The sequence below is a fragment of the Krasilnikovia sp. M28-CT-15 genome, from assembly GCF_047159595.1.
Classification (GTDB): Bacteria; Actinomycetota; Actinomycetes; order Mycobacteriales; family Micromonosporaceae; genus Actinoplanes.
On sequence record NZ_BAAGAK010000001.1, the window covers coordinates 684451 to 742121 of the forward strand.

Annotated in this window: 51 protein-coding genes and 1 pseudogene (2 of these 52 only partly in view); 28 read left to right on the forward strand and 24 right to left on the reverse strand. The window is 70.4% G+C overall.

The window, feature by feature from the left end; genetic code table 11:
* The 7 genes from nuoL to ACMCNO_RS03390 form a co-directional block, all read left to right on the forward strand.
* Positions 1–977, forward strand: partial view of an NADH-quinone oxidoreductase subunit L gene (gene nuoL / locus ACMCNO_RS03360; RefSeq protein ID WP_412753597.1) — the 3' portion only. It extends 931 nt beyond the left edge of the window; only the last 977 of its 1908 coding nucleotides appear in the window; the start codon falls outside the window, past its left edge; it ends in the stop codon at positions 975–977.
* Positions 974–2524 carry an NADH-quinone oxidoreductase subunit M gene (locus ACMCNO_RS03365; RefSeq protein WP_412747948.1) on the forward strand — a complete coding sequence of 517 codons (1551 nt, stop codon included), beginning with the start codon at positions 974–976 and terminating at the stop codon, positions 2522–2524. Before nuoL ends, ACMCNO_RS03365 begins: the two co-directional genes overlap by 4 nt.
* A gap of 2 nt (positions 2525–2526) precedes the next feature.
* Positions 2527–4059, forward strand: a complete 1533-nt coding sequence (gene nuoN, locus ACMCNO_RS03370; RefSeq protein WP_412747949.1) for an NADH-quinone oxidoreductase subunit NuoN — start codon at positions 2527–2529, stop codon at positions 4057–4059.
* Between the two features lie 207 nt (positions 4060–4266).
* Positions 4267–5280 carry a polyprenyl synthetase family protein gene (locus ACMCNO_RS03375; protein WP_412747950.1) on the forward strand — a complete coding sequence of 338 codons (1014 nt, stop codon included), beginning with the start codon at positions 4267–4269 and terminating at the stop codon, positions 5278–5280.
* 224 nt (positions 5281–5504) lie between these two features.
* Complete coding sequence (locus tag ACMCNO_RS03380) at positions 5505–6299, forward strand: IclR family transcriptional regulator (RefSeq protein WP_412747951.1); 795 nt, start codon at positions 5505–5507, stop codon at positions 6297–6299.
* Positions 6300–6418: 119 nt separating this feature from the next.
* On the forward strand, positions 6419–6913 hold the full coding sequence (locus ACMCNO_RS03385) for a sigma-70 family RNA polymerase sigma factor (RefSeq protein ID WP_412753598.1): 495 nt from the start codon (positions 6419–6421) through the stop codon (positions 6911–6913).
* Positions 6910–7617 carry an anti-sigma factor family protein gene (locus ACMCNO_RS03390; protein ID WP_412747952.1) on the forward strand — a complete coding sequence of 236 codons (708 nt, stop codon included), beginning with the start codon at positions 6910–6912 and terminating at the stop codon, positions 7615–7617. The genes ACMCNO_RS03385 and ACMCNO_RS03390 overlap by 4 nt, the downstream gene beginning before the upstream one ends.
* A gap of 195 nt (positions 7618–7812) precedes the next feature.
* Here ACMCNO_RS03390 and rarD read toward each other — a convergent pair.
* The 3 genes and pseudogenes from rarD to eccE form a co-directional block, all read right to left on the reverse strand.
* Positions 7813–8748 (reverse strand): annotated as a pseudogene (rarD, locus tag ACMCNO_RS03395) (EamA family transporter RarD); the annotation flags it as partial.
* 157 nt (positions 8749–8905) lie between these two features.
* Positions 8906–9286, reverse strand: a complete 381-nt coding sequence (locus ACMCNO_RS03400; RefSeq protein ID WP_412747953.1) for a phage holin family protein — start codon at positions 9284–9286, stop codon at positions 8906–8908.
* Between the two features lie 175 nt (positions 9287–9461).
* Positions 9462–11318 (reverse strand): type VII secretion protein EccE, encoded by a 1857-nt coding sequence (gene eccE / locus ACMCNO_RS03405; RefSeq protein WP_412747954.1) that lies wholly within the window; start codon positions 11316–11318, stop codon positions 9462–9464.
* A 335-nt stretch (positions 11319–11653) separates the two neighbouring features.
* Here eccE and ACMCNO_RS03410 point away from each other — a divergent pair, with 335 nt between their 5' ends.
* The 4 genes from ACMCNO_RS03410 to ACMCNO_RS03425 all read left to right on the forward strand — a co-directional run bounded on the left by ACMCNO_RS03410 (position 11654) and on the right by ACMCNO_RS03425 (position 15805).
* Positions 11654–11971 carry a WXG100 family type VII secretion target gene (locus tag ACMCNO_RS03410; protein ID WP_412753599.1) on the forward strand — a complete coding sequence of 106 codons (318 nt, stop codon included), beginning with the start codon at positions 11654–11656 and terminating at the stop codon, positions 11969–11971.
* Between the two features lie 22 nt (positions 11972–11993).
* Complete coding sequence (locus ACMCNO_RS03415; protein ID WP_412747955.1) at positions 11994–12287, forward strand: WXG100 family type VII secretion target; 294 nt, start codon at positions 11994–11996, stop codon at positions 12285–12287.
* Positions 12288–12539: 252 nt separating this feature from the next.
* The gene (locus ACMCNO_RS03420; RefSeq protein ID WP_412747956.1) at positions 12540–15440 is read left to right on the forward strand and encodes an SseB family protein; all 2901 of its coding nucleotides are present in this window, start codon (positions 12540–12542) and stop codon (positions 15438–15440) included.
* The gene (locus ACMCNO_RS03425; protein ID WP_412747957.1) at positions 15437–15805 is read left to right on the forward strand and encodes a hypothetical protein; all 369 of its coding nucleotides are present in this window, start codon (positions 15437–15439) and stop codon (positions 15803–15805) included. The genes ACMCNO_RS03420 and ACMCNO_RS03425 overlap by 4 nt, the downstream gene beginning before the upstream one ends.
* Positions 15806–15917: 112 nt before the next feature.
* Here ACMCNO_RS03425 and ACMCNO_RS03430 read toward each other — a convergent pair whose 3' ends face one another.
* The 4 genes from ACMCNO_RS03430 to acs form a co-directional block, all read right to left on the reverse strand.
* Positions 15918–16841 (reverse strand): alpha/beta fold hydrolase, encoded by a 924-nt coding sequence (locus ACMCNO_RS03430; protein WP_412747958.1) that lies wholly within the window; start codon positions 16839–16841, stop codon positions 15918–15920.
* Positions 16842–16947: 106 nt separating this feature from the next.
* Entirely contained in the window at positions 16948–19323 is a 2376-nt protein-coding gene (locus ACMCNO_RS03435) for an immune inhibitor A domain-containing protein (RefSeq protein WP_412747959.1), read from the reverse strand.
* Positions 19324–19575: 252 nt separating this feature from the next.
* Complete coding sequence (locus tag ACMCNO_RS03440) at positions 19576–21951, reverse strand: immune inhibitor A domain-containing protein (protein WP_412747960.1); 2376 nt, start codon at positions 21949–21951, stop codon at positions 19576–19578.
* 276 nt (positions 21952–22227) lie between these two features.
* On the reverse strand, positions 22228–24213 hold the full coding sequence (acs, locus tag ACMCNO_RS03445) for an acetate--CoA ligase (protein WP_412747961.1): 1986 nt from the start codon (positions 24211–24213) through the stop codon (positions 22228–22230).
* A gap of 347 nt (positions 24214–24560) precedes the next feature.
* On the opposite strand from acs, the gene ACMCNO_RS03450 reads away from it, so the two are divergent.
* Positions 24561–25319 (forward strand): oxidoreductase, encoded by a 759-nt coding sequence (locus ACMCNO_RS03450; protein ID WP_412747962.1) that lies wholly within the window; start codon positions 24561–24563, stop codon positions 25317–25319.
* 355 nt (positions 25320–25674) lie between these two features.
* Here ACMCNO_RS03450 and ACMCNO_RS03455 read toward each other — a convergent pair whose 3' ends face one another.
* The 7 genes from ACMCNO_RS03455 to ACMCNO_RS03485 all read right to left on the reverse strand — a co-directional run bounded on the left by ACMCNO_RS03455 (position 25675) and on the right by ACMCNO_RS03485 (position 33418).
* Positions 25675–26478: an HAD family hydrolase gene (locus ACMCNO_RS03455; RefSeq protein WP_412747963.1), complete on the reverse strand. Its 804-nt coding sequence runs from the start codon at positions 26476–26478 to the stop codon at positions 25675–25677.
* Positions 26479–26889: 411 nt separating this feature from the next.
* Positions 26890–27654 carry a hypothetical protein gene (locus ACMCNO_RS03460; RefSeq protein WP_412747964.1) on the reverse strand — a complete coding sequence of 255 codons (765 nt, stop codon included), beginning with the start codon at positions 27652–27654 and terminating at the stop codon, positions 26890–26892.
* 245 nt (positions 27655–27899) lie between these two features.
* Positions 27900–29447 (reverse strand): DEAD/DEAH box helicase, encoded by a 1548-nt coding sequence (locus ACMCNO_RS03465; RefSeq protein ID WP_412747965.1) that lies wholly within the window; start codon positions 29445–29447, stop codon positions 27900–27902.
* Positions 29448–29659: 212 nt separating this feature from the next.
* Entirely contained in the window at positions 29660–30205 is a 546-nt protein-coding gene (locus ACMCNO_RS03470; protein WP_412747966.1) for a hypothetical protein, read from the reverse strand.
* Positions 30202–30711 (reverse strand): SigE family RNA polymerase sigma factor, encoded by a 510-nt coding sequence (locus tag ACMCNO_RS03475; protein WP_412747967.1) that lies wholly within the window; start codon positions 30709–30711, stop codon positions 30202–30204. The genes ACMCNO_RS03470 and ACMCNO_RS03475 overlap by 4 nt, the downstream gene beginning before the upstream one ends.
* A gap of 110 nt (positions 30712–30821) precedes the next feature.
* Positions 30822–31658: a glycosyltransferase gene (locus ACMCNO_RS03480; RefSeq protein WP_412747968.1), complete on the reverse strand. Its 837-nt coding sequence runs from the start codon at positions 31656–31658 to the stop codon at positions 30822–30824.
* Positions 31659–31780: 122 nt separating this feature from the next.
* Positions 31781–33418 (reverse strand): methyl-accepting chemotaxis protein, encoded by a 1638-nt coding sequence (locus ACMCNO_RS03485; protein WP_412747969.1) that lies wholly within the window; start codon positions 33416–33418, stop codon positions 31781–31783.
* 345 nt (positions 33419–33763) lie between these two features.
* On the opposite strand from ACMCNO_RS03485, the gene ACMCNO_RS03490 reads away from it, so the two are divergent.
* The 3 genes from ACMCNO_RS03490 (at position 33764) to ACMCNO_RS03500 (ending at position 38534) form a co-directional block, all read left to right on the forward strand.
* The gene (locus tag ACMCNO_RS03490) at positions 33764–36814 is read left to right on the forward strand and encodes a BTAD domain-containing putative transcriptional regulator (protein ID WP_412747970.1); all 3051 of its coding nucleotides are present in this window, start codon (positions 33764–33766) and stop codon (positions 36812–36814) included.
* Positions 36815–36846: 32 nt separating this feature from the next.
* The gene (locus tag ACMCNO_RS03495) at positions 36847–37734 is read left to right on the forward strand and encodes a metallophosphoesterase family protein (RefSeq protein WP_412747971.1); all 888 of its coding nucleotides are present in this window, start codon (positions 36847–36849) and stop codon (positions 37732–37734) included.
* A 77-nt stretch (positions 37735–37811) separates the two neighbouring features.
* On the forward strand, positions 37812–38534 hold the full coding sequence (locus ACMCNO_RS03500) for a Clp protease N-terminal domain-containing protein (RefSeq protein ID WP_412747972.1): 723 nt from the start codon (positions 37812–37814) through the stop codon (positions 38532–38534).
* 45 nt (positions 38535–38579) lie between these two features.
* Here ACMCNO_RS03500 and ACMCNO_RS03505 read toward each other — a convergent pair whose 3' ends face one another.
* The 4 genes from ACMCNO_RS03505 to ACMCNO_RS03520 form a co-directional block, all read right to left on the reverse strand.
* Entirely contained in the window at positions 38580–39341 is a 762-nt protein-coding gene (locus ACMCNO_RS03505) for a hypothetical protein (protein ID WP_412747973.1), read from the reverse strand.
* A 438-nt stretch (positions 39342–39779) separates the two neighbouring features.
* A complete protein-coding gene (locus ACMCNO_RS03510; RefSeq protein WP_412747974.1) occupies positions 39780–40232 on the reverse strand; it encodes a DUF4190 domain-containing protein in 453 nt (150 codons plus the stop codon).
* Between the two features lie 114 nt (positions 40233–40346).
* On the reverse strand, positions 40347–40907 hold the full coding sequence (locus ACMCNO_RS03515) for an HD domain-containing protein (RefSeq protein WP_412747975.1): 561 nt from the start codon (positions 40905–40907) through the stop codon (positions 40347–40349).
* A 261-nt stretch (positions 40908–41168) separates the two neighbouring features.
* Entirely contained in the window at positions 41169–41813 is a 645-nt protein-coding gene (locus ACMCNO_RS03520; protein WP_412747976.1) for a hypothetical protein, read from the reverse strand.
* Positions 41814–41855: 42 nt separating this feature from the next.
* Here ACMCNO_RS03520 and ACMCNO_RS03525 point away from each other — a divergent pair, with 42 nt between their 5' ends.
* Positions 41856–42308, forward strand: coding sequence for a hypothetical protein (locus tag ACMCNO_RS03525; RefSeq protein WP_412747977.1), 453 nt, complete (start codon positions 41856–41858; stop codon positions 42306–42308).
* A gap of 11 nt (positions 42309–42319) precedes the next feature.
* Here the strand turns inward: ACMCNO_RS03525 and ACMCNO_RS03530 are convergent, their stop codons facing one another.
* The 3 genes from ACMCNO_RS03530 to ACMCNO_RS03540 all read right to left on the reverse strand — a co-directional run bounded on the left by ACMCNO_RS03530 (position 42320) and on the right by ACMCNO_RS03540 (position 45879).
* A complete protein-coding gene (locus ACMCNO_RS03530) occupies positions 42320–42931 on the reverse strand; it encodes a hypothetical protein (protein WP_412747978.1) in 612 nt (203 codons plus the stop codon).
* Positions 42932–43960: 1029 nt separating this feature from the next.
* A protein-coding gene (locus ACMCNO_RS03535; protein ID WP_412747766.1) for an IS3 family transposase occupies positions 43961–45126 on the reverse strand; the annotation gives its coding sequence in 2 pieces (ribosomal slippage) (positions 43961–44839 and positions 44842–45126; 1164 coding nt in all).
* A 45-nt stretch (positions 45127–45171) separates the two neighbouring features.
* Entirely contained in the window at positions 45172–45879 is a 708-nt protein-coding gene (locus ACMCNO_RS03540; RefSeq protein ID WP_412747979.1) for a helix-turn-helix domain-containing protein, read from the reverse strand.
* Positions 45880–45965: 86 nt separating this feature from the next.
* Here ACMCNO_RS03540 and ACMCNO_RS03545 point away from each other — a divergent pair, with 86 nt between their 5' ends.
* On the forward strand, positions 45966–46580 hold the full coding sequence (locus ACMCNO_RS03545) for a flavoprotein (RefSeq protein ID WP_412753600.1): 615 nt from the start codon (positions 45966–45968) through the stop codon (positions 46578–46580).
* 39 nt (positions 46581–46619) lie between these two features.
* On the opposite strand, the gene ACMCNO_RS03550 is transcribed toward ACMCNO_RS03545, so the two are convergent.
* On the reverse strand, positions 46620–46745 hold the full coding sequence (locus ACMCNO_RS03550) for a hypothetical protein (protein WP_412747980.1): 126 nt from the start codon (positions 46743–46745) through the stop codon (positions 46620–46622).
* A 316-nt stretch (positions 46746–47061) separates the two neighbouring features.
* On the opposite strand from ACMCNO_RS03550, the gene ACMCNO_RS03555 reads away from it, so the two are divergent.
* A complete protein-coding gene (locus tag ACMCNO_RS03555; protein ID WP_412747981.1) occupies positions 47062–47625 on the forward strand; it encodes an NUDIX hydrolase in 564 nt (187 codons plus the stop codon).
* Here ACMCNO_RS03555 and ACMCNO_RS03560 read toward each other — a convergent pair.
* The gene (locus tag ACMCNO_RS03560) at positions 47622–47990 is read right to left on the reverse strand and encodes a hypothetical protein (RefSeq protein ID WP_412747982.1); all 369 of its coding nucleotides are present in this window, start codon (positions 47988–47990) and stop codon (positions 47622–47624) included. The genes ACMCNO_RS03555 and ACMCNO_RS03560 overlap by 4 nt on opposite strands.
* A gap of 15 nt (positions 47991–48005) precedes the next feature.
* Entirely contained in the window at positions 48006–48716 is a 711-nt protein-coding gene (locus tag ACMCNO_RS03565; RefSeq protein WP_412747983.1) for a Pvc16 family protein, read from the reverse strand.
* A gap of 89 nt (positions 48717–48805) precedes the next feature.
* Between ACMCNO_RS03565 and ACMCNO_RS03570 the strand changes: the two genes are divergently transcribed.
* The 10 genes in view from ACMCNO_RS03570 to ACMCNO_RS03615 are tightly spaced (at most 40 nt apart) and all read left to right on the forward strand, a layout consistent with a single transcriptional unit that may run on beyond the window.
* Complete coding sequence (locus ACMCNO_RS03570) at positions 48806–50338, forward strand: phage tail sheath family protein (protein WP_412747984.1); 1533 nt, start codon at positions 48806–48808, stop codon at positions 50336–50338.
* A 16-nt stretch (positions 50339–50354) separates the two neighbouring features.
* Positions 50355–50816, forward strand: a complete 462-nt coding sequence (locus tag ACMCNO_RS03575; protein WP_412747985.1) for a phage tail protein — start codon at positions 50355–50357, stop codon at positions 50814–50816.
* The gene (locus ACMCNO_RS03580; protein WP_412747986.1) at positions 50813–51202 is read left to right on the forward strand and encodes a hypothetical protein; all 390 of its coding nucleotides are present in this window, start codon (positions 50813–50815) and stop codon (positions 51200–51202) included. Before ACMCNO_RS03575 ends, ACMCNO_RS03580 begins: the two co-directional genes overlap by 4 nt.
* Positions 51203–51210: 8 nt before the next feature.
* Positions 51211–51360 carry a DUF6760 family protein gene (locus ACMCNO_RS03585; protein WP_412753601.1) on the forward strand — a complete coding sequence of 50 codons (150 nt, stop codon included), beginning with the start codon at positions 51211–51213 and terminating at the stop codon, positions 51358–51360.
* Positions 51361–51364: 4 nt separating this feature from the next.
* Positions 51365–53938: a DUF4157 domain-containing protein gene (locus tag ACMCNO_RS03590; RefSeq protein WP_412747987.1), complete on the forward strand. Its 2574-nt coding sequence runs from the start codon at positions 51365–51367 to the stop codon at positions 53936–53938.
* An 8-nt stretch (positions 53939–53946) separates the two neighbouring features.
* Positions 53947–54399 (forward strand): phage tail protein, encoded by a 453-nt coding sequence (locus ACMCNO_RS03595; protein WP_412747988.1) that lies wholly within the window; start codon positions 53947–53949, stop codon positions 54397–54399.
* Entirely contained in the window at positions 54399–54860 is a 462-nt protein-coding gene (locus ACMCNO_RS03600) for a phage tail protein (RefSeq protein WP_412747989.1), read from the forward strand. Before ACMCNO_RS03595 ends, ACMCNO_RS03600 begins: the two co-directional genes overlap by 1 nt.
* Positions 54860–55552, forward strand: a complete 693-nt coding sequence (locus ACMCNO_RS03605; protein WP_412747990.1) for a LysM peptidoglycan-binding domain-containing protein — start codon at positions 54860–54862, stop codon at positions 55550–55552. The genes ACMCNO_RS03600 and ACMCNO_RS03605 overlap by 1 nt, the downstream gene beginning before the upstream one ends.
* Positions 55549–57447 (forward strand): phage baseplate assembly protein V, encoded by a 1899-nt coding sequence (locus tag ACMCNO_RS03610; protein ID WP_412747991.1) that lies wholly within the window; start codon positions 55549–55551, stop codon positions 57445–57447. Before ACMCNO_RS03605 ends, ACMCNO_RS03610 begins: the two co-directional genes overlap by 4 nt.
* 40 nt (positions 57448–57487) lie before the next feature.
* Positions 57488–57671: the start of a GPW/gp25 family protein gene (locus ACMCNO_RS03615; RefSeq protein WP_412747992.1), read on the forward strand. 227 nt of this gene lie beyond the right edge of the window; 184 of the gene's 411 nt are visible here — the first part of the coding sequence; it begins with the start codon at positions 57488–57490; its stop codon lies off the right edge, out of view.

A 57671-nucleotide genomic window follows, 5' to 3' on the forward strand; every position in this document is an offset into this window, starting at 1 on the left:
GGGTCCTCGCCTGGTCCACGGTCAGCCAGATCGGCTACATGTTCCTCGGGGTGGGCCTGGGCGGCGGCGCGTACGCGCTGGCCATCGTCCACCTGCTGGCGCACGGCTTCTTCAAGGCCAACATGTTCCTCGGCGCCGGTTCGGTGATGCACGGCATGCACGACCAGGTGGACATCAGACGCTTCGGCGGGCTGTACAAGTACATGCGCTGGACGTGGATCACCTTCATGATGGGCTGGCTCGCGATCATCGGCATGTTCCCGTTCTCCGGGTTCTTCTCCAAGGAACCGATCATCGTGGCCGCCTTCGAGCGCGAAGGCTGGACCGCCTGGCTGTACGGCACCGCGGCGCTGGTCGGCGCGGGGCTCACCGCGTTCTACATGACCCGGCTGTTCATCCTCACGTTCCACGGCCCGAAGCGGTGGACGGACGACATCAAGGAGCCGCACGAGTCGCCGTACATCATGACCGTGCCGCTGATGCTGCTGGCGCTCGGCTCGATCGGCGCGGGTGGGCTGCTGGCCACGTCCATCCCGGACTGGCTGGAACCGGTCTTCGGGCCGGAGCCGCACGAGGTGGAGCCGGTCATCCCGCACGGCGTGATCACCGCGCTGTCGCTGGCGCTGACCGTGATCGGCGCGGGCATCGCATACATGCTCTTCCGTAACGGCACCGCCGAGCAGGAGCAGCCCGCGGGCGTGGTGGTCACCGCGGCGCGGCGCAACCTGTACACGGACGCCGTCAACGAGGCGGTGTTCGAGAAGCCGGGCATCTTCCTCACCCGGGCCCTGGTCTTCTTCGACAACAAGGGCATCGACGGGGTGGTCAACGGCATCGCGGCCAGCGTCGGCGGCGGCTCGGGCCGGTTGCGGCGGCTGCAGACCGGCTTCGTCCGTTCGTACGCCCTGTCCATGCTCACCGGCGCCGTCGTGGTCCTCGGTGCGTTCCTCGTCATCCAGCTGGGGTGGTTCTCGTGACGGACTCCGGATTCCCGTACCTGTCCGTCCTGACACTGGCCCCGCTGGTGGGGGCGGTGGTGGTGGCGTGCATCCCGCGGGCCAAGGCCCAGGTGGCCAAGACCGTGGCGCTGGTCTGGTCGCTGGCCGTGCTCGCGTTCAGCATCGTCATGTACGTGGACTTCCAGGTCGGCGACCACGCCCCCCGGTTCCAGTTCGTCGAGTCGTACCCGTGGATCCCGACGTGGGACGCCCGGTTCACGTTCGCAGCGGACGGCATCGCGCTGGTCATGTTGCTGCTGATCGCGGTGCTCGTGCCGGTGGTCATCCTGGCGTCCTGGCACGACGTCGACGAGACGCAGCGTTCGGCGTCGACGTACTTCGCGCTGCTGCTGGCGTTCGAGTTCACGATGATCGGCGTGTTCGCGGCCGCGGACGTGTTCCTGTTCTACGTGTTCTTCGAGGTCATGCTGATCCCGATGTACTTCATCATCGGCTCGTTCGGCGGTGTCCGCCGCCAGTACGCCGCGGTGAAGTTCTTCCTGTACTCGCTGGTCGGCGGCCTGTTCATGCTGGCCGCGGTGATCGGGCTGTGGGTGCTGGGCGGGCACACGTTCGACTTCACGAAGCTGGCCGACGCGGCATCCGGACTGGACACCAACACCGCGCGGTGGCTGTTCCTCGGGTTCTTCATCGCCTTCGCGATCAAGGCGCCGTTCTTCCCGTTCCACACCTGGCTGCCCGACGCCGGTGGCGCCGCCCCGGTCGGCGCGGCGGCCCTGCTGGTCGGCGTGATGGACAAGGTCGGCACGTTCGGCATCCTGCGGTACTGCCTGCCGCTGTTCCCGGAGGCGTCGCGCTGGTTCGCCCCCGCCGCCCTGGTGCTGGCGGTCATCGGCATCATCTACGCGGCCCTGCTGGCGGTCGGCCAGAACGACCTGAAGCGACTGGTGTCGTACACCTCGATCGCACACTTCGGCTTCATCGGCATCGGCATCTTCGCCTTCACCACCCAGGCCGGCACCGGCTCGGTGCTGTACATGGTGAACCACGGCCTGGCCACCGGCCTGCTCTTCCTCGTGGTCGGGATGTTCATCGCGCGGCGCGGGTCGGCGCTGGTCAGCGACTTCGGCGGCGCCGGGAAGCTGCTGCCGGTGCTGGCCGGCATCATGCTCTTCGCCGGTCTGGCCTCCCTGGCGCTGCCCGGTACCGCGCCGTTCGTCAGCGAGTTCCTGGTGCTGATCGGCACGTTCACGGTGCACAAGGCGTACGCGGTGATCGCCACGGCCGGCATCATCCTGGCCGCCGCGTACGTGCTGTGGATGATCCAGCGCACCACCCAGGGTGACCTGAATCCGGCCCTGACCGAGCTGCCTGCGATGCGGCGCGACATCACGCTGCGCGAGAAGGTGGTCGTCGCGCCGCTGGTGCTGCTCCTGCTGCTTCTCGGCTTCTACCCGAAGCCGGTCACCGATGTGATCAACCCGGCGGTCCAGGCGACCATGCAGGACGTCGGTACGACCGATCCGGCCCCCACGGCGGTCGCGAACGGAAAGGTGGGGCCGTAGCCATGGAGAAACTCCAACTACCCCCGATCGACTATTCGGCGCTGGCGCCGATGCTGATCCTGTTCGGGGTGGCCTGCGTGGGGGTGCTGCTCGAGGCGCTGGTGCCGCGGCGGGCCCGGCACGGGGTGCAGCTGTCGCTGGCGCTGCTGGCCTGTGCGGCCGCGTTCGTCATGGTGGTCCTCGAGCGGGGCAGCCGGATCATCACGATCGGCACCGCGGTCGCGGTCGACGGTCCCACCCTGTTCCTGCAGGGCGCGATCATCGTGCTGGGCGCGGTGTCGCTGCTGCTCATCGGCGAGCGCACGGTCGAGCCCGGCGGTGCGTTCGTGGCGCAGGCCGCGATCACGGTGGGCTCGCAGAAGGACGTGCGGCAGACCGTCGGGGCGCCGGGCGGCACGGAGGTCTACCCGCTGGCGCTGTTCGCCCTCGGCGGCATGCTGATGTTCGTGTCCGCGAACGACCTGCTGACGATGTTCGTCGCGCTGGAGGTCTTCTCGCTGCCGCTGTATCTGCTGTGCGCGCTGGCGCGGCGGCGCCGTCTGCTCAGCCAGGAGGCGGCCCTCAAGTACTTCCTGCTCGGCTCGTACGCCTCCGCGTTCTTCCTGTTCGGGGTCGCGCTGCTCTACGGGTACGCGAACGGGGTGCACTTCAACCAGATCCACGAGGCGGTCGCGAACCCGGCGCGCAGCCAGGTCCTGCTGTACGCCGGGCTCGCGCTGCTGGCGATCGGGCTGCTGTTCAAGGCCGCGCTGGCGCCGTTCCACGTGTGGACCCCGGACGTCTACCAGGGGGCGCCGACCCCGGTCACCGCGCTCATGGCGGCCTGCACCAAGGTCGCGGCGTTCGGTGCGCTGCTGCGTGTCCTGTACGTCGGGTTCGAGGGGGCGCGGTGGGACTTCCAGCCGATCCTGGGGACCATCGCGGTGCTGACCATGCTGGTGGGCGCGGTGCTGGCGGTCACCCAGACGGACATCAAGCGGCTGCTGGCGTACTCGTCGATCGCCAACGCCGGGTATCTGCTCGTCGGTGTGCTGGCCCTCAACCAGGCCGGTGTGTCCAGCACGATGTTCTACCTGGTCGCGTACGGCTTCTCGGTGCTGGCCGCGTTCGCCATCGTCACGCTGGTGCGCGACGCGGACGGCGAGGCGACCCACCTGTCGCGGTGGGCGGGGCTGGGCCGCCGGTCGCCGGTGTTCGCCGGGGTCTTCACGTTCATCCTGCTGGCCTTCGCCGGTATCCCGCTGACCAGTGGCTTCACCAGCAAGTTCGCGGTCTTCGGGGCGGCCGTCCAGGGTGGTCAGACCTGGCTGGTGATCTTCGGGGTGATCACCAGCATGCTGATCGCGTTCCCGTACCTGCGGGTCGTCGTCATGATGTGGCTCTCCGAGCCGGGCGACAGTACCCCGGCGGTGTCGATCCCGGGCTTCCTCACCTCGGCGGCCCTGACCATCGGGGTGATCGCGACGCTGGCGCTGGGCGTGGTCCCCGCGCCGCTGCTCGACCTGAGCGACAAGGCCGCCGACTTCGTCCGATGACGGCGGTGGCCGGGACGGGCCGCTGATGTTCACCCGCGCGTGTCGACGGAGCAGGGCTCCGCTGGCGCGCGCGGGTGTTTCCGGTCCCGGCCGGTCGTCGTGGTCCGGCGGACGAAACGGGCCAAACCATCCCGTACCCGGAAATGATCTTGCGTGATGGACCCCTGGGCCGGAAGCGTCGGGGGCATATGGCATCGTGAAAGTGTGGTGAGCACCGGTGACAGTGTGCTGAACTCGCTCGGCCTCGACATCGACCCGGCGATCGACGCGTCCGTGTCCGCAATGCTGGGCAGTGTCGAGGACGCGCTGCGGAAGAACGTGGTCAGCGCGGACCCCCTGGTCGCCGAGGCGGCCCGGCATCTCATGGACGCGGGCGGCAAGCGGTTCCGGCCGCTGATCGTGGCGCTGGGGGCCCAGTTCGGCGACCTCTCCTCGCCCGACCTGGTGCCGGCGGCCCTGGTCGTGGAGCTGACCCACCTGGCGACGCTGTACCACGACGACGTGATGGACGAGGCCGACGTGCGCCGCGGTGCGCCGAGTGCCAACGCCCGCTGGGGCAACTCCGTCGCGATCCTGGTGGGCGACTACCTGTTCGCGCGCGCCGCCGACATCGCGGCCTCGCTCGGGCCCGAGGCGGTGCACCTGCAGGCGCGCACGTTCGCGCGGCTGGTGCACGGTCAGATCGCCGAGACCGTGGGCCCGCGCGGCACCGATCCGATCGCCCACCATCTGCACGTCATCGCGGAGAAGACGGCCTCACTGATCGCCACCTCGGCCCGCTTCGGCGGGCTGTTCTCTGCCGCCGCCCCGCACCACGTGGAAGCGCTCGCGGGCTACGGCGAGACGATCGGCATCGCCTTCCAGCTCTCCGACGACCTGCTCGACATCGCCTCTGAATCGGTGCAGTCCGGCAAGACCCCCGGCACGGACCTGCGCGAGGGCGTGCCAACCCTGCCGGTGCTGTACGCCCTGGCCAGCGACGACACCGACGCCTCCGCCGTGCGCCTGCGCGAGCTGCTGGCCACCGGGCCGATCACGGACGACACCCTGCACGCCGAGGCGCTCGGCCTGCTCCGCGAGTCCGTGGCCATGAAGCACGCCCGGGAGACCGTCCGCACGTACGCGGAGGAGGCCCGCGCTCAGCTGGCGCCGCTGCCGGACTCCCCGGCGCGCCAGGCGATGGAGTCGCTCTGCGACTTCATCGCGGACCGCACGAGCTGAGGTCACCACCGGCACGGTCCACAGTGGCGCGCTCCGCCGCCGGCGGGAAAAATCTCGGCGCCGTCTGCCGTGCCGTGCACTGCGCCCTGATCAGGGACAATCACCCAGTGATGAGTGTCGATGACACACCTTGATGGGCAGATCGGCACTTCTCTACTGCTCTGAGGCATTCCGTCGGCGCACGATTCTTCATATGGTGTAAGTCCCCGGCGTCGGAGGTGGCTGTGCGCGACCCCCTGGCGGAGCCCTCGGACCTCATCCGGAGCGTGTCACGCGCCCTGCGCGTGCTGGAGTCGGTCGGTCGGGCCCCGCGCGGACTCACCGTGAAGCAGATCGCGCGACGGTGCGAACTCACCGTCGCGACCACGTACCACCTCGTGCGCACGTTGGCGTACGAGGGTTATGTGATCCGCCGCGAGGACGGCACGTACATCGTGGGCCTGGAGATCGCCGACCGGTACCGGGAGCTGGTCTCCGCGTTCCGCGGGCCGCCCGCGGTCGGCGAGGCACTGCGACGGGCGGCCGTCGACTCCGGATACAGCCACTACCTCGGCCGGTTCATCGGTGGCCGGATCGCGATCACCGCGTCGGCCGACGGCCCCCGCTCGCCGTTCCTCGACGACGTGGCGCCCGGATTCGACGAGGCGGGACACGCCACGGCGCTGGGCAAGGCGCTGCTGGCCACGCTCACCGCCGACCAGCGCGCCCGCTACCTGCGCGACTACGGCATGCGGCCGTTCACGCCAGCCACCCTCACCACCCCGGAGGCGCTGGAGGCGGACCTCGCCGCCGGGGAACGGCGCGGCATGCAGCTGGAGATGGGCCAGTTCCGCCAGGGCGTCGCCTGCGGGGCGGTCGTCGTGGTCGCGGACCGGGACATGGAACGCCGGCTCGTACTCGCCTGCGCCCTGCCCGCGGCCGAGATGCTCACGTCCGCGCGGGTCATCCGCGCCAAGCTGACCACCGCCGCGCGCAACGTCGCCGAGGCCCTCTCGGCGGGTGACGCGGCGACGGCCTGACGTGCACACCTAAGACTTCCTTGAACCTGAGCCACGTTGAACCGGCACGACCCCCGCGCCCGTAAGAAGGGTTGGGACGCGAGGGGAGGGCGGCAGGCATGGAGAACCAGGATGCCGAGCTGCTCCACGTCCTACAGGACGAGCACGGGGATGCGCTGTTCGCGCACGCCGTCCGCCTGGCCGGCGGGGACCGGCACCGGGCGGAGGACCTCGTCCAGGAGACCCTGCTGCGGGCCTGGCGCCATCCCGAGGCGCTGGACCCCGAGCGGGGCGCGGTGCGGTCATGGTTGTTCACCACCGCGCGCAACCTGGCGATTGACGCCTGGCGACGCCGGTCGGTACGGGTGGGCGAGGTGGTCACCGACATGATTCCCGAGCCGCCGCCCAGTGCCGATGAGGCCGACCGGGCGGTTGAGGCGTGGACGGTCGCGGAGGCGCTGGGACGGCTCTCTGCCCAGCATCGCGACGTCCTCGTCGAGTGCTTCTACCGGGGTCGATCCATCGCGGAGGCGGCCGCCCGGCTGGGGGTGCCGCCGGGCACGGTGAAGTCGCGTACGCATTACGCGCTGCGCTCGTTGCGAATGGTGTTGGACGAGATGGGGGTGACGGGATGAGGTGCGACCACGAGCACGACGATGGCGCGTACGTCCTGGGCGCCCTGTCCCCGGCCGAGCGGGCCGCGTACGAGCGGCACCTGGCCACCTGCTCGTTCTGCCGGGAGGCCGTCGCGGACATCGCGGTGCTGCCCGGGCTGCTCGGCCGGCTCGACCCCGCCGACCTGGACCGACTGCTCCAGCCGGACCTGCCGCCCACCCGGCACTCGCGCAACCGGACCCCCGAGCTGGTCCAGGCCGCCCAGACGACGCGACGGCACGAACGCAAGCGGCTCCGGGTCCGGGTGCTGAGCACGTTGGCGGCCGCCGCCTGCCTGGCGCTCGTCGTCGGGGCGGGAACGGTGTTCTGGATGGGCGAAAACGGACGCACCGAGACGCCGCCCGCGGGGCCGGTCATCGCCATGACCCCGACGGGTGCCGAGGTGCCGGTGTCAGCGCAGATCAACGTGTTCGGCACGGCCGGTGGCACGAAGATCAGCCTGGTCTGCTTCTACAGCCGCAAGGATCCCGCCCTGAAGCCGTACACCATCCGGCTCATGGCGTACGGGCCGGACGACGAGCGGGAGCAGGTCGGATCCTGGACCGCTTCACCCGGCAAGGAGTTCAGCATGTCGGCCGTCACGCACTTCGCCGCCGGAGCCCTGTCCCGGCTGGAGCTGGTGCGCAACGACGGCAAGGCGCTGCTGGCCTACGACGTCCCCTGACGGATCCGAGCCCGGCGGGCCACCGGCACGGGCGAGGGTACGTCAGCGAGGCGGCAGGGCGGCGGCCGGTTCGGTGGTGGCGGCCACCGGTCCGGTCGCCGCTCTCCCAGACTCACCGGCGGTCGCCGCTCCTCCTGGACCAGCCGCAGGCGGTGTCCGTTCCGCTGCGGCGCCGTTCTGCTCTGGTGCCGTCTGCGCCGCTGCGGCGGCGCTGTGCGCGGGTGCCGTCTGCTTCGCCGCGGTCGCGTTGCGGCTGGCGGCGCGGGCCCGCCGGATGCCGTCGACCGTGAAGATGATCAGTGCGATCCAGACCAGCGCGAAGCCGGCCAGCCGCGGGGCCGGCATCGGCTCGTGGTAGAGCAGCACCCCGCAGGCCAGCTGCAGAATCGGTGCCACGTACTGCATCATCCCCATGCCCACGAGCGAGACCCGGTTGGCCGAGGCCGCGAACAGCAGCAGCGGGACCGCCGTGGCCACCCCGGACACCATCATGAGGACGGTGTGCCCGGCCGAGACGTGCCCGAACGTGGCGTTGCCCGCGGTGCCCAGCCAGCCGAGGTAGACCAGCGCGGGCAGCGCCAGCACCGCGGACTCGATGAACAACCCCTCCGCGGGCGGCAGCGACAACCGCTTCTTGATCAAGCTGTACGTGCCGAACGTCGCCGCCAGGGTCAGCGCGATGTACGGCAGCCGCCCGTAGTCGACCGTCAACACGGCCACCGCGAGCGCGCCGACGCCGACCGCCGCCCACTGCCACCCGCGCAGCCGCTCCCGCTGCACGCTCACTCCCAGCAGCACCACCACCAGAGGCGTGATGAAGTATCCGAGCGCCGTCTCGACCACCCGCGATGAATTGACGCCGTAGATGTACGTTGCCCAGTTCAGCCCGATGAACAACGCCGCGAGCGCCGCACCGCCGAGCCGTCGCCGGTCGCCCAGGAGGCGGCCCAGGAAGCGCCAGTTGCGCATGGCGGTGAGCAGCAGGCTGATGAAGATCACGGACCAGATGACCCGGTGCGCGAGAATCTCCAGCGGCCCGGCGGGTCGCAGGAGCTTGAAGTAGATCGGAAAGAAACCCCACATCACGTACGCGGAAAGCCCGTACACGTAGCCGCGGCGTTCGTCGTTCATTCGCCAACAGTAAGTTGCGAAACGAGATCCGCTCCTTGCATATGTCGCAGCTCACGGCCGCCGCCTGCGCCGTCACGCACCAACAACACGCGGAAGCGTCCCGCCGCCAGGGTGGGGCAGGACGCTTCCGCGTGTTCACAGGTCGGTCGGGAGGGTGTCAGTCGTCCCCGTCGGGGACCAGCATGTTGAGCACCCAGCTCACGACGCCGACCACGACCGCGCCGAGGACCGCGGCGGGCCAGAAGTCGTCGACGTGGAACGGCAGATTGAGCTGGCCCGCGATCCAGCTTGTCAGCAGGAACAGCGCGCCGTTGACGACGAACGCGATGAGGCCGAGGGTCAGCACGTAGAAGCCGCAGCCGATCAGCTTGATCACCGGGCGCAGGATCGCGTTGACGAGCCCGAAGATGGCCGCCACGGCCAACAGCGTGCCGACCTTGGCCGGCAGGGAATCCGTGGTGATCCGGATACCGTCGATGAAGATGGTGGCTATCCACAGCGAAACCGCGGTGATCACCAGCCGGAGGATGATGCCCATGGCAGGGGATGGTGCCATGGCCGTGCCACTGCCCGGCAGGACAACCCGCGATCTTGCGCAGATCGTTGCCGAAGCGGCTGGCGGCGGCCCGGCCGATTGGTGATGGCGGCCGGCGTCCGGGGCGGCGACTACGACGCGGAGCCGCCGTGTATCGGGCGTTTCGGACACTCTGGGGTCAGCCCCGGTCGAGCGGGCCGATCAGCTGAGCCTCGATCGGCGTCTGTGCCAGGGCCGCCCAGCGCACCGCGCGCCGGTTGATGACACCCACCATGTCGGCACGGATGCGGGTCAGCCACTGCGCGGCCTCGCCGAGCCCGAGCGCTGGTCCCAGCATGGACGCCTCATCCGGCCGCAGCGGCTGCACGACGAGCAGGTCGGCCCGTGAGGCCACGTCGATGTCGGCAGGGCCGAACTCGTCGCGCACGACCAGGGTCGCCTGGAAGCCGGCGCCGGGTCGGTTGTCCGCACCCACCGGCCCCACGTCGACGATCACCAGCAGCGGATGCAGCGCCGATCCGGGCGGGATCTCGACCGCGCGGCCCGGCGGGATGACCGCGATCGACTCACCGGGCACCGCCGCCCCCCGCACGAACGGCTCCCACGCGTACGGGCGGGCGGTCTGCACGATGACCCTGGCCCCCACCGCCATGGCACGCAGGGCGACCAGCTGGGCGCAGCGCACCCCGCCGACCAGCAGGACTCGGGTCTGCTCGGGGCGGAACAGCCGGGTCACCACGGGGTCGCCGTACCGGTTGGTGCCCAGCATCAGGCCCGCGACCGCGACCGGCAGTTCCAGGCCGTCGGCCAGCTCGGCCGGATGCGTGCCGTGCGCCGGTCGGCCGGTGGCCAGCATGTCGCCGGGGCTGCCGCCGAGAGGCAGGGTCGCCGCCAACCCCTCGAGGTGCTCGCCGTCGAGTCTGCTGGCCTGTGCCCGCTCGGCGGACAGCGCGCTCCGCAGGGCCTGGGTGGCGACGCCCAGCGCCGACGGATCCGGCGCGGCGAGGCGGAGAGTCAGATCGGTGGTGGCCGTGCCGTCCAGCGGGCCGCGGGGCCCGGCGCTCACCGCGATGGTGGTGGCCACCGCGGGCAGGGACAGCAGCCGGGAGACAAGCCGCTGCGCGGTTTCCTGCCGCAGGTCAGGCCACTTATGCACCCGGAAGGTGGCCTGGCTGAGACCGCCGATCTGGAGGCCGGACCAGCTCTCCTGGGCTGAACCGACCCCGTCGTCGTGGGCCAGCTCCGCGAAGACCCGGGCGGCCGCGGCCTCACCGAGCGGCCGGACCGGTATCGGGCCTAGCCGCTTCGGCAGCTTGCGCACCAGGCCGGAGAGGGCCAGGCGCAGGTCGGCAGGCGACCAGCCCTCGGCGTGCAGCACCCGGACGGCCAGCAGCGCGCGGCTGTGCCCGAGCAGGCGTCCCTCTGTGAGCTGACGGTACGAATTCGCCGGAGTGCCCCCGCCCGCCCGCAGCGTCGGCGCCGGGACGCCGGTGAGTACCAGCTGGATGCGGCAGGGCGGGTGTTCCACGCCGGCGGGCGGAAGCAGGCTGCCGGGTGACGGCAGCCCGGGGAGCCCTTCCGCCAGCAGTCCGGCGGGGTCGCCGAGCTCCAGCACCGCGGTCAGCCCACGTGCGTCGACGAACAGCGCGGCCGGATCCCCCGCGAGGTCGGCATGCTCGACCCGGGTCCCGGGCGCCGCGAATTCCAGCAGCGCGTTGGGTGCGGCGTCGACCGCCACGACGTGGCGCCGCCCGGCATACCGCAGCGCGGTGGCCAGCCACTCGAACGCCCACCGGCCGCGCATCCGCAACCAGGTCACGGCCAGCAGAACCAGGGCGAACGCCGCCCCGGCCGCCAGCGTGATCGGGCCGTGTGCCGCCCCGATGACGAGCGCGATCGCGGCGAGCTGGGTGCCGACGAGTTGTCCGGCACGGATCCCGAACACGCGTCCGGGGCGAACCCGGGAGCGGCGCCGGGCCGGTGGGCCGGTCACATCGACCTCGGACAGGCGGCGGCTGTCCGCCAAGGCTGTCACTCTGCGTCGCCTCCCCGATCGTCGCGGTGTATTCACCTTCGCTGCGCGGCCCATCGTAGGGCCTCCGGCCGGTTCGCAGGGGGCCTGTGGACGAGGGCCTTTGGGGCAAGGGGGTTGTTCACAGCCCGGGCCGACGGGACTACCGCCTCGCGCCTCCTCCGGCTACCGTCGGCGACGCAAATCATGAGGTGGCTGCCCTGGCTGCCCCCACGGCTCGGCCGGAAGGGGCTAGCCTGGGTGGCCTCCAGCGAGCACCGGTGGTCGTTCCGAACGACCAGTCCATTCGGGAGCCGGTGCGAGGCAGACCTAGACGAGGGAGCGGGGTGACGTCCGGGGTGGCCCAGACGCAAGCAGAATCCGCGGTGATGGCGACGACCGCCGCGAAGTTCGAGACCGTCAACAGCGGATTGCAGTCCATGTTGAACAACCTGATGTCCGAGTTGTCCGTGCTCAGCGGTGCCTGGAAGGGTATGGGCGCCCAGAAGTTCGAAGAGGTCAAGGGGCAGTACTCCCGCGACCTCGAGAGCCTCAACCGGGCACTGCTGGACACCGCGGAGGCGATCCGCACGTCTGGCGTCAGCTACGACGCCTCCGACAGCCAGGCCGCCGCCCGCGTGGCCAAGTCCGGCGGCAGCTACACGCTGCCCCTCTGAGATAACACGGGGAGGAAATCTGATGGACAACGGCTTGCTTCTGGTCAACTTCGGCGCCCTGCAACAGGCGGGTGCCGACATTCAGAAGGCGCTCAACACGCTTGAGTCGCAGCTCAGCCAGCTCGAGCGGGACGCGCGCCCGCTGGTCGCCACGTGGAACGGTGCGGCCCAGGACGCCTACTCGGAGCGGCAGCGCAAGTGGCAGCTCGCGTCGCAGGACCTGCAGAACATCCTGCGTGACATCAAGGTAGCGGTGGACGAGTCGGCCGCCGACTACCAGGACACCGAGCGTAAGGCGCAGAGCCGCTTCCAGTAGCGGTGAGCGGGGCCGGGACTGTCGACACGGCAGGCCCGGCCTTCTACGCTTATTCCCGTCTCACTCACGGTTGCTGCGTCGCTCCCATGCGCGACGTGAATCCGCGATTCACTTTCGTGCCAGGATCAACGTTCGTGCCGGGTTACACCCGAGTTGGTTGTCTCCGTACGGCCGCCCGTTGTGATCCCGCCCTGACCTTGTAGGTTGTACGCGTTGAGATAGCCCGCGTTCGCCGTGAAGGGAGAGGTGGACGTGTCCGAGTGGCAACCGGCGACGGACGCCGAGATGGCGATGCGCGATGCGCTGCGCACCGATGACCAGGAGTCCTACTTCCGCATCCTCGCCGGTGTCGACCTGCTGTTGCCGGTGTCGGCCGACGCGCTGGCCGGTCTGGCCCCGCTGGGCTGGGGGACCTGGAGCACCGGCGGGCGTACCCATGTCCTCGCTTTCACCTCCCCTGCGGCCATGCAGGCATGCCTCGCCGACTACACCGGCTCCGCCCGCCGCGTGCCGTACCTGGAGCTGGCCAACACCTGGCCGAACCTCGAATGGTGGCTGGCCGTCAACCCCGGCCTGCCGATCGAGGGTTACCTGCCCGCGTGGTTCGTCGCCCAACTCGCCCGTGGTGACCTGCGGATGCCGACCCGGGGTCCCGCACGCGAAGGCACCCGTCCCGGCCCGGCGATGCAGGATGTGCACGCGGGCGCGCTGACCGCGGAGTCGTTCAGCTCTGGCGGGCCGATCGGTGCCAGCGATTCCGGTGGTGCCGCCGGTCCCAGTGGCCCCGGCAACCTGCCCATCCGGACACCGGGCACGGTGTCGCCGGGTGGTGCCGCGGCGCGGACACCCGGTGGGCAGACACCAGCCGGCGCTTCGGGCGCGGTTCCGGCCGCACCCGGCGCGTACCGGCCCTCGTCTGTCCCGGCGGCGCCGCCGAGTGAGGGCCGCCCGGAGCTGCCCCCGCTGCAGGATCTGCAGGCCCCGTTGCCGACCCGCACGCCCATGGCCCAGACGCCTCCGGTGCCTTCCCATCTCACGAGTGGCCAGCCCGCCGATTTCCCGCCAAGCGCCCAGCCGACGAGTTCGGGAGCCCGGGATCCCGGGCCGGTCGCGCCCACCGCTGTCGACCCGCTGCCACGTCGGCAGCCCATGCCGCCCGCGGAACCGGGCGGTCCGGTGGCCACCTCGACCCCGACCCTCGCCGGAGCCGGTGAGCCATCGGGTCAGGTCGTGACCCGTCCCGATGCACCCGGGTCACCGACGCCCGGTGCGGGACCGGCGGGCGTCCAGGCGGCCCCTCGCCCCGGGGCCATGCCGCCGATCGTTCCCGGTGGGGCCCCTGCCGATCGGTCGTCTGACGGCCGGCCGGATACCCGGAGCCTGTCCTCGCTTTCGGCCCCCACCACCGGCATGCCGGACACGAGCGGTGCGTCGACGGCACCACCGCTGCTTGAGACGAGGCCCCTGTCGCCGACGGCGCCGACGTCGGGCGGTTCGTCGGTGGCGCCGACGTCGGGCGGTTCGCCGACTGCGCCGACGTCGGGCGGTTCGCCGACTGCGCCGACGTCGGGCGGTTCGCCGACTGCGCCGACGTCGGGCGGTTCGCCGACTGCGCCGACGTCGGGCGGTTCGCCGACTGCGCCGACGTCAGGTGGGTCATCGGTGGCGCCGACGTCGGGTGGGCCGCCTATCGCGTCCACATCTGGCGCGACTCCAGCCGAGAGTTCTTTGTCCGCGTTGGCGGGGGCTCCGGCATCTGGCAGCTCACCGGCTGGGAACACCGGTGTCGCGACTCCGCCGCGGGAGGATGGCGCTGCTGCCGACTCGAAGGGCGGCGAGCTGCCGGGCGGCGAGCTGCCGGGCGGCGAGACCGTGCAACTCTCGGCGCGTCAGATCGTCGCCGGTCGCCCCGCGACCGGCCCGAACGCCGCACCTGCGCCCGATCCCGATCACCACGCGGCGGACAGCGTGGCCGCGAGTCAGGTGAGCCGCTCCGGGGCGAGCCAGGGCGCCCAGAGCCAGGCCGCTCAGAGCCAGGCCGCTCAGAGTCAGGGCGCCCAGAGTCAGGCCGCCCAGAGCCAGGGCGCCCAGGGCCAAGGTGCCCAGAGCCAGGACTCTTCCCCGGGCCGGGACCCCCGGGGCCTGGGCGCCGAGCGCATGAGTGCCGAGGGCCAGGCCGGTCTGCCGGCCATCGAGGACGACTTCATTCCGGCGAATGCGGTCGAACAGGACCTCTATCTGGCCGCCGGCAGCCGTAGCACCGACGCGTTCCTCTCCACGTTGCTGCTGGCCACGGTGCTCGTACCGGTGGCGCACCACTCCCGGCCGGGCAGTACGCCGGGCGAGTCCGGGTTCGCCTTCCGGACCGAGGACCTGGACGGCGAGCCGTACCTGGTGGTGTTCACCAGCCGGGAACGGTTGGCCGAGTACTACGCCGAGCCGACCCGGACGGTCGGGGTGCGGTTTGTGGAGCTCATCCGCAAGTGGCCCAACCCGTCCTGGTCGTTCGCGGTCAATCCCGGCAGCCCGGTCGGTGCGACCTACCCGGGGCCGCAGGTCATCGCGCTGGCCAACTGGGCGGTCGAGTCCGGGCTTGGCCTGGACCCGGTCGACGAGCTGCTGCTGGAGGAGCCGGCATCGGCGCCGCAGCGGGCCAGTGATCCGGCCCAGCACGCGACGGTCATGCAGAAGACCGTGCCGCCGGATCAGGTCGACTACCTCTTGGAACGCGGATACGACCGGGCGGCCGGATTCGTGCACCGGGCCAGCGAGGTGGCGCACCTGAACAGCCCGGGCGAGTTGTTCGCGGCACTGGGCCTGCTGTACGACGGTTCGCCGTACCAGGCGGACGCCAAGGAGGCGTACGTGCTGCGCTGGCCTGCCTACCGCCCCAGCCTGTACCGGATCCCGTACGGCGGGCAGAACGAGCAGGCCCTGCGCGCCATGGACGGCTGGGTGATCGAGCGTGCGCCGTTCCGGGGTAATGGCTTCGCGCCCGGTGAGGGGCGCGACGTGATCGCGGAGTTCAAGGTGGACAGTGTGCGACTGCCGCACGGTGCCCAGCTGTGGCGGATCGACGCGGACGGCGCCAACACCATGGTGGCCGTGCTCGACTGCGACGGGCCCGTCTGGCGTCAGGTCGGTGAGCAGTGATGCGCGACGGCTACCTGGCGACGTGGCAGGGCCGCGAGTACGAGGCGGCGCCCGACGGTGACAACGTGCGCATCTACATCACCGAGCCGGGCGCGGCCGGTTTCGTGGAGGTCCGGCCGGGCCGCTTCGTGCGGTTGCTGGGGCCGGACGAGTACGACGACATCACCTACGTGCGCACCACCTGCACGTGGCGCGGCGAGCCGTTCATCGTGCTGGCCGAGGCGGACAGCTGGCTGCGCGTGGAATACACCGGTGGCCGGGCGCCGATGGCCCGCGCGCTCGGGCTGGAGGAGTTCGACTTCGGCGTCTACCAGGGCTGGGCACCGGCCCACGAGGTCACCGACATCATCGAGCACCGTGTGTGACGCCTCCGGGCCTGCTGGACGGAGCCGGGCGCGAGGCTGACAGCGCAATGGGCGGCGGACCGGGCCTGGCGCGGGGCTGACAGCACAGGCGGCGGCTCCAGAGCCGGAGGGTTCAGCTCGCCTTGAGCCAGCGCAGGATCTCGCCGGTGACCGTCTCGGTCGCCTCCCGGTGCAGGAAGTGGCCGACGTCGTCGATGAGGCGCCACTCGTACGGGGCGATGACGTAGCGGCCCGAGCCCTGTGCGGTGCGGGGCAGCGTGGCCGTGTCCAGTGCACCGTGCAGCTGCAGTGTCGGTGTGATGAGGGGGCGCTGCATGAGCTTCACGAACCGGTAGCCCTGCAGGCGCAGCGCCGAGCGGAACACCCACCGGTAGGCCTCGAGTGCGCAGAACGCGGCCTGCGGGATCTGCATCGCCTCCCGGCAGCGCGCCACGTAGTCGGCGTACTCGTCGGTCTGGGCCCAGGCGGGGCCGCTCCAGCGGTGCATGAGTTCGCCGATCAGGGCGGCGTTGCCGCGGGTGAGCACGTGCTCGTAGCGCGGCACCTGGAAGCGCAGCATCGGCGAGGTAGCGGCGAACTGGCCGCGCGGGTCGGCGAACAGGGCCGCGCGCAACCGCAGCGGGTGGGCGGCGCCCAGCACCACCAGGCGGCTGACCATCTTGGGATGAAAGGCCGCCGCGGTCCAACCGATCATGCCGCCCGCACCAGCCCCGACGATCATCGCGGAGCGCTCGCCCAGGGCGCGGATCAGGCCGGTGACGTCGGCGGCCATCGTGTACCCGTCGTACCCGCGGGGTGGCTTGTCGCTGGCACCGTAGCCGCGCAGATCGATCGCCACCGCGCGGAAGCCCGCGTCCGCGACCGCGGTCATGATGTCGTGCCACGCCCACCAGAACTCGGGGAACCCGTGCAGGAACAGCACCAGCGGCCCGGTGCCCGCCTCGACGACGTGGAACCGGCTGCCGTTGGCGCCGACGAAGCGGTGGGTCCATGGACCCTCCACCAGGACGCACGACTCGTCCACCTGGGCACTCATGCCGGACAGCCTAGGCGTTGGCTGCCCGGCGGGCAGCGGCCCGGTCGGAAACCCGCCCACACCGGCGCCCGGGAGCCGAGCTCCCGGGCGCCGCGGGATCACGTACTCAGGAGACCTTGATGGTCATCGTGCTGCCGCGCTGGGACAGCACCTGGATTTTGACCCCGACGGCGGGCAGCTTGACGCCCGACCACGGGATGTCCGCGTCGAAGTACGACCGGGTGTCGTCGAACAGCGGCTGCCCGGCCTGACCCCGGACGTACGAAGGCTTGCCGTCGACGTGCAGCGTGAACGAATCCGCCTTGGCCAGCCCGAACGGGGCGTCGTACAGCTGGATGCGCGAACGCCAGGGGTTGCCTTCCAGGTTGAACATCGCCTCGGGATGAGAGTCGATGATGAGGTTGCGGCCCTGCCCGGGGTGCTTGTTGACGTTGTTGTCCTTGACGGACGTGTCGTTGTACGAGATCAGCAGGCCCGGCTGGTACGAGAAGTGCTCCACCCAGTCCGGCTTGGTGGATACCCATCCGAAGTTGTACGGACCGGTCTTGAGGTACTTGTCGTACGAGACGTAGTTGCGGTATCCGGCGATGTAGAAGTTGTCGTAGGCGTCCTCCGCGGTGGCGCCGACCACGCTGAACCCGGCCTCGTTCCACGCCGGGAGGCCTTCGGCGCCGTCCGGGGTGCCGGGAACGCCGTTGACGGTCACCGTGAGGTCGTCCGCGAAGAAGCCACCCGGCGAGACGCCGCCGTCCGTCTTGTAGTGCAGCCGGACGAGGGGCTTCTTGCCCGCGTACGCGGTCAGCGGCACGACCATGTCGGTCCACGCCGGGGCGCTCCCGGTGAGCGCCGGCAGATTGTTGCCGTCGCGGGCGAACGGGGCGCCGCCGATGGTGCCGTCGAGGACGGTCCAGCTCTTGCCGCCGTCCGTGGAGGCCTCGGCGTACAGGTAGTCGAAGTCCTTCTCGATGGTGTAGCGGGCCTTCAGGCTCAGTGTGGCCGCGCCGACACCGGTGAGATCGACCGTACGGCTGAGCGAGGTGTCCAGGTTGTCGTCGTTGCCGGAGAAGAACTGGTTGTCACCCGCGTACGGTGCCCCGAGGTTCCGGGTGACCGTCTTGTCCGGTAGCACCACGACCGCCGCCTGCGCGTTCGCGGTGTTGTGCTCCTGCGGCCCGAGGTCGATGGTCTTGGTCTTGCCGGCCTTGACGGTCTCGTAGTCGAGCCAGCCGAGCTGCAGCTTGTTCCACGCGCCGAGGTCGCCGGGGCGGGTGCCGAGCGGTTCGCCCGCGGCGTTGAGGCGGCTCTGCGCCATCAGCGTCCAGAACTCGTTGTTGTTGTTCGAGGCGCCGCTGGTGTCGTAGTCGTCCGGCAGGCCGAGGTCGTGGCCGTACTCGTGGGCGAAGACGCTCAGGCCGCCGTTCTCCGGCTGCATGGTGTAGTCGCCGATCCAGAACCCGGTGTCACCGATCTGGGTGCCACCGGCCAGGTTGCCGGCGGGACCTGTCACCCCGGAGCTGGAGTACGCGTACCAGCGGTGTGCCCAGATGGCGTCCTCGCCCTGCTGCGGGTCGCCGTCGGACTCGTCGCCACCGGCGTGGACGATCTGGAAGTGGTCGAGGTACCCGTCGGGTTCGTTGAAGTTGCCGTCGCCGTCGTAGTCGTAGCGGTCGTACCGGTCGAAGCTCTGCAGGTCCGCCTTGATCTGGGCGTCGGTGCGGCCCGCGGCCTTCTGGTCGGCGTACCACTGGTTGGCGGCGTCGCGGACCAGGGCCCACGCGTTGTGGGTGTCACAGGTGGCGGGGTCCGCGCAGTTGCGGCCGTACCGGGCCTCGTTGTACTGGACCTTGACCCAGTCGGAGACCTCGCCCTCGACGCTGTAGCGCCCGGACGACTGCGCCTCGTAGTAGGTCTTCAGCGACTCGACTCCCGCGCCCTTGCCGAAGTACAGCTGCCGGTAGTGCTCGCGGTTGTAGTCCGGCTGCCACACCGTCGTGTTGTCGCGGGCGCGGTCGGGCGCGGTGATGTGGTTGTGCAGCGGGCCGTCGAACGTGGTCGGGCCGGGTTTGGTGGGATCGGTGTCGACGTCGGGGTAGTCCGGGTGCCGCTCGTTGCCGAACTCGGCGAGGACCACGAATATCTGGTCGGTGCGTTCCCGGCTCAGCTCGACGTACTGGCTGGCGCCGGAGCGGCCGGGGCGGCGACCGCTCGCGCCCGCGCCCTGGGTCCGGCCCACCTGCGCGACCAGGCTTCCGCCGCGCCGTTCGGTCTTGACGGTTCCCTTCAGGATTCCGTTCACGGCCTGCTGGCGCAGCTCTCGGCGTTTCTGTTCCAACGGGTTGGGCCGGTCGTCCGCGGGCGCCGGAGATCCGGCCTGGGCCGGTCCGAAGTCCGCGGGCGGCGCCGCTACGGCCGCGGCGGGGAGCATGCCCCCGACGCTGGTGACCATTACGGCGCCGAGTAGTCCAACGACCACCTTGCGCATACGTACCTCCGTCGACATGAGCCGAGGTGCGGGTTGAGCACGGTCGGCGGTGTCCACCCCGGGTAACGGGGCTGACGCAGAACGTATGCAAAGACATCGATCAATGGAAGGTCTGGAGATCGGTTCGTGTCGATGGATCTTGCACTGTTGGCAGGCACATCGCGCAAGAACCTGCCATCGGGATGTTTCGCCAAACGGGAAAGAGGGCGGCCCATTCGGGGCCGCCCTCTCGTCCGCTGCTGCGGGACGTACTCAGGAAATCTTGATCTTCATGGTGGTGCCGTTCTGGGACAGCACCTGGATCTTCACGCCCACGGCGGGCAGCGTGACCCCGGTCTGCGGGGTGTTCGCGTCGAAGTACGACTTCCTGTCGTCGAACAGCGGCTGCGCGGCCCGCCCCCGGATCGACGACGACCGGCCGCCGACGTGCAGCGTGAAGGAGTCCGCGACGGTCAGCCCGAACGGCGCGTCGTAGTTCTGGATCCGCGACGACCAGGGAGCGCCGTTGAGGTCGGACATCACCGCCGGGTGCGAGTCGATGATCAGGTTGCGGCCCAGGCCGGGGTGCTCGTTGACGTTGTTGTCCTCCTGGGAGGCGTCGTTGTACGAGATCAGCAGGCCCTGCTGCAACGCGAAGTGCTCCGCGTATCCGGGCTTCGACGGGTAGCCGAAGTGGTACGGGCCGGTCTTCAGGTACTTGTCATACGACACGTAGCTGCGGTTCCCGGCGATGTAGAAGTTGTCGAAGCTCTCCTGGCTCGTGGCACCGACGACCTTGAAACCGGCGGGCGTCCACACCCCGGCGGCCTCGGCGCCGTCCGGGGTGCCCGCGGTGCCGTTCACCACGACGGTCAGGTCGTCCGCGAGGAAGCCACCCTCGGCGACCGCGGCGTCCGTCTTGTAGTGCAGGCGCACGAGCGGCTTCTTCCCCGCGTACGCGTTGAGCGGCACCACGACGTCAGTCCAGTTCTCGCCGGCGCCGGTGATCGCCGGGGTGGTCCCGGAGCCGTCCTTGGCGAACGGTGCGCCGCCCACGGTGCCGTCCAGGGCCGTCCACGTCTTGCCCGCGTCGGTGGACGCCTCCACGTACAGGAAGTCGTAGCCCTGCTCGATGTGGTAGCGACCCTTGAGGCGCAACGCCGCCGAGGTGGCCCCGCTGAGGTCGACCGTCCTGGTCAGTGTGGTGTTGAGCTTCTGGGAATTGCCGGAGAAGTACTGCTTCTGACCCGCGAACGGGCTGCCGTGCGTGCGGGTGACCACCTTGTTGGGCAGCACCACGACCGCGGCCTGCGGCTTGGCGGTGTTGTACTCCTGCGGCCCCAGCTCGATCGTCTTGCTGGTGCCCGCGGTGACCTTCGCGACCTCGAGCCAGCCGAGCTGCAGCTTGTTCCACGCGCCGAGGTCGCCGGGGCGGGTGCCGTTGGCCTCGCCCGCCGCGCTGAGCCGGCTCTGCGCCATCAGCGTCCAGTACTCGTTGTTGTCCTCGGTGTGGTCCTTGCTCGTGTCGTAGTCGTCCGGCAGGCCGAGGTCGTGGCCGTACTCGTGGGCGAAGACGCTCAGGCCGCCGTTCTCCGGCTGCATGGTGTAGTCGCCGATCCAGATGCCGGAGGTGCCGATCTGGGTGCCGCCGAGCAGGTTGCCCGCCGGGCCGGTCACGTTCTCGCTCTGCCACGCGTACCAGCGGTGTGCCCAGATGGCGTCCTCGCCCTGCTGGCGGTCGCCGTCGGACTCGTCGCCACCGGCGTGGACGATCTGGAAGTGGTCGAGATAGCCGTCCGGCTCGTCGAAGTTGCCGTCGTGGTCGTAGTCGTACCGGTCGTACCGGTCGAAGCTCTGCAGGTCCGCCTTGATCTGGGCGTCGGTGCGGCCCGCGGCCTTCTGGCCGGCGTACCACTGGTTGGCGGCGTCACGGACCAGCGCCCACGCGTTGTTCGCGTCGCAGGTGTTCGGGTCCGTGCAGTTGCGGCCGTACCGGGCCTCGTTGTACTGGACCTTGACCCAGTCGGAGACCTCGCCCTCGACGCTGTACCGCCCGGAGGACTGCGCCTCGTAGTACGTCTTCAGCGACTCGACGCCGGTGCCCTCACCGAAGTACAGCTTCCGGTAGTGCTCGCGGTTGTAGTCGGCCTGCCAGACCGTCGAGTTGTCGACCCGGCGGTCGGGCTGGGCGATCCGGTTGTGCAGCGGGCCGTTGAACGTGGCCGGGCCCGGGGTGTTGGGGTCGGTGTCGCGGTCGGGGTAGTCCGGGTGCCGCTGGTTACCGAACTCGGCCAGGATGACGAAGATCTTGTCGGTGCGCTGGCGGCCGAGTTCGACGTACTGGTCGGCGCCGGACGCGGCGACCCGCTGGCTGCCGAACGCGCCGTTGGTCCGGCCGACCTTGGCGACCAGGCTGCCGCCGCGCCGTTCCGTCTTGAGGGTTCCCTTCAGCAGACCGTTCACCGCCTCCTCGCGCAGTTCGCGGCGCTTCTGCTCGAGCGGGTTCGGCAGGTCCTCCATGGCCACCCGATGTCCGGCGCCGACCAGGCTGGGATCCGCGGGCGGCGCCGCCGTGGCCGCGGCGGGGAGCGTGACCCCGACGCTGGTGACCATCGCGGCGCCCAGCAGTCCAATGACCACCTTGCGCACTACGTACCTCCGTTGACCGTGCCGGCGCGCTGAGCAGCCGCGGCGGCGTCATCGGCCCCGGGTTCGGGGTTGACGGAGAACGTATGCAAATAGATCACTCGACGGAAGATCCTGCGGGCGGTTGTGGAGCGAAAAGTTATCCGTTGTTAACACTTCGACGCCGCAAGACTTAGATCATCATCACCGTCTATCGATGAAAAGGGGCGAACCGGCGGCACAAGCGACGGCGCCCGGGGCATCGAGGCCCCGGGCGCCGTCAGACCGCCGTACCGAATTTCAGTCCTCGGACTTGCCCGACTTCATGCCGGACGAGATCAGGTCCATCACCGCGGAGTCCTGCAGTGTCGTGACGTCGCCGAGCGACCGGCGCTCCGCCACGTCCCGCAGCAGCCGCCGCATGATCTTGCCGGACCGGGTCTTCGGCAGCTCGGGCACCAGCATGATCTGCCGCGGCTTGGCGATCGGCCCCAGCGTCTTCGCGACGTGGTTGCGCAGGTCCTGGATCAGCCGCTCACCGGCCTCACCCTCGGTGTCGACGTTGCCGCGCGGGATGGTGAACGCGACGATCGCCTGTCCCGTCGTCGGGTCGGTCGCGCCGACCACCGCGGCCTCCGCCACCGACGGGTGCGACACCAGGGCCGACTCCACTTCCGTGGTCGAGATGTTGTGCCCGGAGACGAGCATGACGTCGTCGACGCGGCCGAGCAGCCACAGCGCCCCGTCGGAGTCGCGCTTCGCCCCGTCACCCGCGAAGTACACCCACTCGTCGCCGTGCCCCGCGCCCGCGCCGAACCGCGACCAGTAGGTGTCGATGAACCGCTGGTCATCGCCCCAGATCGTGCGCAGCATCGACGGCCACGGCTCACGCAGCACCAGGAAACCACCACCACCATTGGGTACGGACGTCGCGGTGTCGTCGACCACGTCGGCCGAGATGCCCGGCAGCGGGGTCATCGCCGAACCGGGCTTGGTCTCGGTCACCCCGGGCAGCGGCGAGATCATGATGCCGCCGGTCTCGGTCTGCCACCACGTGTCCACGATCGGGCAGCGGTCGCGGCCGACGTTCGCCCTGTACCACATCCACGCCTCGGGGTTGATCGGCTCGCCGACGCTGCCGAGCAGCCGCAGCGACGACAGGTCGTACTTGGCGGGGATGTCGTCGCCCCACTTCATCATCGTGCGGATGAGGGTCGGCGCGGTGTACAGGATCGTCGCCCGGTACTTGTCGACGATCTCCCAGAACCGTCCCTTGTGGGGGGTGTCCGGGGTGCCCTCGTACATGATCTGGGTGGCGCCGTTGGAGAGCGGGCCGTAGACGATGTACGAGTGCCCGGTGACCCAGCCGACGTCGGCCGTGCACCAGAAGACGTCCGTCTCGGGCTTGTGGTCGAAGACCGCGTGGAACGTGTACGAGACCTGGGTCAGATACCCGCCCGTGGTGTGCAGGATGCCCTTCGGCTTACCCGTGGTGCCCGAGGTGTAGAGGATGTACAGCGGGTGCTCGGCGTCGAACGCCTCCGGCTTGTGCTGCGTGCCGGCCCGCTCGACGGTCTCGTGCCACCACAGGTCCTTCTCGCCCCACGCCACCTCCTGGCCGGTGCGGCGGACCACCAGCACGTGCTCGACGCCGGGGCACCGGGCCACGGCCTCGTCCACGGTCGGCTTCAGAGCGGACGGCTTGCCGCGCCGGTACCCGCCGTCGGCGGTGATGACGACCTTCGCATCCGCGTCGGTGATCCGGGTGGACAGTGCGTCCACCGAGAACCCGCCGAAGACCACACTGTGCATCGCGCCGATCCGGGCGCAGGCCAGCATCGCGACCGCCGCCTCCGGGACCATCGGCAGGTAGATCGCCACCCGGTCGCCGGCCGTGACGCCCAGCTCGGTGAGGGTGTTCGCCGCCTGGCTGACGCTGGTGAGCAGGTCCGCGTACGTGATGGTGCGGGTGTCGCCGGGCTCGCCCTCCCAGTGGATGGCCACCTTGTCGCCGTGCCCCGCCTCGACGTGCCGGTCCACGCAGTTGTACGCGACGTTCAGCTTGCCGCCGGTGAACCATTTCGCGAACGGGGGAGTGGACCAGTCGAGGACCTGCGTCCAGGGCTCGGCCCAGGACAGGCGCTGCGCCTGCTGCGCCCAGAAGCCGAGCCGGTCGGCCGCGGACTGGTCGTACGCGTCCGCGGTCACGTTGGCGGCTGCGGCGAGCGGTGCGGGCGGCGGGAACTTCCGCGTCTCGGAGGACAGGTTCTCCAACGTCTCGCTCATTGCGGGCGGCTCCTCTGCCGTGCGGGGGGTGGCCTAGGTCTCTTCTGGCAAAACACTAGTTCCGGCGCGGGTGCCCGGCGACCGTTGCGGGCCGTGGCGCGCGGAGCGGTGCCGTGCGCGCGCCGACCGGACAGCTCGTGCGCGGTCCTGCGCGAATCTTGTCACTTGCGAGCCCCTTCGCGCATCCCCTGTTGCGAACGTGTTTTCCCTGCCGACCGTCAACCACCGTTCGCGGGCGCGGTCCTGCGGCGGCGGCGTCATCGGCACTCTGCCGGGCGAGCGGGCGAAGCACGGGCCATCGGCTGACCGGGGTGGGGCCCGGAGGCCGCCGCGGCTACCGTTTACCCGTGCCTGCCACGGACCCGCTCGCTCCCCTGCTCGAGCTCGCCGACATCGCGCCCGCGCTCACCGCCGCCCGCGAACGCGTCGACCAGGCCCTGCGGCATCGCGCCCTGCGCCGCCAGGGCGGCCCGGTCGCCGCCGAGATCAGCCTGCGCGCGGCCGTCGCCAGCGCCGCCCTCGAAGGCAACAGGTACGACGTGGAGGCGGTGCGCGCCGGCACGGTCACCGACCCGGTGGTGCAGGGGGCGCTGCGTGTGGCCGAGGCCCTCCCCGGCCTGGTCGACCTGTGGCCGCGCGCCCCCCGCCAGGTGCTCGCCAAGATGCACGTGCTGGCCGCGCGGGGCGCGGTCCCGGATAACGAGCTGGGGCGGCTCGTCGAGACGCCCGGGCTCGCCGAGCGGCTGGACGGCCTGGCCGGGCTCGTCGCGGGCAACGACCAGACCTCGCCACTGCTGCTGGCCGCGGTGGTGCACGCCGAACTGCTCACCCTGCGCCCGTTCGCCGGACCGGCCGGGGTGGTGGCCCGCGCCGCGGCCCGGCTCACCCTGATCGGCCGGGGCCTGGACGCCCGCGGTCTGATCGCGGTGGAGTCCGGGCACCTCGAGCGGGAGCCGGAGTACGTGGGCGCGTCGGGCGCCTACGCCACCGGCACGCCGGACGGGGTGCGGTCCTGGCTTCGGCACTACGCGGCCGCCGTCGAGTCCGGAGCGGACGACATGGTCGCCGTCGCCGACGCGGTGCTGGCGGCCCCGTCGCCCCGGTAACCACCCTGCCGTCCCGCACCAGGCTCTGGGGAGTGCTGGTCAGCTCCCGACCCGGCCTGTCCAAGGTCGCCCGAGGGGGAACTGTGGCCCGGACGCAAGGACGGCGCCTCGAAAAGAGAGGCGCCGCCGCTGCACCGGCTACCGGGTTATCAAGCGTGCACCTGGGTCGTTGTCGGCGGTCCGATGAGGTGCCGCCGCAACGTGCCTGCCGTGGCTGATCGCGCGTGGGTTCCCGGTGGCGGTGCACGGGATCGGTCTCAATCCCGCTTCTTCTTTCTACGCCGGTGCCCGCTAGATCGCCATGGGTTCAGCTGCGCAAATTGCTCTTACCACAATCAGTCAGACGTTAGGCAGGTCAGGCTGCCGCGGCGGCCCGGGTGCGGCGGTGCCGCCCGTACAGGGCCAGGCCGATCGCCACGCCGACCCCCACGCCGAGCGCTGCGGCGGCCACCGGCACCGCGGGACGCTCCCGCAGCCGCCGACCCAGCGGGATGGGATGCCGGAACTCCAGGATCGGCCAGGCGCGCTCCATCGCGACCCGGCGCAACGCCCGGTCTGGATTCACCGCTGTCGGATGACCGACCGCCTCCAGCAGCGGCAGATCGCTGTGCGAGTCCGAGTACGCGTGGCACTGCGTCAGGTCGTACCCGCGGGCGGCGGCCAGCTTCCGGATCTCCTGGACCTTGCTCGGTCCCGCCGCGTAGAACTCCACCTCGCCGCTGTAGCGGCCGTCCACGATGCCCATCCGGGTGGCGATCACGTCAGTGACCCCGAGCAGTTCCCCGATCGGCCGGACCATCTCGTCGCCGGACGCCGACACGAGCACCACATCGCGGCCGGCCGCCTGATGCTCGCCGATCAGCCTGGCCGCCTCGGCGTACACGTACGGGTTGATCAGTTCGTTGAGGGTCTCGGCGACGATCTGCCGGACCTGCTCCACGGACCAGCCCTTGCACAGGGCGGCCAGGTAGTCGCGGACCCGGGCCATGGTCTGCTCGTCGGCGCCGCCCAGGCGGAACATGAGCTGCGCGTATGCCGACTTGACCACGTCACGCCGGGTGATCAGCCCATCGCGATAGAACGGCCGTCCGAAGGCCAGTGCACTGGACTTGGCGATGACGGTCTTGTCGAGGTCGAAAAACGCGGCGCTGCGGCCCACGGGCCGAAAGTGTAGCCGCATTGGACCGCTCGTCGAGTGGCCCGACTCGCCGGTGGCCGTTTCGGCTCGGCGGCCCACGGCCCTGGTGGGGAGGGCAACGCGCCAGTAACGTCGCACTGCGTCACATTCGGTACTCGACGGGGGCCTTCGACTGAGGCATGCTTGTGGTGCGACTGGGATTCACGTTTCGCGTGTGATCCTTCATCCCGCTTCCAGACCCTCGGTGGTGGCGCCCCCCGCGATCACCGAGCGGATTCGGCTCGACCCCCCCGGAGCCGAATCTTTGACGACCCCCGTCGCCCCCGGCGGGGGTCGTCATCCCACCGGATACCCCCGGTCACGACGCCCTACACCTGCCGATGGCCCGGTCCAGGACGACGCCCGGACCAGGCCACCACACGGGTCAGTGGGTCACTTGACCTTGTTGAGCAGGATCTTGCCGATCTTGTTGTCGCAGCCGCCGCCACGGTTGGTGCTCTTGACGCGCAGCACGTACGCGCCCTTGGCGGTCAGGCCGGAGACCGTGTAGTTGATCTTCTGCGTGGTGGACCCGGCGTAGGCCAAATCCTCCTGGACGACCCTGTTGTCCGACATGCGGACCAGCTGCAGTTCGAACATGACGCCGTCCATGTGCGTGGCGTCAATCGGCACCATGTTGCCGAACTTGTCGCTGGCGTAGCCGAGCCACGACGGGGCGGTCCAGGTGAAGGTGGCCGTGGTCGGGTCCGTGCCGCGCTTGGCGGATGCCGCGCGGATGCCACCCGGCAGCTGGGACGGCCACAGCGAGGGACGGCTCGCGGTGCCCTGGCCGAGGCTGTTCAGCGACTTGACCGAGGCCATGTAGTTCGTGCACTTGTCGAGCTGGACGGTGATCGCGTCGCTCGTGCTGCCGGCCTTCGCCGTGACGTTGAAGACCCGCTTGGTGGCGCCGTTCGCGACGGTGACCTCGTAGCGGTCGGCGTTGGCCACGTACCTGAAGCCGAGGTATCCGTTGGTGTTGTTGTACTGGCCGGTCCTGTAGTTGTACAACTGCCGGTCGAGCGAGATGTAGGACACGCCCTTCGGGACCGGGGGCGCCGTGGCGGCGGAAGCCGCGACCGGCGCGCAGAAGCTGGCGGCGAGAGCGGCAAGGGTCGTCCCCACGACGGTGACGATGCCGGGCAGCTTGGTCTTCAAGGGTGGTCCTTCCGTGGTGGCGTGCTTACCTCGACCAGCCTGCCCGCAAAACGTCAGGCAGCCCTCAAGGCGAACTCTCGTTTCGCCGTGCGGACGGCGCCGGAGGCCTCGGAACCCGCCCTCCACACCCGCCGAGTCAGGACACGGGCCATACGGAGTGAGCCTCCGGCTCGAGTGCCGGAGGCTCACGTCAGGACGAGTCGTCCCGTAGCTTTCGCGCTTGTCCGCGCAGACCTTGAACGCTGTCAGCGACCGCCGCGGCGCGCGCCGACCCGGGTCCGCGACGAGAAGGCCGAGGCGCTCGAAGGGCGCGCGGCCGATGCCGCCGTCGTGGACGCGTCGCTCCGCTCGGCTCCCGACCGGGGCGCCGGGGCCGCCGCGCCGGACCTGCCCGAGCGGGGCTGACCGGTCCGGGCCTGGGCGGTCCGGGCCTGACCGGTCCGTGTCTGGGTCGTGTGGGGCTGAGCCGTGCGGGGCTGAGCCGTGCGGGACTGAGCCGTGCGGGGCTGGGCCGGACGCCGGGTGGCGTTGCGCGCCGGACGGGCGCGCCTGGGCGCTTCCGCGGCCGGTTCGGCCACCGGCGGCGCGACGAACGTGCGCTCGCCGGGGGCGAGTTCGGTCAGCTTCGGGCTCCCGGGCCCCACCCGCGTGGTCGCGGCCACGATGCCCGCCTTGCGGATCAGGTCGCGTACCTCGGGGACCTGGCTGTCGGTCATCAGCGTGATGACCGTGCCCTCGGCACCCGCCCGGGCGGTGCGGCCGGAGCGATGCAGGTACGCCTTGTGCTCGACCGGCGGGTCGGCGTGGATCACGAGGCTGACGTCGTCGACGTGGATGCCGCGGGCGGCGATGTCCGTCGCCACCAGCGTGTTCGCGGAGCCGTCCGAGAACGCCGTCAGGTTGCGGTTGCGGGCGTTCTGGGCGAGATTGCCGTGCAGCTCGACGGCCGGGACTCCGGCGGCGGCGAGGCGCTTGGTGAGCGTCTTGGCGCCCCGCTTGGTGCGGGTGAAGACCACCGTGCGGCCCGGCGCGGCGGCGAGGTCGACCAGCACCCCGAAGCGCTCGTCGTCGCGGACGTGCAGCACGTGATGCGACATCGCCGAGACCGGCGACAGCGCCGAGTCGACGCTGTGGGTCACCGGCTTGGTGAGGAACTGGCGGACCAGGACGTCGACCCCGGCATCGAGGGTGGCCGAGAACAGCAGCCGCTGCCCGGAGCGCGGAGTCTGCTCGAGCAGACGCCGGACGACCGGGAGGAAGCCGAGGTCGGCCATGTGGTCGGCCTCGTCGAGCACGGTGACCTCGACGGCGTCCAGGTGCGCGTGTCCCGCCCGTACGTGGTCGGCGAGGCGCCCGGGGCACGCCACGAGGACGTCCACGCCCTTGCGCAGCCCGGCGATCTGCGGGTTGGCGCCGACCCCGCCGAAGACGGTCAGGGTACGCAGGGACAGCGCCTCGGCCAGCGGCGCGATCGACACGCTGATCTGGGTGGCGAGTTCGCGGGTGGGCGCGAGGATCAGGGCACGCGGGCGCCCGGGCCGACGCGGCGACCCGCTGGCGGCCAGCCGGGCCAGCAGGGGCAGCACGAACGCGTAGGTCTTGCCTGAGCCGGTGCGGCCCCGGCCGAGCACGTCCCGGCCGTTGAGCGCGTCGGGCAGCGTCGCGGCCTGGATCGGGAAGGGCTTGGTCACGCCCGTGGCGGCCAGCGCCTTGATGAGTGCGGCGGGCAGGCCGAGGTCGGCGAATGTGACGTCAGAAGACGAAGGTGTGTTGTGCGGGCGGCGGGCCGCCATGAAATCTCCGAACCTGGAAGGGTCGTCCTGCGCGACACAGACCAGTCGGGTCCCGGCGCATGATGGTCGACATCGAAAGGCGGCTCGAGGCAGACGCACTGCGAGCCGCTACACGAAGTGTACCCGAGGCCGCGAGGTGCCCTTGTGCGCAGGCGGGTCCGGGCCCGGGCCTGACCTCTGGGTGGCCAGACCCGGGACGGGTCGCCGCCGGGTTACCCGACCGAGGTAGGGCCGGGCGGGGTCGGGCCGGGCGGGGTGGTCGGGGTGGTCGGGTAGTGCGTCGGGAACGTGGACGGGCCGGGCGCGGGCCGGCTGGTCTGCGGGGTCGTCGGCGCCGGCGTCGGGTATTCGCTCTGTGGCATCGACGGAGTCGTCGGTGCAGGGGCCGGTCCGGTGGTGTCCGGCGGCGGCGCCGGAGTCGACGGCACCGGTGCCGGCCCGGATGGCGTTGGCGCCGGGTCGGACGGCAGCGGCGTGGGCGCGGACGGCTGCGGCGTGGAGGGCAGCGGCGCCGGGCCGGTGCTCTGCGGTGCCTCCGGCGCGGCCGGTGGCTTGCGCGGGGCGCCGCCGTCGGCGAACGCCAGCGGCGCGCCGATGACCATGGCGCCCACCGCCCCCGCTGCCGCCAGACCCAGGACCACGCGGCGGCGGGTCCGCAAACGTTGCTCCGCTCGGGCGAGCTGTCCAGTCACAGTCGGTGCCTCCTCGGCTAGTTGGGACAGAGCGGAGCGGATGAGGTCCTCAAACGCGGTGCTCATCGCAGCACCTCCAGGCGATCGATGTCCGGCAGCAGTTTCCGCAACCGGGCGATCGCCCGGTGGGTCCGGCTCCGTACGGTTCCGACCGAGCACCCCAGCACCTCGGCCACCTGCGTCTCGGTGAGGTCCTCGTAATAGCGGAGGACCACCACGGTGCGTTGGGTGGGCGGTAGCCGCCGCAACGCCGTACGCATGGCAAGCCGGATGTCGGTGTCGGTACTCGAATCGGGATCAGCCACCTCATTGACGGGGTTGAGAAGGATCTCCCGATATCGGCGCAGACGCCGCCACCAGCTCAGCTGCTCGCGGTGCATGACCGTACGGATGTATCCCTCGGGGTCGGCGTTGCGCAGGCTGGGCCATTTCGCGATGGTCCTGGCCAGCGCCGACTGCAGGAGGTCCTCCGCGGCGTGCCGGTCCCCCGTGAGCAGGTAGGCCACCCGCATCAGCGCCGGAGTACGGCTCTCCACGAACTCGGTCAGCTGCGTCCGCTCGTTTTCGTCCACTCACCCGCCCCAGTTCCTTGACCGCAGATACAGACGCCTCAGGCGGGCGGATCTATCCCTCAGCGCAGCAGATTTTCAGCCGCGTGTGGAAAGCCTGGCTGCACGGCCGGTCACCGTACGCCGGCGTCTCCGGCCTTGCGCAACAGATCGGCCAGGACCTGGCACAGCTTGTCGTAGCAGGCCGTCACCATCAACCCCGTCAGCGCATCCGTGGCCTGACGCCACTCCGGTGTCGCCGGGAACAGTGCGCGCAGCAGCTGGAACGTCTCGACGGCCTGCGGCCGCTGGTCCGCCGCCAGGCAGTCACGGCCGAAGCCGAGCAGCGTACGGGCGACCTGCTCGCGGTCGGCGGCCGGTCCCTGGGCGGCGAATTCGTCGAGGCTGCGCTGGGCCAGGAGGAGGTTGCGTTCGGCCCGGCGGATCCGGTCCGCGTACGTGGCGTGGCCGATGTGGAGCAGCCGCAGGGCGGACGCGGGTACGGCCGCCTGGTTCGGGGCCGTCCCGTCGGGGTGGACCAGCCGCTCGTAGACCCGGCCGGTCCAGAGCACCGTGTCGGGCCGGTACAGCCGGGGCTCGAGCCGGTAGTGGGCGCTCGCCTGCTGAGCGTTCTCTTCCTCCGTTAGCAGGGCCTCCGCGGTGGTGGCCGCCAGCAGCGTCCGCAGCTCGCCGGCGTCGCCCATGACACGGTGGTCGGCGTCGAGGGCGAGGATCCAGGTGGCCGGGCAGCCGCGCCGCGCCTCGTTGCGCGCGGCGGCGAAGTCGTCGCCCCACCCGCCTCGAGTGACCGTGGCGCCGTACTCGACGGCCAGCTCCGGGGTGCCGTCGGCGGAGCCCGTGTCGTGCACGTGGACCTCGTCGACCACCCCGGCCAGTGACTCCAGGCACGCGGGGAGCATCGCGGCCTCGTCCTTGACGATCACTACGGCGGCAAGCAGTGCCGTGGCCATAACTATCCGTTCGGCACGCGGCGCCGTGCCCTGAGCCCGAACCGCGGCCGGGGTCCGGACGTGGGAGACGGACGAGGGGGCCGGCGCCGTTCGGGCGCCGACCCCCTCGGGTGAACCTGCGATCAGATGGTGAAGCGGGAGACCAGTTCCTTGAGGTCGTTCGACATCTGGGCGACCTGCTCGGCCGCCGCGTGGGTCTGGATGACACCCGAGCCGGCCACCTGGCTGGCACTGGCGACCGCCGACACGTTGCTGGCGATGCCCGCGGAGGCCCCCGCGGCGTCGCTGACGCTGCGGTTGATCTCCTGGCTGGTGGCGGTCTGCTCCTCCACGGCCGACGCGATCGTGGTCTGGTAGTCGCTGATCTGACCGATGATGGTGGTGATGCTGGCGATCGCCTCGATCGCCTTGTTGGTGTCCTGCTGGATGGCTTCGACCCGGCTCGCGATGTCCTCCGTGGACCGGGCGGTCTCCTGCGCCAGCTCCTTGACCTCCGTGGCCACCACGGCGAAGCCCTTGCCCGACTCCCCGGCGCGGGCGGCCTCGATGGTGGCGTTGAGGGCCAGCAGGTTGGTCTGCTCGGCGATCGCGGTGATGGCCTTGACGACGTCGCTGATCTTCGTCGACGATTCGCCGAGCTGGGCGACCACTGCGGTGGTCGACTCGGCGACCGTGACGGCCTGGTTGGCCACCTCCGCGGCCTGCCCGGCGTTGAGGGAGATCTCCCGGATGGAGGCGCCCATCTCTTCACTCGCCGTGGCCAGCGCGGACACGTTGTCCGAGACGTTGCCCGCGGCCATGGCCACCGCCTCGGCCTCGCTGCCGACCTGGTCCACGCCGCCGGCGATGGTGGAGGAGACCTCGGTCAGGTGGCGGGCGGACGCGGCCAGCTCGGCGGCCGAGCCGTCCAGCTCGCGCAACGTCGTACGCATGCTGTTGGTCGCGTGGTTGAGCGCGTGGCCCATGCGGCCGATCTCGTCACCGGAGGTGACCTGGACCTGCTGGGTCAGGTCGCCCGCGCTGACCCGGTTCAGGACGGCCGCCATCCGCTTGATGGACCGGACACTCTGGTGGATCACCGCCCAGGCCGCCCCGAACGCCAGCAGGAGGCCGGCGGCGAGGATGCCGATCACGAACAGCCGGTTCGTCTGGTACGACGCCTCGGCCGCCTTGGCCTGCTTGGCGGCCAGCGCGCTCTCCTCGTTGATGAGGGCGGTGATGACCACGCCGGTCTGGGTCAGGCCGGGCCACAGCTCGGCGAAGCGGCTCAGGTAGACCTGGGTCTGCCCGGCCTCGGCTGCGGGCAGCAGCGTTGCGTCCCGCTCGGCGCGGAACGAGACCAGCTTGTCCTTGACCTGGGCGACGCGCGAGTCCTTGCCGAGCATCCCCAGCTGCTGGTACGTCGCGAACGCCTTGTCCTGGACCGCGTCCTCCGCGCGGATCTGCTGGATCTTCGCGGCCTTGGCCTGCGGGTCCTTCGCCGACGGCAGCGTCGTGAGGTTCAGGAAGCTGCGAAGCGCCGAGGCCCGCAGCGACTCCAGCGCGTTCGAGGGGATCAGCGCGTGCTGGTACGTGTCCCGGGCGGCCGCGTTCGCGTGCTGCTGGGCAACCAGGCCACTCCAGGCGGTGCCCAGCGCGGTCGCGGCCAGCAGCGTCAGCGCGATGAAGAACTTGGCCGCCAGCGGCAGGTCGCCCAATCGGCCGAGCGCACGGCGCTGGCCCTCGGGGGGCCGCGCGGAATTGTCGAGCCGGTGCCGCATAGCTGTCGCCTTTCTGGCAGGTCATCCCCGTGATGACGCCTGGCAGTGCCAGGCGTGCGGGGCCCCTTATCGGCGTGGTGATCTCCCGGTTGAGCCATTCTTGATCTGGAGGCGATAGGTCTGACCTTGCCTGGGCGGTCCGCGCGCCCGATGGATAATGCATTCTGCGACGATCTGATGTCGATGCTGTCGCCTGCCCGGCTCAATGAGATCTCGCGCCGTTTCCCATGGGATTCTCGGATCATCGGTATTCATGGATGTGGCCGATGCCCGGCAGGATAAGGCCCCGTCACGACCCCGGTCGCCGACGGCGGCGCGGGCTCGACCAGAAGGGATCGGCGGCAGGTGGATCACCGCACACGGGGACATCTGGGGCTCGCGCGGGTACGGCTGTTCGACCAGCTCGACGCGGCGACCGCGGCAGGACCCGTTCTGGTGCTCGCACCGGCCGGCTTCGGCAAGACCACCCTGCTGGCGCAGTACGCCCGCCGCCATCCCGGGCCCGCAGCCGCCTACCAGGCGGACGCCATGGAGGTGGCCCACGGCGACACCGCGGCGCGGCTCGTCGAGGCAGTCCTCGCCGCCCGCCGCACCCGCCTCGAGCCCGGCACCGCCCCGGCCGGGCCCACACCGGACCTGCCCCCCGCCGAGGCCGCGCGTACCTGGAGCGACGCCCGCCGCCTGGTCGCCGAAGCCCGCGACGAGTCCACCGCGGTGCTGGAGGCGATGGCGGACGCCGCGCTGGACCCGGGCGGACTGCTGCTCACGCTCGAGAACCTCCACCATCTCATCGGTACGCCCGGCGAGCAGGTCGTCGCCCAGGTGCTGGCGCGCCGCCCGCGCGACGTACAGATCGTGCTGGCCGCCCGGCGGCCACCCGGCCTGCCGCTGCTGCGCCACGAGCTGGCCGGTGACGGCAGCCTGGTCGGCCTGGACGACCTGCGGTTCCGGCGCTGGGAGGTGGAGCGGCTGCTCGACGAGGGGTACGGCGAGCCGCTGCCCCCGGAGGAGACCGCGCTGCTGGCCCGCCGCACCGGCGGATGGCCCGCCGGGCTCGCGCTGTTCCACCGCGCCACCCGCGGGCGCCCCATGGCCGACCGGTGCCGGGCCGCCGCTGCCCCGTTGGAGCGCTGGCCCGCGTTCCGCCAGTTCTTCGACGAGTCCGTGCTGGCCGGGCTGCCCCCGGACATTCTCGACCTGCTCGTGCGCACCTGCGTACTGGACGTGCTGACCCCCGACCGGTGCGCCCGGCTCACCGGCGCGCCGGTCGCCGCCGCGACGCTGGAGGGCCTCATCGGCACGTACGCGCTGCCGATGACCGCGCACGGCGACAGCTACCGGTACGAGCCACCGTTCCGGGCGCACCTGGCCCAGATCCTGGGTGAGCAGCTCGGGCCGGTGGGCCTGCGCGAATGGCACCGGCGCAGCGCGGAGGTCCTGCTGGACGAGGAGGCACCCGCCGAGGCGGCCCGCTCCCTGGCCCGCGCGGGCGACTGGTCCGCCCTGCGACTGCTGCTGGCCGAGCACGGACCGGTCGTGGTCCGCCCGCCCGCCGCCGACCTGCTCGAGCTCGTCCCCGCCGCGCAGCGCGACGACGAGCCGTGGCTGGTCTACGCGGAGGCGGAGCACCACCTCAACAACGCGCAGCTGCCCCAGGCCCGCGACCGATTCCGGGCCGCCGAGGCGATGTTCGCGTCCCGCGCCGACGTGAGCGGCGAGGTCGGCGTGTATGCCGCCCGGTCCCAGCTGGCCGAGGTCGAGTCGCTGCTGACCGAGTCACTGCCCCCCAGGGGTCTGCACTGGACGGCCTGGCTGCGGGTGGCCGTCGGCCCGAACGCGGTCCAGAACACCCGCCGGGTGACCGAACTGACCCCCGCCGAGGCGGAACTGATCCGGCTGGTCGGCGCGGTCTACGGCGGCGGAGTGCCGGACGAGATCACCCGCGAGACGCACACCGTCGGCATCGACGCCCGCGACTCGGCGGTCGCCCTGCTCGGGCTGCGGCTCGTGCGTACCTGCCTGGCCGTGGCGCGCGGCAAGGCGTCCCCGGCCGCCCTGGAACGGATCGCCGACGAGGCCGAGATGCTGGGCCTGGGCTGGGTCGCCCGGCTGGCGCTGGGGGCCCGGGCGCTCGGGCGCAGCCCGTACACGTCGGTGGACGCGTACGCGGTCGCGGCCGCCTGCCGGCGGGCCGGTGACCGATGGGGACACCTGCTGGTCACGTCCGTCGGGGTGATCTGCGAGGTCCGCGACGGACGGCTCGACGAGGAACGGCTGGGCGCCCTGTCCGTCGAGGCCACCGAGATGGGCGCCGAATCCATCGCCGCCTGGGCGGACGCCTTCTGCGCGCTGGCCCGGGCCCGTCGCGGTGCCCCCGAGGCGGCCCGCGAGGGACAGGCCGCCATCGACCGGGCCGAAGCCGCCCGGGTGCCCGGCGCCGCCGTCGCGGGCATGCTGGCGGTCGCGGTGGCCGATCCCATGCGCCGGGCGGTGCTGCTGCGGGCCGCCGCGGACCGGGCGGCCGAGGCGGAGCTGCCCCGCACGACGCTCAAGTTCTGGGTCGCCACGTACGCGGCGGCCGCCACCACCACCCCCGCCGCCGCGGTGCAGATCCGCTGCTTCGGCGGCTTCACGATGGCGGTCAGCGGCCGCCCCGTCGACCTGGCGCGGGTCCGCCCGCGCGCCCGCAGCGCGCTGCGGCTGCTGGCCATGCACGCGGGCCGGTTCGTGCACCGCGAGGTGCTCATCGAGGCGCTCTGGTCCGACCTGCCCCCGGCCGCCGCGACCCGCAACCTGCAGGTGACCATCTCGGCGCTGCGCGGACTGCTCGAACCCGACAGCGGGCGGGGAAAGGCGCAGATGCTGGTGCGCTCCGGCGACGCGTACGGCATCGTGCTGCCGACCGGCAGCTACGCCGACACCGCGGCGTTCACCAAGGCGGTGCAGCGTTGGCAGCAGCAGCGCCGCTCCGGCAGTTTCGCGTCCGAAGTGGACGCGATGCGCGCCGCGCTGGCCGCGTACGGTGGGGATCTGCTGCCCGAGGAGGGGCCCGCCGAATGGGCGGTCGAGGCGCGCGACCAGTACCGGCACCTGGCGACCCGGGTGGCGCGGGAACTGGCCACGGCCGAGCTGACCCAGGGCAACGTGGCCGACGCGATCCGCGCCGCCGAGCAGTGCATCGCGCTGGACCCGCACGACGACGAGGCGTGGCAGGTGCTGCTGCGCGCGTACGCCCGCAGCGCCACCCCGGCCAAGGCGCTGGAGGCGCGGCGCCGGTACGCGGACATGCTGGCCCGCCTCGGGGTGCCGGAGCCGACCCAGCAGCAGCTGCACAGCGGGACCGCCGCCATGGCACCGCCGCCACCGCCGCGCCGCCGCGCACCCCGCGACACCTGACGACCCGAAACGATCGTCGGTAGGTTTGCGGGATGCGGATCCTGCACCTGTCGGATACTCACCTGACTCAAGCGCCGGGTTCCGACGGTGACGGCGTCGACCCCCGTGAGTCGTTGCGTCGCATGCTGCACGACTGCCGTGCGGTCCCCGGTCTGGACGTGGTCGTGGTGACCGGGGACATCGCCGACGACGGCTCTGCCGAGGCGTACACCGAGGCGTGGGAACTCGTCGGCGCGTTCGCCCGCCGGCGCCGCATCCCAGCGATCTTCAGCACCGGCAATCACGACGACCGGGCGGCATTCACCGCGGTGCTCGGCAGCGGCCATTTCGACGCCGATGGGCGAGACCGGCCGCAGGCCCGGTTCGACGGCGCTGACGGTGAACGTGCGGCGGTGACCATGGTCGGGGGATACCGGATGGTCACGCTCGACTCGCTCGTGCCGGGTGCCGGGTACGGGCACATCAGTACGGCGCAACTGGTGTGGCTGCGTACCGTTCTCGCCGATCCGGCACCCCACGGAACCGTCCTGGCCTTTCACCACCCTCCCGTCGCGGTCCCGGGGGTGGAGTTTCACAGTGTCCTCGGGCTCCGAAACGGCCAGGATCTGGCAGATCAGATCACGGGCACCGACGTACGGATGATGCTCTGCGGACACTTTCACCTTCAGCTGTTCGGCATGTTCGCGGCCGTGCCCGTCTGGGTCACGCCGGGCGTGGTCACCCGCATCGATCTCACCGCCGCCCCCGGGGCCATGCGGGCGGTCAAGGGCGCATCCGCGTCGCTGATCGAACTGGGCGGCCCGCATTCGCCGGTGCTTCACACGCTGCATGCGCGTGACCCACTCGCCGGTCACACCGCATTTGAGGCCGACGCCGAGGAAATGGCCGCCGTCATCGCCGAACTCGGGCCGGCGGCGTAGGTCCCACACCGCGACCGTCAGAACGGAGCCGTCAACCTTGGGTTGACTTCAGGCGAGCGTCAACCTATGGTTGACGCATGACGCCAACAGAACCCATCACCAGCTCGATCCGGCTCGACGATCTGATCGAAGCCATCAAGAAGAATCACCCGGACGCCCTCGACCAGCTCAGCGACGCGGTGCTGGCCGCCGACCACCTCGGTGACGTCGCGGACCACCTGATCGGGCACTTCGTCGACCAGGCGCGCCGCTCCGGCGCTTCCTGGACGGAGATCGGCCGCAGCATGGGCGTCAGCAAACAAGCGGCCCAGAAGCGGTTCGTTCCCAAGGGGGAGGCGCCGGACCTCGACGCCAGCCAGGGGTTCAGCCGCTTCACCGACCGGGCCAGAAAGGTCGTCGTGACGGCGCAGGAAGAAGCCCGCGCCCGGGGCAGCAACCAGATCAGCGTCGCCCATCTGGTGCTCGGCCTGGTGGCGGACCCGGCCGCGCTCGGGGCCCGGGCGATCGTCGCGCAAGGAGTGTCACTCGACGCCGTCCGGGAGACCGCCGTCGCGACGCTGCCGCCGGCAGCCGAGTCCGTGCCCGCGCTCATCCCGTTCGACGCGCACGCCAAGAAGGGCCTGGAGCTGACGTTCCGAGAAGCGCTGCGGATGAACCACAACTACGTGGGCACCGAACACATCCTGCTCGCGCTGCTCGAACTCGAAGACGGCACGGGCGTCCTCGCCGGCCTCGGCGTCGACAAGTCCACCGCCGAAGCGTCCATCGCTGCCGCCCTGGCCGCGTCGCCGGAATCTTGAGCTTGCCGTCCAACCTCCGGCACCAGCTGAGCACCGGCTGAGTTCTCAGTGCGGGGAGGTGTTGAACTCGCCCCCCAACGCCAGCCCGGCCGAACAGTCCAACTCGCCCGGGGCCAGCTGGGTGTGCGACGGCCGCCAGAGTGTCACGTCCCCCGGGGCGGCGACACGCGCGACGACGCAGTCGTACTGGCTGCCGCGCAGCGCCACCCCGACGATGCCGTCCTGAACGGCGAAATCCTGGTGGATGGCCGGGTCTAGTTTCAGTCCGGCCACCGCCGCGCGGACGGCGGACTCGTTCGGGCCGACGGGGTTCAGCGCGCTCTGGAGGCGCTCGTCGACGCCCTGCAGGGACGGGTCTTTAGGAACCGGCAGCGGCGTTCCCGCCGGGCAGTCGATGTCGTCGTCGCGGCTGTCTTTCTCCGGACCCATCTGCAGGCGGAAGCAGATCGGCACGTCGGCCTGGTGGAGCACCACCTGATCGAAGCCGCGCGCCACACCGTGACCCGTCACCTTCAGTATCAGGGTCACGCCGGTCTGCCAGTGGGTCTGCCCGGTGACCGAGAGGACCTGGACGTCGGGGTGCTGGCCAGCCGAGTGCAGATAGTCGCCGGCCTTGTCGACGTGGTCGAGCTCGAAGCGGGCGAGCACATTGTCGACCTTATTTGCCGCGTCGGGCAGTGCAGTGTGGTGGATCTGCCAGTCCGGCTGACGGTGGACGTGCTCCTCGTACCGCCACGTGCCCGCCGCCGCGAGGCCAAGCACCAGACCTATCGCGCCGAGCCCGATCCACTTCGTTCTCCCCCGCATGGACCGGATTATGTCGCAGAAAGCTCGGCCACCAGACCCGGGACCGATCGATCGAGGTCATCCGTTGTCGTTCCGAGACCGAAGGCGGCGCGGTGCATGCCCGAGGCCCCGCCGCGAGGATATGCCCAGCTCAAAGTCACTTCGGCTGTCGCGCAGGCAATCAGGTTCACATGTGAGCTGCGTGGTACGACTCGTCAGGGCACCATGACCGGGTCGACCTGACGGGGGGCGGGCCCTGACCCGTGCGTTCCTGCAGCCGGATGATCTCCACGACTTCGTCGTGGACCAGTTCGGCAACGACCGGCGGCTCCGACAGCAACCGCTGTGTCATCCCGGGGCGCACCACTGTCCATGATCGATGGTGGCTGGCCTCGTCTCAGCCCCGGCTCGAATCGCCTGCCCAGTCACGATCAACATCCCCGGCCAGGAGGATTAGAGCTAGCCATTGCCGTGGACAACGGTGACAAACAATCCAAACACCAACAGCAGAACCACTGAGGGGATCCAACCGAGGGTGATTCCGGCCAGTGCGACGATGCGGCCGCTCCCGCCGGTGCGCCGGATCTGCCGCGCGGCGACGTGGCCCAGGATCGCCCCGACGACGCCGATCGGGGCTCCGGCAAGGATGTTGGTGGTGTACTCGATCACCAAGGCGACCGACGAGGTGACCAGCGACGCGATCGCCATCCTGTTGATCCGCGGGAGGCCACCGTGCCAGATCGGGGGCGGATAGGCAGGCGAGAGGGCGTGGGCGCCGGAATGGCTGCCTGCGGGGGGCTTCACTGCGCCATGCGACTGCGGGTAGGGGAACCCGGGCACCTGCGGTGTGGTCGGGGAGAGGGGAGGGTCGAACGGCTGATGATGGTCGGGCCGTTGTGGCAGATTGCTCATCGAAGTTCTCCCCGTTGTTGCGGCCCACCAGGATAGCCCGCGACTTCCGGCGCCCTCGTCTCAGCCCCGGCTCGAATCGCCTGCCCAACCAAGGTCAACATCCCGGTTGGAGTATTAGCGGTCACGCCAGAACAGAGGCGACAAGTCGACGGCTGCCCCGGCGATTCGCCGACTGGTCTCGGTGTGGAGATCCTTCCGCGCCGAGTCGATCCAGCCCTCCGTTCGCTGCACGCCGATGTCGCGGTATTCGACAGCTTGGAGGAGCATCTCCAGCTTGTCGGCGTCCTTGGCGCACCGGGCTTCGAGCGTCTCGCGTGACTCGTATTCGTCAACGGCACCGCGCACCATCTCGCGGGACTGTTCCGGCAGATGGTCTGTCTGGTCGGCGGTGATCTGGCGCGGATCAGGCTTGGTCAGGTAGGCGGCAGCTGTGTGCGGCAGGTCGCCGGTACGGGTCTCCTGGCTGTCGTGCCACAGCGCCAGGAACGCGGCCCGGGCGGGGTCGGCTCCCTCCTCGGCGGCAATCAGCGCGGCCAACTGGGCGGCACGCATGGTGTGCTCGGCGACCGATTCGGGATCCCGTACGCCTGCATGCCACCAGCCGGAGCGGCGGATGCGCTTCAACAACCCGAGTTCATAACCGAATCCGGCGAGCGCCTCTGCGTCCTCTGGCACGGTGGTTCCTTTCTATCGGTCTGTGATGCGCATTGCGTACAGGAGCGCCACGAGTCGATCATGCTCGGTCCGGGCCAGGGCGGGGGTGGACGCGAGCCTATCGAGCGCGTCGGCGAGGGACGCGCGGGTGGCCGGCCGGCCGCTGAGCAGCGACGGTCGAGACGCTATGAGGGCGTGCAATGTGTAGAGGTTCAGCGGTAGGTGCGGTGACGCGGGATCGAGGCGCGGGGTCGGCTCCCTCCTCGGCAGCGATCAGGGCAGCTAACTGGGCGGCACGCATGGTGTGCTCGGCGACCGATTCGGGATCGCGTACGCCTGCGTGCCACCAGCCGGAACGTAGGGGCCCGTGACGATAAGGGCGGCATTGACAACCCGTTCCAATTCTTCGGTGAGAGTCGGAGGTAGGACAGACCTCGCTGCCTCAGCGAAGGCGACGAAGTAGGCCGTCCGGTTCAGAAATGCGGTACGGGCAGACCAGAACGCGGAAGGATTCGCGGCGTGGCGGGCACGGTGGAGGATGGCGCCGACGCTGACCACCTTGTCGGCCGCGCTTGCGATCACCGCGTCGGGCTCGTTGACACTCACTTCGGGCAGAATGGATTTGTCCATGGTGTCGTGTTCACGCTGAATCGCCCGGACGAGCCGGGACACGGCAGGGCTGAGCTGCCTCGCCAGGGTGGCATCCAGGTCGATGTCCGTAGGTGCGAAGTACGGCGCGTCATGCAGGATCACCGCGGCGATCAGATCCGGTGCCGCACCGGGAACATGTTCCACGACTTTGCGTGCCACCTTGAGGGCGTGTCCGATGGCGGGAGACCCATCGATGACCTGGCCCTCACACCACTGTCGCGCCAGCAAGATCGCCGCCGTGACGAACGGGGTCCTGGGTAACGCCGATGCGCTCATCGATGCCTGCTTTCGGTTGGTTTGAACATGTACCGTGCAGCCATGGCGATGACGTCCGACCAACTGCGCGACGCGACGTGCGTCGTCTGCCCGGCGCAGTCGATGCCGCTGGGTCAGTTCGACGTGACCGACCGCCCCGGCCCGACGTCGCGGTACGACCCGGAGGTCGGCTGCCGCGTTGACGTCCGCACCGACGTTCCCGTCTGCGTCCACCCGTACCGCGTCGGCCTGCCGCCCGGGGCGTACTGCTCCCAAGGTGTGCCGGTGCCGACGATCCCGGAAGAACCGCCGGCACCGACCCGTGATGCCTTGGAGATGCCCGACGACGTCACCAATCTCGAAGGGTGGATCATCGCGGTCGTCCGCGCCGCCGGCTCGGCCCGCATCCATCAGGCGCTCTCGGCAGCGGAGACACTGGCCGCCGAGCGTTTCGCCGAGCGAGACGTTGTGACAGCCATGCGCCGCGTGCTGACCGTGGAGCTGGCAGGGGGTTGATCCGGTGCGTATTAGACGGTGGCCCTCGTCGTGGCGGCCTCAGTCGGCGTGAGCTCCTCGAACGTGAAGCGATGGCTGCGGCCTTCGGCCTGGATGCCGATGCTCTCGTACTTACGGCCCAGGATGTCCAGGCGACGGCCCATCTCCGCCCGATCCAGCCAGTACCGCCGGTTCGGCTCGCCCCATCCGGCCGCGCGGTAGCACTGGTCGGTGTAGCCGTCGACCTCGTAAGTGAAGCGTTCCTGGTCGGTCATGTGAACGAACCCGATACCGATCCTCTCGGTCAGCCTCTGGCACAAGGTGTACTGGGCCAGCACTGCGTGGACCATCTCGTCGACCGGGGCGCTGATTTCCAGCTCGGCCACGTGCTCGTCGCCGTCGGACAGTTCGAACACCGCGGACTTGAGGGCGAGGACCCGAAGGGCTTCCTCAAACAGCGGTGGGGTGTCCGACGTCAGGTCCCAGTTGGCAACCAGCGGGTAGCCGGTGAAGGTTGCCCAACAGTCCGTGTACGCCTGAGAGGAGCGTTCCAGCCGGGAAAACTCCTCCGTACCCTTGATCAGTGCCAGGATCTCCGTAGCGCGGCGGCCCACTTCAGCCGGGGTGGGTGTCGTGGTTTCCATGACTTCCCTTCTGTCGGTAATGCTGGGGGTCGGTCCACCCACGCCGCCGGAAACGCGACGCGGCCGGAATTTTGAGCACAACTTGGGTGCGTGGTGCTGGGGTGTTGATCAGCGACGCCACCGGCCGGCGGAGCGGTGCTGCTGGCCCGGGGTGAGCTGCCCCGTGCGGCCGACCTGCGGGTATGCCTGCGTGGCGATCGTCCAGGCCGGGGCGTTGGCCGGAATCGAGAACCGGGGGGATTCGCGGATCTCTTGCAGCTTCAGCTCAAGGCAGGGCCAAGGCAACCCGCAGGTACAGCGTGCGCGGCGCAGAATGCGACGCCTTCTTTGATGCGTCCTTCGTTCCGGTCCACTTCCGAGGATCACGTTCTGGAACGGTTGACCGGCTGGGCTTCCTCGCCCCCGCCTCGTCACACGCTGACGTGAAAACTGCTTGACACTGGTCATGGAAGACAGCTTGCGGGAGTGCAAGCCGCCTGAGTTGCCGAGCTGGCAACCACCTACGTGTCGCTGAGCGCGCCACACCGTTCCGCGAGTCCGCGCAGTGATGAGCCGTTGACACTGCGAGGATTGCGAGCGAGCAGCTCTCGCAGGCTGTTGCGGACAATGGGGCTCAGGCTGATCCGTAGCGGTGCCGCACGTTCTGCACGGCGGAAGGCGTCTACGGACTCCGAGTATCGATCCAGCTGAAGAAGGGCTCGTCCGATGTCTACCCACAAATAAGACATGCGTTCACGATTGCCGATCGCCACGCCTGAGAGGGGCTTCGCAAAGGCTAGGGCTGCCCCAGGACTTCCGGCCTCCACCTCGACGGCGACCTGATGCATAAGAACATTCCACTGTGTGAATGAGGTGAAGCCCGCAATCGTGGATGGGTTCGTCGTGCCCAAGTCGATCGAGGCGGCTTCCCGGAGCAGGTCGCGAGCGTGGTCGACTTGCCCTTGGGCGGCAGATGTTGAGGCGGCGACGAGCAAGCAAGAGCCTCTGGCGCTCATTCGGGTTTGCTGCACCGATTGGTGACAGGTGTAGTCACGCGGCCTGACTGGCCGGTGGGGTCATGATGGTCTCGAACTCGATAGGGGTCAATCGGGACAGCGAGCGTTGGCGTCTGCGGCGGTGGTAGGTCCGTTCGATCCAGGTCACGATCGCGATCCGTAGCTGTTCGCGGGAACGCCATGCGTGCCGGTCCAGGACGTTGTTCTGCAGCAGGCCGAAGAACGACTCCATGGCCGCGTTGTCCCCGGCGGCGCCGACCCGACCCATCGATCCGACCATCCGGTAACCATCGAGGGCCCGGACGAACTTTCTGGATCGAAATTGCGACCCACGGTCGGTGTGGAGTACGCAGCCGGACAGGTCACCGCGTCGGGCGGCGGCGTTGTTGAGCGCGGCCACGGCCAGGCAGGACTTCATCCTGGTGTCGATGCTGTAGCCGACGATCCGGTTGGACCAGACGTCCTTGATCGCGCACAGGTAGAGCTTGCCCTCACCGGTGTGGTGCTCGGTGATGTCGGCCAACCACAGCCGGTTCGGGCCCTGGGCGGTGAAGTCGCGGCGGACCAGGTCGTCGTGGACCGGCGGGCCGACCTTGCGCCCTTTGCCGCGCTGCTTCTTGCCGAACGCGCTCCACCAGCCGTTACCCGAGCAGATCCGCCACGCGGTCCGGTCAGCCATCGGCTGCCCACCGGCGCGGGCCTCGTCAGCGAGGAACCGGTAGCCGAACTCCGGGTCGTCGCGGTGCGCGTCGACCAAGGCGTTGGCCCGGTACGCCTGGATCACCTCGGTGTCGGTCACGGGCCGGGCCAGCCACCGGTAGTAGGGCTGACGAGCGATGTTCAATACCCGGCACGTCACCGCCACGGGGATCCCCTCAGCGGCCAGCTCACTCACGAGCGGGTAGAGCCTTTTCCCGGCAGGTTCGCCTGCGACAAGTACGCCGCAGCCCGACGCAGGACCTCATTCTCCTGCTCCAACAGCTTGTTCCGTCGTCGAAGTTCCCGCAGCTCGGCCGACTCGGTGCGGGTCACACCCGGCTTGGCACCGGCGTCGACGTCGGCCTGACGCAGCCACTTGAACAACGTCATCGGATGGACCCCGAAGTCCTTCGCGATCTGCTCGACCGTCACACCGGGGTCACGCTCACGGGTAACCCGCACGACGTCGTCGCGGAACTCTTGGGGGTATGGCTTTGGCACAGCGACATCCTTCCAGCTCACCCACAGGGCAAGCCATCTCAGATGTCACCTACCGGTGCAGCAGACCCTTCCTTCTGCGCCGGTCATCGGGGTCTCAAGCGCCGCCAAGGCGACCGCCGTGGCCCTCCGTACGGCTCCCGCAGGTGCGAGCGCGTGCGCCTGACCATACGCGGCGAATCCGAGCGTGGGCAGGTCTTCTGCTTGCTCCGCAGCGCTACGCATCCGTTCTGCCGCCATCCAGGCCAGATCATGTTCCCCAAGGTTCCTCATGAGGAACATTGCCGCGTAGGCGGCAAACACAACTCGTCGCTGCTTGTTGACGGCCGGGTCCCTGGCTGCGTCCAACTGCGTCCACCGCAACAAATCCGGTACCACCCTGGCTTGACGGACCAGATCGCACCCTTCCATCAGCTCAAGGAGCCCATCCATAGCAGCGGCAATCTGCGCATCGGGCACCAGGGGGCCGCCAGGGTCAAGCAGCGCCAGCCGAGTTGCGCGCACACCTCGGAGCGCGTCGGCGTTCTCACGCCGGGTCGAAGGGTGCGGTTGGCCCGTCAAGTCAGTGAGCGAGACGTCAAGCGCGGCGGCGATGCGGTCGAGCAGCGCACGCGAGTCCGTTGAGCGTTCCCCACGCTCCAAGCGGGACAGGTAGGGCTTGCTGATGCCTGCCAAGCCGGCTGCCTGATCGAGGCTGAGACCGCGTGCGCGTCTGTGGCGGCGAATGTTCGCGCCAACGCCAGTCTTGTCCTTCATCGCCGTTGCTCCCGTGCTCATGCACACTTGACGCCGATGGCGCCCATGGCAGACGCCATGGTTGGAGGATCGGTAACGTGACATCGATGGGACATGTACTCTATGTCGTCGTCTGCGGCGCCGGCAACGCTGCGAGCAGCAGCGGCTTCGTCAAAGAGATGATCAACAGCGGCTGGGACGTTTGCGTGATAGCGAGTCCGGCGGCGTTGGCATTCATCGATGCCGAGGACTTGGCGGAAATTTCCGGCCATCCCGTTCGCTCCAAATTCAAGGATCCAGACGCGCCAGACCTTCTTCCACCCCCCGATGTCATTGTTGTTGCACCGGCCACATTCAACACTGTCAACAAGCTTGCGAACGGTATAAGCGACACGCTCGCCACCGCAATTCTGTGCGAGGCGCTCGGCAAGAAGGCTCCCATGATCATGGCGCCATGGATGAACTGTGCCTTGGCGAACCATTCGGCCTACACGCGTAGCATTCGCACGCTACAAGGCGATGGCGTTCGTTTTGTCCTTACGGAACAGACAATGCCTGGCGCAGTGCGAGACAATCCGGACGAAGGATTTCCATGGGCAACGGTGTCGGAAGCGGTCAGAAAGCTCCAACACCTCGACTCCGCCAGTGAGGATCTGTCTAACGCGCTCGACGCTCCGCAGACCGATGTGGATGCGAATGACGGGCCCCGTCCCACTGCGTGATGAGGCGGGCGACACGGGTCGACACCGGGCAGGAGGTCGTCAGTCTTCGTCGATGGACGCCTTGCGCCAACGGCCCTCGCTGCGTGGTCGTGATGATTGCTCGGGGCGGCCGGGAGACGCGATGCCGAGGCGGATGTTGTCGGCGGGCCTGGCGATGTCGGTCACCGGTGGCAGGACCACGCGCTCAAGGTCTGGTGCTCGTTGAGGGGTGCCGGAGCCTCGCTCAACTGCCGCTCGACTGACCGCGCATAGCGCGTCTCCCCTGCCATCTCCCGCCTTCCCGTGAGGCGAACCCACAAGCCGTCGATCTCGACGCACGGCGTCTGGTCAGGAGTTGGTACTTGCTCTCCGCTGGTCAGACGTCATGAGGTCAAGACGTGACGGGCACGTGACCGAGAAAGGAGGTTGCTGGCGTCAGCCGCTGTCAGCCGACGGGCAACGGCGTCGCGGTCAACCCGGGATCGGCGGCTATGGTTCGCTCATGAGCGTGGAGCCGAAGCGTGCCAGCGAGTGGACCATCCACGGGGAACGCATCGTCGACGACACCCGCCGTGCCGTCCTCAGCATTGCCGAGGTGGAACTGCCCGACGGTGTGCGATTCGAGCAGTACGTCCTTCGCGTGCCAAGCGCCGCCATGGTCATCGTTCTCGACGATGACCAGCGCGTCCTCATGATGTGGAGGCACCGCTTCATCATGGATCGTTGGGTCTGGGAACTACCTGGTGGCTATCTGGACCCGGACGAGGATCCCATGACCTGCGCGGCTCGGGAGGTCGAGGAGGAGACGGGCTGGCGTCCGCGCAGCATGGAAAGGCTCATCACGTTTCAACCCATGGTGGGAACTGTCGATCAGGAGAACGTCGTCTACCTGGCTCGCGGTGCTGACTTCACCGGCTCGTCGCCGGACGTCAACGAGGCTGAGCGCGTCGGCTGGATTCCCCTTGCTGAAATTCGCCAGCACGTCGACAGCGGCGAGATTGTCGGCGCCGGGTCGGTCTGCGGGCTACTGGCCGTGCTCCTGTTGAAGGCAACCGGGGAACTCTAGGTAACTTGGAGCGCTGGCCGTGCTCGTTCGGCGAAGTCGCGCACCGTGGGGATCCCTACGTGCTGTGAGAGCCGATCCGCGAGTTCTGCCAGGTAGTCCCGAGCCCGCGAGGAGTGGAGCCCTTCCACAGCGTCGACGGCATCGCTGCCAACCCGCGCCGTTTCCTCCAGTTCGCCAGCCTGCGCATGGGCAACCGCGAGCAGTACCAGATTGAACTGGCGCCCCTCGGGCAAAAACTGCCGTCCGTCCATCTTGAGCGACCGGGACGCGAACCGCTGCGCGACGTCACCACGACCGAGTGCGGTGAAGCAATGGCCGAACTTGGTTGCCAGGTACGACTCATCGAAGTAGCCGATTCGCGCCACGATCGGCCATTTCGCTCAATCCTGCTCGTCGATGGCCGCACTGCTCCAGCGTCCGGTCCGGCGGGGCTGTGACGGTGCGGGAGCGGGACGCCCCGGTGGTGCGACGCCGAGGCGGATGTTGTCGGCGGGCCCGGCGATGTCGGTGACCAGCGGCAGGACCAGCGGGGCACTGGCGATCACGCTCAGGGTGGTGCGCGACGGCTGCACCGGGAACGAAGGCTCACCCAGTCGCAACATGACCGGCCGCCCGGCCATCGCCTCGCCCAGCAGTTCCGGCGCCAGCCGACGGCCCGGGTCGACCGCCACCAGCACCGCATCCAACAACGCAGCCTCGACCGCAGGGTCGGTGGCCTCGGTGGTCACCAGGTAGTGCAGGTCGAAGCGACGGACCGGCGGGCGCCGGGCCACGACCCGGCCGTCGGCGTTCCGGATGTCTTCCCAGTCGGTCTCCGCGGCCTTCTCGTCCTCCCGGACCCCGGCCAGGAACCACACCAGGCTGGGCCGGTCCGGTCCGGTCTCCACGCCGGGCGGGGCGGGGGCACCGAACCGGACCTCGCAGGCGTCCGGCAGCAGCGGCGTGAGCAAGCCGCGCAGGGCCTGGTTCACGTCGGCGATCACCCGGACCTCCCGCCAGCCATGCTCCGATGCTCGGCGCCGCGGGCCCGCCGCGGCCAGCGTGGCCGGGCGACCACCGGTGCACCCGCCGCTGCCCGAAGGGGCGGCCACGGGTGCACCCGTCGTCGCCCGCCAGCCGCTGCCCGCGCTGCCACCTGCGGGCCACCCTGACAGGCGTCCGTTCGCCACAGGGAGGTCCGATGGCCAGCAGCTACTTGTCGCCTGGCGTCTACATGGAGGAGGTGTCCTCCGGCTCCCGACCCATCGAGGCCGCCGGTACCGCGGTCGCCGCCTTCGTCGGGTTCGCCGAGAAGGGCCCGTTGAACCAGCCGACGCTGGTCACCAACTGGACCCAGTACACCCAGAACTTCGGCGGTTTCATCCCCGGCTCGTACCTGGCGCATTCCGTGTACGGGTATTTCGCCAACGGCGGCGGCAGCGCGTACATCGTGCGGGTGGGCTCGGAGAGCGTGGCCGAGCCGCCGGTGCTGCGCGGCGAGCTGCCCGCGGTGGGCGACGACGGCCGCATCGCGTTCGCGGTCCGGGCGCTGCCCGCGGCGGCCGGTGGGGCACCGCTGACGGTCGAGGTGGTGGGCGGCCAGGACCCGGCCGACGAGAACTTCACGCTGCTGGTGAAGCGCGGTGGCGCGGTGGTCGAGGCCATGGAGGGGCTCACCGTACGGCGGGGGCCGTCCAACGTGGTGACCGCCGTGAAGCAGCAGTCGAAGCTGATCGAGGTCGAGGAGACCCGCGGCGCCCGGGTGGCCACGCTGCCCCGGCAAGGGGTCGAGGTGCCACTGGCGGGCAACGCCGTGGAGCCCGCCGCCCGCGTCGAGCCCAACGTGTACGTCGGCAACTCGGCCGACCGCACCGGCTTCGCGGGCCTGGAGGCGATCGACGAGATCACCATGCTGTCCGTGCCGGACCTGATGGCCGCGCGGGACCGGGGCCTGCTCGACGACGAGGGCGTCCGGGCCGTGCAGGACGCGATGATCACCCACTGCGAGCTGATGCGCGACCGGGTGGCGATCCTGGACACCCCGCCCAGCCTCAACGCCCAGCAGGTCAAGGGGTGGCGCGCCGAGGCCAACTACGACTCCAAGTACGCGGCTCTGTACTGGCCGTGGATCAAGGTGATGGACCCGCTGACCGGGGCGCCGGCGTTCATGCCGCCGAGCGGGCACATGGCGGGCATCTGGGCGCGCAACGACGCGACCCGCGGCGTACACAAGGCTCCTGCCAACGAGGTCGTGCGCGGCGCCATCGCGCTGGAGCTGAACCTCACCAAGGGTGAGCACGACCAGCTCAACCCGGACGGGATCAACTGCATCCGGTCGTTCCCGGGGCAGGGCATCCGGGTGTGGGGCGCGCGCACGCTGTCCAGCGACCCGGAGTGGCGCTACCTCAACGTGCGGCGGCTGTTCAACTACATCGAGAAGTCGATCCTGAACGGCACCAACTGGGTGGTCTTCGAGCCCAACGACCCGAAGCTGTGGGACTCGGTGAAGCGCACCATCACCATGTTCCTGCGCCGGGTGTGGCGCGACGGTGCGCTGTTCGGGTCGACCCCGGCGCAGGCGTTCTTCGTCAAGTGCGACGCCGAGAACAACCCACCGGAGAATCGCGACGCCGGCATGTTGACCGTCGAGATCGGTGTCGCGCCGGTCAAGCCGGCCGAATTCGTCATCTTCCGTCTGTCCCAGTTCGCCGACGGCGCCGGGCTCGAAGAGTAGGTAGGGGGAGCTTCAGATGCCAGGTGGACTCGGTTCATCACAGCCCAACGACGCGCTCACCGCGGCGCGCTTCTCCATCACCATCGACGGGTACGAGATCGCCTCGTTCTCCGAGCTGCAGGGCATCACCACGGAGGTGCAGCCGGTGGACTTCCTGGAGTCCACCGACAAGGAGGTCATCTTCAAGAAGCTGCCGGGCAGGATCGCGCCGCCCACGCTCAAGCTGTCCCGCGGCAAGAACCAGTCGATGGAGCTGTGGGCGTGGCACGAGGCGGTGCTGCAGGGCAACATCGTCGCGGCCCGCAAGAGCTGCTCGCTGATCATGTACAACTACGACGGTGCGCCGGTGGCCCGCTACCACCTGGAGAACGCGTGGCCGTCCAAGCTGGAGATCAGCGCGTTGAAGGCGGGCGCCAGTGAGGTGCTCATGGAGACCGTGACGATCGTGTGCGAGCACATCCAGCGGGTGTCCGGATGACCGCTCCCACCGAGGTGCTGCGCACGGAGTATCCGTTCGTGCTGCCGCGCGGCTACGTGGACGAGGAGGGGCGGGTGCACCGCGAGGGCGTCATGCGCCTCGCCACCGGTCGCGACGAGATCATGCCGCAGACCGATCCACGGGTACGGCAGAACGGCGCGTACCTGTCGATCCTGCTGCTGGAACGTACCGTCACCTCGCTGGGATCGCTGCCGTCCGTGGACACGTTCGTGGTGGAGAACCTGTTCGCCTCGGACCTCGCGTTCCTGCAGGACCTGTACCGGCGGATCAACTCCGAGGGGCGCACCGAGGCGGCGGTCACCTGCCCGAACTGCGGCCATGACTTCGCCGTCGACCTGGCCGGTGATGCACCGGGGGGATCCTGACGTACGCGATCGACCGCCTCTGGGAGGAGGTCGCGTACGTCGCCTACTACCTGCACTGGCCGTTCGACCAGATTCTCGACCTGGAACATCCCACGCGGGCCCGGGTCGTCGCCGAGATCGGCAAGATCCACACGCAGCGGGACGAGAAGGGCTGGTGAGACCATGCGATGGCCGTTCCGTCGTCGTAAGGACGCCGCACCAGCCGTCCCGGAGCAGCCGACCGGTGCCCCCCAGCCGAACGGCACCGGGCTGGACCGGCGGCCCGGCGCCGGGACCGCCCGGCGGGCGTGGCAGACCCTGCCGCCGCTCGCGCCGGTGGTCACCGCGCCCCGCCTGACCATGGGCACCCCGCCGGTGAGCGGGACCGGGCCGCTGCTGCGCCGCCCGACGGCCCCGCCGCCCGCCGCCCGCCCCGCCGGACGGGTCAGCGGTCTGGCGGAGGTGCTGCCCGCCCTGGACGTGACCCGGCCCGAGCCGGTCCCCCCCGCCCCCCGCCCGGTCCGCGCGGTGACCCGCCCGGCCGACAAGGCCCCGCTGACCGCCGCCACCGCCGCGTACGTGGGGGAGGCGCGCGAACCGGCCCAGCCGCACCGGGCGCCCGCCTGGCTGCGCGCCCTGTCGTCCGCGCCCGCCTTCGACCCGGTGCTCGGCGGGATGGTTCCGTCCGCCCCGGCCCCGGCCCCGACGCCGCCGCGGGCCGTTCCGCCCCCGTCGCGCCCGGTCGCGGCGCCGCGGGCCGTACCCACGCCCCGGCGGCCGGTACGCCCGCGGGGCCGACTCGGGCTCGGCGCACCCCTGGATGTTGAGGCCGCCGATGCGGACCCCGAGCCGGCCGCGCCGCCTGCCCCCACCGGGCGGCCGGCCTTCCTCTCGCCGGAACAGGCCGCCGAACCGGCGACACTGACCGGCTCGCCCGCAGTCTCGGCAGCGCCGGCCGGGATCCCGGCGCTGCCGACGACGCCGTCTGTCGGCCCCCGGCACCCCTCGGTGGTGGACGGCCCGGAGCCCCGGCACCCGTCCGTGGTGGACGGCCCGCAGCCTCGACACCTGCCCGCGGCTGACGCGCCGGAGCCCCGGCGTCCGTCCGTGGCCGGCAGCGCGGAGCCCCGGCATCCTTCAGTGGCCGGCAGCGCGGAGCCCCGGCTTCCGTCCGCACCCGTCGGCCCCGGGTCGATGGTGGTTGCGGAACCGACGCCGCGACCCTTCACCGCCACGACCACGCCGCCCCCCGCGGACCTGGCCCGGCACGTCTCCGAGGCCACCGGGGTGGACCTCGACGGGGTGCTGGTGCACCGCGGCCCGGACGTGGACCGGCGCGCCGCCCAGGCCGGTGCCGCGGCGTTCACCGTGGACGACGGGGTGCATCTGCCCGCGGCGGCCGGGCCGGACTCGACCGCGCAGGCGCGGGCGCTCGTCGCGCACGAGCTGGTGCACGTGGCGCAGCAACGCCAGCTCGGCCCGGCGCTGCCCGACGAGGGCACCCCGGGCGGCGCGCATCTGGAGGCCGAGGCGGTCGCGGTCGAGGATGCGGTCCGCTCCGGGCGGCCGCTGCCGTCGCTGCGGCACGCGCGTGCCGTGGCGGCCGGGCCGCCGCCCGCGGATCCGGTTCCCGCATCACCCGGCAGCGCGTCATCCACCGGGGGAAGCCGGCCTTCCGGCCTCACCGGGGGAGGGTGGCCCGGTGGCGACACGGGCGGGGCCGCCACGGCGCGGCCCATCGCCGTGCTCGGCGCGGGGGCGTCGCAGCGGGTCACCGGCCGGGTGCAGCGCCGCCCGTCGTCAACCCTCGACCATCCGCGATCCGTCGCGGCGCCGCCGGCCGCCCCGCCGTCACCACCCGCCCCGCCGTCACCACCCGCACAGCCGTCACCACCCGCACAGCCGCCTACGCCCACACCGGACACGTCCACTGCCACCGCGACCACATCCAGCTCGGGTACGGCCGCCGCTCCCGATGCCCCGGCCACATCGGCGAACGCTCCGTCCTGGTCGTCGGTCGGAAATGCCTTGGCGAACGACCTCGGCGAAATGGTGCTGTCCTCGTGGAGCCTGGAGGACGGAGACGCCCCGGGCCGCGGGTCCGGCGCCGGTGGCGGGGACGGCGGCAGCCGCGAGGAGCGGTTCAACAGCCTGGCCCGGCCCGCCCTCGAGCGGATGAACGAACAGCGGGTCGCGGCCGGGCAGGGCGAACTCGTCGCCCTCCCGCCGGATGAGGAAGCGCGCATCTGGGCCCAGGTCGACGCCGGCGGCGGTGGTACCGGCACCGGCAGCGGGGCGGACGCGCGGGGAGCCGGCCGCAGCGGCGGTCGCTCCGGTGGGCAGCGTGGCCGCGATCCGGGTATCCGCAGCTGGCGGGACTTCGGGACCGCCCTCGGCAACGACGTGGCCGACATGGCGGTTGGCTGGCTGGGCATGGACGGCGCGACGGTGACCGGCCGCGACGGATCCGGCTCGGACAGCGTGGGCGCGGCCCGCCCCGGCGCCCAGGGTGGCCACGGCTCCCACGGCTCCCACGGCGCCCAGGGTTCGCACAGAGCCGCGGGTGCGGCGGGATCGATGGTGGCGGCGCCTACCGGGCAGGGCGCCGACGATCACGCCGAGCGGCACACCATCGACACCGACGACCTGGACCTCGACGAACTGAGTGTCCGGCTCTACGACCGCATCCGCAGCAGGCTCCGCATGGAACTGCTGCTCGACCGCGAGCGGGCCGGCCTGCTCAACGATTTCCGATAGGGGGAGGCATGGCGCTCACCGACACCACCATGCTCGGCATGGCCAACCGGTTCAAGGTCAAGATCGACAACGGTCAGTACGACCTCGGCAGCTGGTCGCAGGTGGACGGCCTGGACGTCAAGTGGGACCTCGCCGAGTACCGGGCCGGGGACGGCGGCAACCAGCGGTGGTACTTCCCGGCCAACACCCACTACTCCGTGGTGAAGCTGACGCGGGCCGCGTCCAAGGAGAGCCAGCTGGTCCGCAAGTGGCTCGACTCCACCTCGTTCAAGTGGGAGCCACAGACCGGCATGGTGACCCTGCTCGACTCGATGGGCGAGGAGATCACCGGCTGGGACCTCAAGCACGTCATGCCGTTGCGCTGGTCCGTCAGCGGCTTCGAAGCGGGCGCCAGCAAGGTCGCGACCGAGACGCTCGAACTGCACCACATGGGCTTCCTCCTGGACGAGAAGAAGTTCTGATGCAGCAGTTGTCGCAGAATGCCCGCCTGGGCATGTCGATGCGCTTCCGGGTCAGCGTCGACGGCATCAACCTGGGCAGCTGGGCCACCTGCGCGGGACTCTCCGTGGAGTTCAAGAACACGCAGGTGAGCGAGGGCGGCAACTACGAGTACAGCGTGATCCTGCCCGACCGGGTGGAGTACCGGGCCATCACGCTGCGCCGCGCCATGTCGCCGCAGGAGTCGGCGATCGTGCAGCGCTGGCTGCACGGCGTGGTGAGCGGCTGGTACAACGCGGCGTCGCCGCGCGACTTCGGCCCGCGTACGGCGGAGATCGAGCTGTTCGACGCCGCGGGCACCGCGGTGGCGTCGTGGACGCTGCGCAACGTCTACCCGTCCCGGTGGGCCGGGCCCGACCTCGACGCCACCGGCAGCCGGGTCGCCGAGGAGACGCTCGAACTCGTCCACGAAGGGTTCCTGTGATGGCCCAGGCGTCGATCATCTGCGAGATGCCCCCCGGTGAGGTCTCCTTCGACCTCAACCCGGATCAGATCCTCATGTCCCGGCAGTCGTCGATGGGCTCGTACGGAAGCGGCAGCTCCAACAGCGGCAGCCCGGCCGGCTCCTCGCCGAGCATCTTCAAGAAGTCGAGCCCGCCGATCCTCACCCTCAACCGGGTCACGTTCCTCGGCAGCAACACCAAGTCGCGGTGTGACCAGCTGATGGACTGGATGAGTCCGGGCGGCGGCATGCTCGGTGCGCTGGCGGGGGCGGCGTTGTCCGCGCTGGCCGGCAAGAACCTGATCACCCGTCCGCCCAAGGTGATCTTCTCGTGGGGACCGTCGTTCCTGATCGAAGCGAACATCACCAACGTCAGCGTCACCTACAACCGGTTCGCGCCCAACGGCTCGCCGGTCCGCGCCGAGGTGACCATCCGGCTGCAGCAGCAGCCCAGCCTGCTCAGCCTGCTGGCCACGAACCCCACCTCGGCGGGCCTGCCGGGCCGCAAGGCGCACACGGTCACCGCGGGCGACTCGCTGGCCCGCATCGCCACCGATCAGTACGGCAGTCCCGGCCGCTGGCGCCAGCTGGCCGAGGCCAACGGCATCGAGGATCCGCTGCGGGTCCGCCCCGGCGACCGGGTGTACCTGCCGAACCCGGAGGAGATGCCGTGAACCCGTTCGGCGACCGGGGCGGGGTGGTCCGGGCCGGGGTGAAGGTGGGCGTGGCGAAGCTGCCGCTGTCACCCACCGCGGAGCGCTACCTGGTCCGGGCGGTCGTGGACACCCACGTGCACCTGCCGGACATGTTCGAGCTGACGTTCTTCGACGAGGGCGGGGACCTGCTCGACACCGCGGGGCTGTCCATCGGTACGCCGGTCGAGGTGCACGGCGGCGCGGCCGACTCGACCGACTCCAAGAAGCTCATCGCGGGCGAGGTCACCTCCATCGAGGCGGTCTGCGCCGACCTGAACATCTACACCGTGGTACGCGGGTACGAGCAGGCGCACCGGCTGCAGCGGGCCCGGCGTACCCGTACGTTCGTGAACAGCTCCGACTCGGACGCGGTGCGCAAGGTCGCGCAGGACGCCCGGGTGCGGATCGGCACGATCGACTCCACCGCCACCACCCACGACCATCTGGCCCAGGTGGCGCAGACCGACTGGGACTTCATCAAGCAGCGGGCCCGCGAGGTCGGCTACGAAACCGGGGTCAGCGACGGGGAGTTCTTCTTCCGTAAGCCGCCGGGCCTGCCGTCCGCGGGTGGCTTCCTCGACGCGATCGCCGACCTCGTCGGGCGGGGCAAGCCGAAGCTCACGTTCAAGGACAACCTGCTGACCTTCCTGCCCCGGGTCACCGGCGCCAACCTGACCACCGAGGTCGAGGTGCGGTTCTGGGATCCGGAGCAGGCCAAGGCGGTGACCAAGACCAAGCCGGTGCGCTCCGGCACGGCGCAGCTGTCGAAGGGACCGGACGAGCTGGCGGGCGCGTTCGGGCTGGCGAACCCGCTCGGGGTGTCGCTGCCCGCGATCCCGGGCCTGCCGGATCTGGGCGTGGCACCGAGCGCGTCCGCGTACGCGGTGGTGGACCGGCCCGTGGCCACCGGCTCCGGGGTGGACCGGGCCGCCGAGGAACTGGCCAACGGCCTCGCCGAGCACGTGGGCAGCTCGTTCGCCGAGGCGGAGGGGTACGCCCTGGGCAGCCCCGACCTGCAAGCGGGTACGCAGGTGGAGATCGCCGGGGTGCCCTCCGCGTTCGCGGGCACGTGGACGATCAGCAACGCCCGGCACGTGTTCGACGAGGCCGAGGGTGGCTACCGGACCCGGTTCTTCGTCAGCGGGCGGCAGGAACGCTCGCTGCTCGGCCTCGCCTCGCTGGGCGCCACCCAGGGCGAACCGACCCGCATCCCCGGCCTGGTGTGCGGGATCGTCACGAACAACAACGACCCGGACACCCGGGGCCGGGTCAAGGTGGCGCTGCCGTGGCTGTCGCCGTCGTACGAGTCGGACTGGGCGCGGGTGGCGCAGTTCGGGGCGGGCAAGAAGTCCGGGGGGCTGTTCACCCCGGAGGTCGGCGATGAGGTGCTGATCGGCTTCGAGTTCGGCGACCCGCGCCGCCCGTACGTCCTGGGTGGGCTGCGGAACGCGCACACGGACTTCGATCTGGGCGGCGACGCGGTCAAGTCCAGCGGGATGACCGCGCAGGTGGTGCGGCGCGGTTTCGTCAGCGGCGCGGGCAACCGGCTGGTGTTCCACGACGAGCTGCCCCCGCCGCCGGGGGCGGGGCCCGCGCTGGCGTCGGAGTTCGCGCTGGAGACGAAGGACCGCAAGATCGGCTTCGCGGTCGACCAGAAGGCGGGCACGTTGAAGATCACGTGCGAGCCGACCACGCCGACCGGCGCCGTCGAGATCACGTGCGGCCCCCAGGGCACCATCTCGATCAAGGCTGGTGCGGGCGGCTCGGTCACCATCGACGGCGGCAACCAGCTCGAACTCAAGGCCCAGCAGTCGGTCAAGATCTCGGGTGCCCAGGTCGAGATCAGTTCCCAGCAGATCAAGTTGGGCGGATGACCGGCATGACCGAGCACAGCGAGGGCCGGGAGGGCGCAGCGTGAGCACGGACTTCATCGGGACCGGGTGGGCGTTCCCCACCGGGGTCGCGGCGACCGGCGGGATCGCGCTGGTGCGCGGCGACACCGAGCTGGTGCAGGCGATGCGGCTGATCCTGTCCACGTACCCGGGGGAGCGGCCGATGCGGCCGGACTTCGGCTGCCGCCTGCGCGACTTCGTGTTCC

Bases quoted from the DNA above. Each gene is read 5' to 3' on its own strand.
- nuoN (WP_412747949.1), top strand. From the start codon at position 2,527: ATGGAGAAACTCCAACTACCCCCGATCGACTATTCGGCGCTGGCGCCG.
- ACMCNO_RS03390 (WP_412747952.1), top strand. From the start codon at position 6,910: ATGAGGTGCGACCACGAGCACGACGATGGCGCGTACGTCCTGGGCGCC.
- ACMCNO_RS03400 (WP_412747953.1), bottom strand. From the start codon at position 9,286: ATGGGCATCATCCTCCGGCTGGTGATCACCGCGGTTTCGCTGTGGATA.
- ACMCNO_RS03415 (WP_412747955.1), top strand. From the start codon at position 11,994: ATGGACAACGGCTTGCTTCTGGTCAACTTCGGCGCCCTGCAACAGGCG.
- ACMCNO_RS03430 (WP_412747958.1), bottom strand. From the start codon at position 16,841: ATGAGTGCCCAGGTGGACGAGTCGTGCGTCCTGGTGGAGGGTCCATGG.
- ACMCNO_RS03435 (WP_412747959.1), bottom strand. From the start codon at position 19,323: ATGCGCAAGGTGGTCGTTGGACTACTCGGCGCCGTAATGGTCACCAGC.
- acs (WP_412747961.1), bottom strand. From the start codon at position 24,213: ATGAGCGAGACGTTGGAGAACCTGTCCTCCGAGACGCGGAAGTTCCCG.
- ACMCNO_RS03465 (WP_412747965.1), bottom strand. From the start codon at position 29,447: ATGGCGGCCCGCCGCCCGCACAACACACCTTCGTCTTCTGACGTCACA.
- ACMCNO_RS03470 (WP_412747966.1), bottom strand. From the start codon at position 30,205: ATGAGCACCGCGTTTGAGGACCTCATCCGCTCCGCTCTGTCCCAACTA.
- ACMCNO_RS03480 (WP_412747968.1), bottom strand. From the start codon at position 31,658: ATGGCCACGGCACTGCTTGCCGCCGTAGTGATCGTCAAGGACGAGGCC.
- ACMCNO_RS03485 (WP_412747969.1), bottom strand. From the start codon at position 33,418: ATGCGGCACCGGCTCGACAATTCCGCGCGGCCCCCCGAGGGCCAGCGC.
- ACMCNO_RS03495 (WP_412747971.1), top strand. From the start codon at position 36,847: ATGCGGATCCTGCACCTGTCGGATACTCACCTGACTCAAGCGCCGGGT.
- ACMCNO_RS03500 (WP_412747972.1), top strand. From the start codon at position 37,812: ATGACGCCAACAGAACCCATCACCAGCTCGATCCGGCTCGACGATCTG.
- ACMCNO_RS03505 (WP_412747973.1), bottom strand. From the start codon at position 39,341: ATGCGGGGGAGAACGAAGTGGATCGGGCTCGGCGCGATAGGTCTGGTG.
- ACMCNO_RS03510 (WP_412747974.1), bottom strand. From the start codon at position 40,232: ATGAGCAATCTGCCACAACGGCCCGACCATCATCAGCCGTTCGACCCT.
- ACMCNO_RS03520 (WP_412747976.1), bottom strand. From the start codon at position 41,813: ATGAGCGCATCGGCGTTACCCAGGACCCCGTTCGTCACGGCGGCGATC.
- ACMCNO_RS03525 (WP_412747977.1), top strand. From the start codon at position 41,856: ATGGCGATGACGTCCGACCAACTGCGCGACGCGACGTGCGTCGTCTGC.
- ACMCNO_RS03530 (WP_412747978.1), bottom strand. From the start codon at position 42,931: ATGGAAACCACGACACCCACCCCGGCTGAAGTGGGCCGCCGCGCTACG.
- ACMCNO_RS03540 (WP_412747979.1), bottom strand. From the start codon at position 45,879: ATGAAGGACAAGACTGGCGTTGGCGCGAACATTCGCCGCCACAGACGC.
- ACMCNO_RS03545 (WP_412753600.1), top strand. From the start codon at position 45,966: ATGGGACATGTACTCTATGTCGTCGTCTGCGGCGCCGGCAACGCTGCG.
- ACMCNO_RS03555 (WP_412747981.1), top strand. From the start codon at position 47,062: ATGAGCGTGGAGCCGAAGCGTGCCAGCGAGTGGACCATCCACGGGGAA.
- ACMCNO_RS03570 (WP_412747984.1), top strand. From the start codon at position 48,806: ATGGCCAGCAGCTACTTGTCGCCTGGCGTCTACATGGAGGAGGTGTCC.
- ACMCNO_RS03575 (WP_412747985.1), top strand. From the start codon at position 50,355: ATGCCAGGTGGACTCGGTTCATCACAGCCCAACGACGCGCTCACCGCG.
- ACMCNO_RS03580 (WP_412747986.1), top strand. From the start codon at position 50,813: ATGACCGCTCCCACCGAGGTGCTGCGCACGGAGTATCCGTTCGTGCTG.
- ACMCNO_RS03590 (WP_412747987.1), top strand. From the start codon at position 51,365: ATGCGATGGCCGTTCCGTCGTCGTAAGGACGCCGCACCAGCCGTCCCG.
- ACMCNO_RS03595 (WP_412747988.1), top strand. From the start codon at position 53,947: ATGGCGCTCACCGACACCACCATGCTCGGCATGGCCAACCGGTTCAAG.
- ACMCNO_RS03600 (WP_412747989.1), top strand. From the start codon at position 54,399: ATGCAGCAGTTGTCGCAGAATGCCCGCCTGGGCATGTCGATGCGCTTC.
- ACMCNO_RS03605 (WP_412747990.1), top strand. From the start codon at position 54,860: ATGGCCCAGGCGTCGATCATCTGCGAGATGCCCCCCGGTGAGGTCTCC.